The 57671-nt window shown below is 71.9% G+C and carries 44 protein-coding genes (2 of these 44 cut by a window edge); 17 read left to right on the forward strand and 27 right to left on the reverse strand.

Annotated elements, in window-relative coordinates:
• The 7 genes from ACPXBU_RS15885 to ACPXBU_RS15915 all read right to left on the reverse strand — a co-directional run.
• Positions 1-1157: the 5' end (the start) of an ATP-binding cassette domain-containing protein gene (locus ACPXBU_RS15885; protein ID WP_425758602.1), read on the reverse strand. The gene continues 1876 nt to the left of window position 1, outside the view; the window shows 1157 of its 3033 coding nt (coding positions 1-1157); its start codon is at positions 1155-1157; the stop codon falls past the left edge of the window.
• A gap of 24 nt (positions 1158-1181) precedes the next feature.
• Positions 1182-3365 carry an NHLP family bacteriocin export ABC transporter peptidase/permease/ATPase subunit gene (locus ACPXBU_RS15890; RefSeq protein WP_425758603.1) on the reverse strand — a complete coding sequence of 728 codons (2184 nt, stop codon included), beginning with the start codon at positions 3363-3365 and terminating at the stop codon, positions 1182-1184.
• On the reverse strand, positions 3362-4171 hold the full coding sequence (locus tag ACPXBU_RS15895) for a hypothetical protein (protein WP_393361713.1): 810 nt from the start codon (positions 4169-4171) through the stop codon (positions 3362-3364). Before ACPXBU_RS15895 ends, ACPXBU_RS15890 begins: the two co-directional genes overlap by 4 nt.
• The gene (locus ACPXBU_RS15900) at positions 4168-5631 is read right to left on the reverse strand and encodes a SagB/ThcOx family dehydrogenase (RefSeq protein ID WP_425758604.1); all 1464 of its coding nucleotides are present in this window, start codon (positions 5629-5631) and stop codon (positions 4168-4170) included. The genes ACPXBU_RS15895 and ACPXBU_RS15900 overlap by 4 nt, the downstream gene beginning before the upstream one ends.
• 52 nt (positions 5632-5683) lie before the next feature.
• Positions 5684-7957, reverse strand: coding sequence for a TOMM precursor leader peptide-binding protein (locus ACPXBU_RS15905; RefSeq protein WP_425758605.1), 2274 nt, complete (start codon positions 7955-7957; stop codon positions 5684-5686).
• A 140-nt stretch (positions 7958-8097) separates the two neighbouring features.
• A complete protein-coding gene (locus tag ACPXBU_RS15910; RefSeq protein WP_425758606.1) occupies positions 8098-9123 on the reverse strand; it encodes a hypothetical protein in 1026 nt (341 codons plus the stop codon).
• Positions 9124-9274: 151 nt separating this feature from the next.
• Positions 9275-12154 carry an AAA family ATPase gene (locus ACPXBU_RS15915; protein ID WP_425758607.1) on the reverse strand — a complete coding sequence of 960 codons (2880 nt, stop codon included), beginning with the start codon at positions 12152-12154 and terminating at the stop codon, positions 9275-9277.
• Positions 12155-12822: 668 nt separating this feature from the next.
• On the opposite strand from ACPXBU_RS15915, the gene ACPXBU_RS15920 reads away from it, so the two are divergent.
• A complete protein-coding gene (locus ACPXBU_RS15920) occupies positions 12823-13443 on the forward strand; it encodes a hypothetical protein (RefSeq protein ID WP_425758608.1) in 621 nt (206 codons plus the stop codon).
• Between the two features lie 95 nt (positions 13444-13538).
• Here the strand turns inward: ACPXBU_RS15920 and ACPXBU_RS15925 are convergent, their stop codons facing one another.
• Positions 13539-14459: an RNA polymerase subunit sigma-70 gene (locus tag ACPXBU_RS15925; RefSeq protein WP_425758609.1), complete on the reverse strand. Its 921-nt coding sequence runs from the start codon at positions 14457-14459 to the stop codon at positions 13539-13541.
• Between the two features lie 137 nt (positions 14460-14596).
• Here ACPXBU_RS15925 and ACPXBU_RS15930 point away from each other — a divergent pair, with 137 nt between their 5' ends.
• The gene (locus ACPXBU_RS15930; RefSeq protein WP_425758610.1) at positions 14597-15310 is read left to right on the forward strand and encodes a DUF899 family protein; all 714 of its coding nucleotides are present in this window, start codon (positions 14597-14599) and stop codon (positions 15308-15310) included.
• Positions 15311-15423: 113 nt separating this feature from the next.
• Positions 15424-15831, forward strand: a complete 408-nt coding sequence (locus tag ACPXBU_RS15935; protein ID WP_425758611.1) for a hypothetical protein — start codon at positions 15424-15426, stop codon at positions 15829-15831.
• A gap of 39 nt (positions 15832-15870) precedes the next feature.
• Here ACPXBU_RS15935 and ACPXBU_RS15940 read toward each other — a convergent pair whose 3' ends face one another.
• From ACPXBU_RS15940 to ACPXBU_RS15970, 7 genes are all read right to left on the reverse strand, one after another.
• The gene (locus ACPXBU_RS15940; RefSeq protein ID WP_425758612.1) at positions 15871-16245 is read right to left on the reverse strand and encodes an AtzH-like domain-containing protein; all 375 of its coding nucleotides are present in this window, start codon (positions 16243-16245) and stop codon (positions 15871-15873) included.
• Positions 16246-16327: 82 nt separating this feature from the next.
• Positions 16328-17956, reverse strand: a complete 1629-nt coding sequence (locus ACPXBU_RS15945) for a regulator (protein WP_425758613.1) — start codon at positions 17954-17956, stop codon at positions 16328-16330.
• A gap of 12 nt (positions 17957-17968) precedes the next feature.
• Positions 17969-18661, reverse strand: a complete 693-nt coding sequence (locus tag ACPXBU_RS15950) for a cysteine hydrolase family protein (protein ID WP_393361746.1) — start codon at positions 18659-18661, stop codon at positions 17969-17971.
• Between the two features lie 9 nt (positions 18662-18670).
• A complete protein-coding gene (locus ACPXBU_RS15955; protein WP_393361749.1) occupies positions 18671-19360 on the reverse strand; it encodes a biuret amidohydrolase in 690 nt (229 codons plus the stop codon).
• Positions 19361-19397: 37 nt separating this feature from the next.
• The gene (atzF, locus tag ACPXBU_RS15960) at positions 19398-21200 is read right to left on the reverse strand and encodes an allophanate hydrolase (protein WP_425758614.1); all 1803 of its coding nucleotides are present in this window, start codon (positions 21198-21200) and stop codon (positions 19398-19400) included.
• 83 nt (positions 21201-21283) lie between these two features.
• On the reverse strand, positions 21284-21949 hold the full coding sequence (locus tag ACPXBU_RS15965; RefSeq protein ID WP_425758615.1) for a GntR family transcriptional regulator: 666 nt from the start codon (positions 21947-21949) through the stop codon (positions 21284-21286).
• A 79-nt stretch (positions 21950-22028) separates the two neighbouring features.
• Positions 22029-22265 carry a hypothetical protein gene (locus tag ACPXBU_RS15970; RefSeq protein WP_425758616.1) on the reverse strand — a complete coding sequence of 79 codons (237 nt, stop codon included), beginning with the start codon at positions 22263-22265 and terminating at the stop codon, positions 22029-22031.
• Positions 22266-22992: 727 nt separating this feature from the next.
• On the opposite strand from ACPXBU_RS15970, the gene ACPXBU_RS15975 reads away from it, so the two are divergent.
• Complete coding sequence (locus ACPXBU_RS15975; RefSeq protein WP_393361762.1) at positions 22993-24309, forward strand: RICIN domain-containing protein; 1317 nt, start codon at positions 22993-22995, stop codon at positions 24307-24309.
• A 137-nt stretch (positions 24310-24446) separates the two neighbouring features.
• Here ACPXBU_RS15975 and ACPXBU_RS15980 read toward each other — a convergent pair whose 3' ends face one another.
• Positions 24447-25253, reverse strand: coding sequence for a class I SAM-dependent methyltransferase (locus ACPXBU_RS15980; RefSeq protein WP_425758617.1), 807 nt, complete (start codon positions 25251-25253; stop codon positions 24447-24449).
• Entirely contained in the window at positions 25253-26458 is a 1206-nt protein-coding gene (locus tag ACPXBU_RS15985) for a hypothetical protein (protein ID WP_425758618.1), read from the reverse strand. The genes ACPXBU_RS15980 and ACPXBU_RS15985 overlap by 1 nt, the downstream gene beginning before the upstream one ends.
• Before the next feature lie 135 nt (positions 26459-26593).
• Here ACPXBU_RS15985 and ACPXBU_RS15990 point away from each other — a divergent pair, with 135 nt between their 5' ends.
• The 4 genes from ACPXBU_RS15990 (at position 26594) to ACPXBU_RS16005 (ending at position 30863) form a co-directional block, all read left to right on the forward strand.
• Positions 26594-27838 (forward strand): sensor histidine kinase, encoded by a 1245-nt coding sequence (locus ACPXBU_RS15990; RefSeq protein WP_425758619.1) that lies wholly within the window; start codon positions 26594-26596, stop codon positions 27836-27838.
• Entirely contained in the window at positions 27835-28515 is a 681-nt protein-coding gene (locus tag ACPXBU_RS15995) for a response regulator (protein WP_425758620.1), read from the forward strand. Before ACPXBU_RS15990 ends, ACPXBU_RS15995 begins: the two co-directional genes overlap by 4 nt.
• Before the next feature lie 69 nt (positions 28516-28584).
• Positions 28585-29199: a TetR/AcrR family transcriptional regulator gene (locus ACPXBU_RS16000; RefSeq protein WP_425758621.1), complete on the forward strand. Its 615-nt coding sequence runs from the start codon at positions 28585-28587 to the stop codon at positions 29197-29199.
• Between the two features lie 119 nt (positions 29200-29318).
• Complete coding sequence (locus tag ACPXBU_RS16005; protein WP_425758622.1) at positions 29319-30863, forward strand: MFS transporter; 1545 nt, start codon at positions 29319-29321, stop codon at positions 30861-30863.
• A gap of 80 nt (positions 30864-30943) precedes the next feature.
• On the opposite strand, the gene ACPXBU_RS16010 is transcribed toward ACPXBU_RS16005, so the two are convergent.
• Positions 30944-31072: a hypothetical protein gene (locus ACPXBU_RS16010; RefSeq protein ID WP_425758623.1), complete on the reverse strand. Its 129-nt coding sequence runs from the start codon at positions 31070-31072 to the stop codon at positions 30944-30946.
• A 409-nt stretch (positions 31073-31481) separates the two neighbouring features.
• Here ACPXBU_RS16010 and ACPXBU_RS16015 point away from each other — a divergent pair, with 409 nt between their 5' ends.
• Positions 31482-32891, forward strand: a complete 1410-nt coding sequence (locus tag ACPXBU_RS16015; RefSeq protein WP_425758624.1) for a ricin-type beta-trefoil lectin domain protein — start codon at positions 31482-31484, stop codon at positions 32889-32891.
• 225 nt (positions 32892-33116) lie between these two features.
• On the opposite strand, the gene ACPXBU_RS16020 is transcribed toward ACPXBU_RS16015, so the two are convergent.
• Positions 33117-33599 carry a GNAT family N-acetyltransferase gene (locus tag ACPXBU_RS16020; protein WP_425758625.1) on the reverse strand — a complete coding sequence of 161 codons (483 nt, stop codon included), beginning with the start codon at positions 33597-33599 and terminating at the stop codon, positions 33117-33119.
• A gap of 323 nt (positions 33600-33922) precedes the next feature.
• Between ACPXBU_RS16020 and ACPXBU_RS16025 the strand changes: the two genes are divergently transcribed.
• The 6 genes from ACPXBU_RS16025 (at position 33923) to ACPXBU_RS16050 (ending at position 39929) form a co-directional block, all read left to right on the forward strand.
• Positions 33923-35221: a carbohydrate-binding protein gene (locus ACPXBU_RS16025; RefSeq protein ID WP_425758626.1), complete on the forward strand. Its 1299-nt coding sequence runs from the start codon at positions 33923-33925 to the stop codon at positions 35219-35221.
• Positions 35222-35337: 116 nt separating this feature from the next.
• Positions 35338-35880 (forward strand): RNA polymerase sigma factor, encoded by a 543-nt coding sequence (locus tag ACPXBU_RS16030; RefSeq protein ID WP_393361792.1) that lies wholly within the window; start codon positions 35338-35340, stop codon positions 35878-35880.
• Positions 35877-36704 (forward strand): hypothetical protein, encoded by an 828-nt coding sequence (locus ACPXBU_RS16035; RefSeq protein ID WP_425758627.1) that lies wholly within the window; start codon positions 35877-35879, stop codon positions 36702-36704. The genes ACPXBU_RS16030 and ACPXBU_RS16035 overlap by 4 nt, the downstream gene beginning before the upstream one ends.
• Positions 36701-37585, forward strand: coding sequence for an ABC transporter ATP-binding protein (locus ACPXBU_RS16040; protein WP_425758628.1), 885 nt, complete (start codon positions 36701-36703; stop codon positions 37583-37585). The genes ACPXBU_RS16035 and ACPXBU_RS16040 overlap by 4 nt, the downstream gene beginning before the upstream one ends.
• Complete coding sequence (locus tag ACPXBU_RS16045) at positions 37582-39183, forward strand: hypothetical protein (protein WP_425758629.1); 1602 nt, start codon at positions 37582-37584, stop codon at positions 39181-39183. Before ACPXBU_RS16040 ends, ACPXBU_RS16045 begins: the two co-directional genes overlap by 4 nt.
• Positions 39180-39929 (forward strand): hypothetical protein, encoded by a 750-nt coding sequence (locus tag ACPXBU_RS16050; protein WP_425758630.1) that lies wholly within the window; start codon positions 39180-39182, stop codon positions 39927-39929. Before ACPXBU_RS16045 ends, ACPXBU_RS16050 begins: the two co-directional genes overlap by 4 nt.
• A gap of 71 nt (positions 39930-40000) precedes the next feature.
• Here the strand turns inward: ACPXBU_RS16050 and ACPXBU_RS16055 are convergent, their stop codons facing one another.
• The 5 genes from ACPXBU_RS16055 to ACPXBU_RS16075 form a co-directional block, all read right to left on the reverse strand.
• Positions 40001-46186 carry a S8 family serine peptidase gene (locus ACPXBU_RS16055; RefSeq protein WP_425758631.1) on the reverse strand — a complete coding sequence of 2062 codons (6186 nt, stop codon included), beginning with the start codon at positions 46184-46186 and terminating at the stop codon, positions 40001-40003.
• Positions 46187-46200: 14 nt separating this feature from the next.
• On the reverse strand, positions 46201-46353 hold the full coding sequence (locus ACPXBU_RS16060) for a hypothetical protein (RefSeq protein WP_425758632.1): 153 nt from the start codon (positions 46351-46353) through the stop codon (positions 46201-46203).
• A gap of 81 nt (positions 46354-46434) precedes the next feature.
• Positions 46435-49389, reverse strand: coding sequence for an ATP-binding protein (locus ACPXBU_RS16065; protein WP_425758633.1), 2955 nt, complete (start codon positions 49387-49389; stop codon positions 46435-46437).
• A gap of 130 nt (positions 49390-49519) precedes the next feature.
• Complete coding sequence (locus ACPXBU_RS16070) at positions 49520-49999, reverse strand: hypothetical protein (RefSeq protein WP_425758634.1); 480 nt, start codon at positions 49997-49999, stop codon at positions 49520-49522.
• Complete coding sequence (locus ACPXBU_RS16075; RefSeq protein ID WP_425758635.1) at positions 49996-50763, reverse strand: SDR family oxidoreductase; 768 nt, start codon at positions 50761-50763, stop codon at positions 49996-49998. Before ACPXBU_RS16075 ends, ACPXBU_RS16070 begins: the two co-directional genes overlap by 4 nt.
• Before the next feature lie 228 nt (positions 50764-50991).
• Here ACPXBU_RS16075 and ACPXBU_RS16080 point away from each other — a divergent pair, with 228 nt between their 5' ends.
• Positions 50992-51807 (forward strand): NAD-dependent epimerase/dehydratase family protein, encoded by an 816-nt coding sequence (locus ACPXBU_RS16080; RefSeq protein ID WP_425758636.1) that lies wholly within the window; start codon positions 50992-50994, stop codon positions 51805-51807.
• 10 nt (positions 51808-51817) lie between these two features.
• Here ACPXBU_RS16080 and ACPXBU_RS16085 read toward each other — a convergent pair whose 3' ends face one another.
• The gene (locus ACPXBU_RS16085) at positions 51818-54001 is read right to left on the reverse strand and encodes a hypothetical protein (RefSeq protein WP_425758637.1); all 2184 of its coding nucleotides are present in this window, start codon (positions 53999-54001) and stop codon (positions 51818-51820) included.
• A 182-nt stretch (positions 54002-54183) separates the two neighbouring features.
• Here ACPXBU_RS16085 and ACPXBU_RS16090 point away from each other — a divergent pair, with 182 nt between their 5' ends.
• Complete coding sequence (locus tag ACPXBU_RS16090; RefSeq protein WP_425758638.1) at positions 54184-55416, forward strand: ATP-grasp domain-containing protein; 1233 nt, start codon at positions 54184-54186, stop codon at positions 55414-55416.
• Between the two features lie 39 nt (positions 55417-55455).
• Here ACPXBU_RS16090 and ACPXBU_RS16095 read toward each other — a convergent pair whose 3' ends face one another.
• Complete coding sequence (locus ACPXBU_RS16095; protein WP_425758639.1) at positions 55456-56706, reverse strand: MFS transporter; 1251 nt, start codon at positions 56704-56706, stop codon at positions 55456-55458.
• Positions 56707-56777: 71 nt separating this feature from the next.
• Positions 56778-57671, reverse strand: partial view of an ATP-grasp domain-containing protein gene (locus tag ACPXBU_RS16100; RefSeq protein WP_393361824.1) — the 3' portion only. The gene runs 360 nt beyond the window's last position; 894 of the gene's 1254 nt are visible here — the last part of the coding sequence; its start codon lies off the right edge, out of view — the gene reads right to left on this strand; the stop codon is at positions 56778-56780.

Genomic DNA, 57671 nt, shown 5'->3' on the forward strand with positions numbered 1-57671 from the left:
TAGCGCCCGCGGCGGAACAGCAGCGGCACCGCCACGGCGTGCTCCGGGTCGGCACCGGCCCGCCACCCCACCAGCGGACCCAGGTCGCGCCGCCACCAACGGTCCGGCAGCCGCACGGCACGGAGGAACAGGCTGGACGCCCGGGTCACCGCGTGCACCGCCGCCCGGTCGTCAAGCGGAGCGCGGCTGCGGTCGGCCGGCTCGTTGATCGGGGTGCCCATCCCGGCGGTGACCACGCGGAGCACCGAGGCCGCCCGCTCGTACCTGTCGAAGCCGGCCTCGGTGTCCGGGACCGGCACCGCGCCGCCCGCGCCGATCACCCCGATCGACCGGCGGGCCGCCGCGGCGAGCACCGCCGCGTCGGTGAGCCGGCGCCGCCGCACGGCGCTCAGCAGGGCCGCGTCGGCCTCCTCGATCCGGGTCTCCACCATCCGCAACAGCCGGGCCACGTGCTGGTCGACGGCCGAGCGGAGCTGACCGTTGACAAGCAGGTCCCAGCTCCCGTGGCTCTCCACCGCACACGGCGACTCGGCCACCACCCAGTCCCGCTCGGTGACCAGCAGCAGCTCCCGCTCCCCGGACATCTCCGCCGGGCCGCCGTCGTTGCGGCGCAACTGCCCGCCGGCGCTGCGCAGCCACCAGGCGCCACCGGTGGAGGTGAGGGCGCTCCCCTGCGCCAACGAGATGATCTCGCGTCCGCACAGGGTGGACGCCTCCCGGGGCGCCTGCCCCCGGCGCAACGCGTCGGCGACGGTGACGAGCACCAGGTCCACCGCCTCGACCAGCTCCGTCGCGGCGGTCCGTGCCCGCGGCGACACCCCCTCGTCCGCCACCCGGCCGAGCCGGACGTGCCGCTCCAGCAGGGACAGGTGACGCCGGGACAGCCCGCGCAACTCCGTGCCGGGCAGCGGCACCAGGATCAGCTGCCACGCACCGATCGCGGTGGACGTCGGCACCAGGCCACCGGCGGGCAGCCGGGCCACGTGGTGGCGACGCGAGGGGCTCATCCCGGCCCGGCGTACCGCGAACAGGTCGGCCTCGCCCCCGGTCACCAGCCAGCCGGCCACCGGGCCGTCCAGGCGGCAGACCTCGCGTACGCCGTCCGCGCAGAAGCCGATCAGGCCGCCGGCCGGGGGATCCTCCACCGCGCCACTCATCAGCGTCTCCTCGGTTCGTCGTGGTCAGTGGTCCCGGACCAGGCGCGCGTACGCCCCGTCCTGGGCGACCAGGTGCTCGTGGGTGCCGCGCTCGACCTCCCGACCGCCGTCCAGCACGACGATCAGGTCGCAGTCGCGGACCGTGGACAGCCGGTGGGCCACGATCAGGCAGGTCGCCCCCCGGCGGCGCAGGTGCATGTCGATCCGGCGTTCGGTCTCGGCGTCCAGCGCGCTCGTGGCCTCGTCCAGCACCAGCACCCGGGGGTTGCGCACGAGCGCGCGGGCGATCTCCAGCCGCTGCCGTTGGCCGCCGGAGAAGTTGCGGGCGTTCTCCCGTACCGGGCTGCCCAGGCCACCGGGACGGGCCGCGACCTCGTCGTAGAGGCACGCGTCGGTGAGCGCGGTGACGACGTCCTCGTCCGCGACCGTGAGGTCCCACATGGTGACGTTGTCCCGGACCGTACCCTCGAACAGCCGTTGGTCCTGGTCCACCATGGCGACGGTGGCCGCCCACAGGCCGTCGTCGGCGGCGGCCCGCTCCAGGCCGTCGACGGTGACCCGTCCGGTCCAGGGCCGGTAGAGACCGGCGACCAGCCGACCCACCGTCGACTTGCCGCTGCCCGAGCGTCCGACAAGCGCCACCCGCGCCCCCGGCGGCAGGTCCAGGCTGAAGTTCTCCAGCAGGGGACGGCCCAGCGGGTTGTAGCCGAAGGTGACCTCCTCGAGGCGCAGGTGGCCCTCCATCGGCGTCAACTGACGGTTGGGTTGGTCCTGGGTCGCCGGCAGCGGATACCGCTCCACGTCACGCAGCCGGTTGAGGTCGGCGCTCATGTCCTGCAGGCGCGAGCCCAGCGCGGTCAGATTGCCCAGGGGACGGTTCATGGCGGCGGCCAGGCTCTGCATGCCGACGAGCACGCCGACACTCATCGCCTCCGCCACGACCTGCCGGCTGCCCAGGCCGAGCAGCACCGCCGTGGTCGCCGAGGCGAGGAGCGCCGGCAGGACGGACAGCACCGCGGTGGGCACCCCCAGCCGCTGCTGACGGCTGGCGACGGTGGCATGGCGGGCCGCGAAGCGGGCCACCGCGCGTTCCTCCTCGCCGCCGGCCTTCACCGTCTCGATCATCTGAACCGTGGTGTACACGGTGGTCACCAGCTTGCTGCGGTCCGCCTGGAGTCCGGCGACGGCCGTCGACCGGGTCGAGGCGACATAGCGCAGCACGCTGACGTTCAGCCCGGCGAGGACCACCGCGCACAGTCCGAGCAGCAGGTCGTACTGGCAGAGCAGCGCCCCGTACGCCAGCACCAGGCCGGTGTCCACCACGGTGGTGGCCGTCCGACGGGTCAGCACCTCGGCGACCACCTCGTTGCCGCGGACCCGCTGGCTGAGGTCGGCGGCCTGCCGCTGGTCGAAGAAGGCCGGCGGCAGCCGCAGCAGATGTCGGAAGAACCGGGCGGCGCTGGCGAGGGCGAGCGCCGTCTCCGCGCGTACGGTCAGACGTTGCTGGAGCAGGCTGGCCAGGAAGGTCAGCGCGGTGGCCACCGCCACCGCCGCCACCAGTCCGGCGAACGCGGCCCGGTCCTCCTGCAGCAGCACCCGGTCGACGAAGACCTTCGCCATCACCGGGATGGTCAGACCGACAACGGCGATCAGCAGGCCGAGCAGCAGCATCTGCGCGATCGCCGAGCCGGGGCCGCGCCACCGCTCGGCCAGCGCCCGCACCAGCCGGTAGCGGGTGCCGCCGGGCCGGAACTCCGGGCCGGGCTCCATGGTGAGCACGATGCCGGTGAAGGCGCCGTCGAACTCCTCCCAGCTCACCGCCCGGGGACCGGTGGCCGGATCGTTGATGAAGACCTTGCGTCCGAGCCCCTCCAGCACCACGAAGTGCTCGAACCGCCAGAACAGCACCGCCGGCAGCGCCACGGTGGCCAGGCCGGCAAGGTCCATCTGGAAACCCTTGGCCACCATCCCGTACCGGCGGGCGCCCTTGAGCACGGTGGCCGCGGTGGAGCCGTCCCGGCTCACCCCGCACACCCGGCGCAGCTCCTCCAGGGGCACGTGCCGTCCGTGGTGGGCGAGCAGGATCCCCAGCGCGGCGGCACCGCACTCCACCGCCTCCATCTGGATCAGGGTGGGCGTACGGACGCGTCGCCGCCGGATCCTGGGCAGTGCCGGCGTGCCGCTGGCGGCTGTCGTCGGCGCGCTCATCGCCGCAGCAACCAGTCGATCGGGTGTTCCCGGTCCACCGTGAACCACGCCGTGACCTCGCTTGCCGAGTTGAGCTGGAACGGCGGCGGGGACTTGGTCCAGCGCAGCCCGCCCGGGGCGCCCGGGTCGGGCGCCAGGGCGACGGTCACCCGGACCACGCTGCCGCGGGCGAGCAGCCGCCGGACGTCCGGCCCGGTGCCGAGGAAGGCGCGCAGCGAGGCCTCGGTCTCCGGAAACGCGCCGACGGTGGTCACCTGGCCGGCCAGGGTGCCGAACACGTTGCGCGGCGCGGCCGCGGCGGCCACCTCGACGGACACCCCGGGTTGCAGCAGCGGCGCGGCGACGGCCGGGGCGTAGACGACGGCCTGCAACGCGTCCCCGGCGGTGTCGAGCCGTTCCAGGTCGGCCAGGTGCGTGCCCGGGGTGACGATCTCACCCTCGGAGACCAGCCAGGCCACGACGTACGCGTCGCCCGGCGCGGTCTCCACCCGTACCTTGCCGTCCGGTGTGCGCAGGCTGTAGAGGGGAGTGCCCTTCGGCACCCGCTGGTGCGGTGCCGCCCACACCTTCGTCACCTGGCCGCTGTCGAGCGCGTCGAGGGCCGAGATCCCGTTCGAGTGGATCAGCACCCCGGCCGCCTCGACGGTCCGGGGCACCACCGTGCGCACCGACCAGACACCCGCCGCGACCACGACGATGACGAGCGCGGTGGTGGCCAGCCAGTTCGGCACCGTGGTCAGCCGTACCGCCCGGTCCAGTTGCTCGGGCGCCTCCAACTGGCGCAACGCCTGCCGCCGGAACTTCATGGCCGGCCCCCCACCCCGGCCGGGCCGGTGGAGCGGCGCGAGCCGAGCAGGAAGTCGGCGACGCTCGGCTCGACGAGCGGGTCGAGCCCGGACAGCTCGGCGAAGGACTGGGAGTCCCCGGCGCCGAGAGCGCAGGGCGCCAACCCCATGGCGGTGGCGACGAGATACATCTGCTGGGTCAGCACACCCGCGTCCTTGAGAATCATGGCGTAGCTCATCCCTTCGTACTTCCACATGAGCCGCTGGACCCGGGCGGTGACCACCAGGACCGTCTGCGGTGGCCGAGGCAGGGCGCCGGCCGCCCGGGCGTACGCCAGCAGCCGGTCCGCGGCCGGCCCCCACCCGGCGACCGGCTCCAGCCGGTGTCCGACCGCGTCGTAGTGGTAGAGCCCGGGGTCGAGCCCGGCGCAGCGGGCGACAAGTGGATAGATCTCCAGCTCGTAGACTCCGCCGCCGCCCGGGTAGGGCCGGTGGCCGACCTCCTGCCCACCGGTCTCGCCGACGGCGTTCGTGTGCTGCGACCGGTACAGGAACTCGGCGAGCCGCTCCAGGCGCAGCGGTGCCGCGTCGTCGTGGTCGCGCACGCTGCGGCGGTCCGTGACGACCTGGCTGAACGCGGGGTCCGCCTTGGTGATCGTCGCCAGGTCCGGCAGCGGCAACTCGACCGCCCGACCCCCGTCGTACGGGCGGCGCAGGGGAAGTGGTGCGAAGCGTTCCCGCATCCGGTAGGTGCCACCCACCGGCAGCGCGTGCCGGCCGGCGCGGGAGCGGTGGTGCAGCCGCAACTCCTCGGGCGACCAGTAGGCGAGCGGGGCGTCGTCGCACTCCGCCGTGAACTCGGCGTCGGTGACCAGGATCCGGGCGGTGGCCAACTCGTCGAGCACCCGTCCGGCGGCTTCCGGCGGCACGCCGAGCGTGCGGGCCACCGCCTCGGGTCCGACGCCCGGCACGGCGGCGGCCAGCACCGCGCCGAGGGCGGCGTCGGCGCAGCCGACCGCGATCGTGCTCAGCGGCGATGCGGCCGTCAGCATGCCGTGTTCGTGCTGGAGGGTGGCGAAGCGGGAGAGCCGGTAGCGGACCCCGGGTGCGTGCAGGCGGCTCTCCGGCAGGCTGCCCCGACCCAGGCCGGTGGGCACCAGGTCGAGCAGCGCCCGGTCGTCGACCTGGACGCGCCGCTCCAGCCAGGAGTGGGCGAGCAGCCGGCGCAGCAGAAGCTGCGCGGGCAGCACCCGATTCTCCCCCTCGAGCCCGCTGATCAGTCGGCCGACCTCGACGTCGTTGACCCAGTCGGCGGCGAGCCGCAGCAGCAGCGCCCGCCGGCCCATGCCCGGTTGTTCCAGGGTGAGCTGGAAGCGGGTCTGCCGCAGGGTCAGGGAGCCGTCCTCACCGAGTCGCAGTTCCGCGTCCCGGCGCAGCCGGTACGACTCCTGCACCGGCGGACCGCCGACGGAGCCGCTCACGCCGGCCGCCCACCGACCGGGTCCACCATGCTGGTCATCTGCGTGTCCCTCACTAGAAGAAGACGTTCAGCGGATTGGCCGACGTCTCGTCGACGGCCAGCGGGTTCCGGCCCAGGCGGGCCGGCACGTCCCACAGCCGGCCCGGACCGAGCCGGCGCCAGAAGTGCCGCAGGCCCGGCACGACGACCTTCACGACCGCCAGGTCGACGTCCGGACGGGACTGGTCGACGACGATCACCTCCAGGCCGGCCCGCTCCGCCCGGCGTACGCACCGCCGCACGTCGTCCCCGACGTCGCCGGTGGTCAGCGCCGGGTGGTCCACGGCGGTGCGCGGCGCCCGGGTGGGATCCGGGGCCAACCAGGGCTGGTCGGCCACCCGCACGGTGCCGAACCAGCGCGCCGTGTCCGGGTCGTCGACGCCGTACCGGCTACCGGAGGTCGGTCCGGCCACGGCGGGCAGGAACTGGTTCACCTCGGTGAGCGCCCGGGTCAGCGCGACCCGCGCGTCCAGGTGCGCGCCGAAGCCGACAAGCACGTCCTCCGGCCCCGCGCCGAGCCGCCGGGACACCGCGGCGAACGTGGGTACGCCGAGGTCGGCGGTCAGGTCCAGCGCCCACAGCTCACGGCCGAGGGCGGTGGCGTGGTGGTCGACGCAGGCGGCGGTCCACGGGTCGGCGAACGAGGCGAGGTCGACCCCCGGCATCCGGGATCTGTGGTACCACCACAGGGCGACGCTGTCGCGCTCCACGAGTTCGCAGAAACCCTGCACGATCGCCTCGGACCGGGTGCCGCCGGCCGCGCAGCCGTTCGAGTCGGCCGAGCACACCCCCAGCCCGGTCAGTTCCGGATGCCCGTACCAGCAGTGCGCCGCGGGCAGCTCGCGCGGCGCCTGACGGGTCAGCGACCAGCCCGTGGTCCAGTCCAGCTCCACGTCGTCGGGCAGCGGACGGGGAACGCGGTGCAGGTGGCCCAGGTCGCGGTTGAGCCGGTCCCGGTCGGCGTACTGGCGTTCCGAGAACAGCAGCAACTCCCGCAGGTGCACCGCCCGGTCCGGGCCGAGCTGCCGGTAGGTGGCCCGGTGCACCGGGCGGTCGCCGCGCCACACCCCGCAGTAGCGCTCCACCGCCTCCCCGACCGCGCTCATCCGGGCCTGCAGGTCGGTCCGGCCCTTGCCGCCGCTCTGCCCGCGCAGGTTGCGGCGCAACGCGGCGAGCTGGCGGGGCTGGGCGAAGTTGTGCCCGGCCGAGTAGGTGTGGGTGACGCCGTTGTCGGTCGCCTCCAGCGGGGTCAGCCGACTCACCACACCCAGATACCTGCTGACGTGGTGGGCCAGCGCGGCGTACGCCTCGGCGGGTTCCCGGGTACGGGACTCCCCGCCCCGACTGGGCTGGGCGCCGCTCGGGGGCAGGTCGATCCGGGGCTCGGCCTTGCCGACCAGGTCCGGGTCACCGCAGGCGGGGCACTGCGGCTGGCGTACCAGCTGGTGGCTCTCCGTGCTCAGGTCCCGGGTGTCCAGGGCGACCATGCGGCCGGTGAGGCGCGGTGACGTGCCCCGGACGGCGAGCACGGCGAGTTCGGCGGCGAGCAGCCCGGCGGCCATGGTGGCAAGTCCGGGCAGGACCGCGCGGCCGGGCTGCGGCAGCGGAGCGGCCAGCTCCTGCCCGTCGAGGAAGGCGTTCACCTGCTCGTTCTCCTGCCACCGCTGCCGCAGGCAGGCCCAGCATCCGGTGCGGCCCGGCACCAGGTGCGGGCCGAGGAAGACGACGTTGCCGTGCGGCCGGGCCAGCATCCACGCTCGACCGGCGACCAGGTGGCGCTCGTTGACCAGCGCCAGCCGGGGGTCGAGCATCGACGACGGCAGCACCAGCACCTGGGCGGTGTCGGGGCCGAGGTCGGTCTGGTCCGGTCCGACCACCGTCACGGCGAGCCCGAGGCCGCGCAGCGCGTCGACGGTCTCGGCCACCCGGGGCGCGCCGAGGTCCACGATGGTGACCGCCCCGCCAGCCATCCACAGTTGGCCGGCCTCGGGTGGAACACCCCGGGCGTCCCAGCCGGCGGCCTCGGCCGGGGACGTGTGCGCCGGACCTGCCACCAGCAGGCCGTGGTCGCGCAGTCGGGCGAGGGCGGCGGCGACGGCGGCGACCGGGTGTCGGGTGGCCAGCCGAGCCACCACGTCGGCCAGCGGCGCGACGCCGTCGAGCTGGTCGGCCAGGTCCGCGGCGACCGGGTCGTCGATGAGCAGGCTGCGGGTCTCCCCCAGCACCACGAGCGGACCGTCGGGCAGCCGCACCGGCACGTAATCCGATCGGAAGCGCGGACGCCACATGGTTCCTCCCGAGCCTGGTGGCCGGACGGCCGGCCCCGCCGGCGATCACGGCTGCTGTCATCGTCGCGGTCCCGGGCGTCCGATCCGAGTGATGCCACAGGTTTCTGCCGCCGGCGGCGTCGTCGACGCTCGACGGCAGGTCAGCCGGCGGTGACGGTCAGCGCGGTGTCGTTGAGCCCCAGCACCGACGTGCCGGTGGCCTGCGGGGGAACCAGCAGCACGAACGTCTCCACCCGGGTGACCCGGATCGACGTGCCGCGGACCGCCGCGCGATGACCGGTGGCGATCAGATCCGGGCTCTGCGGCACCATCTGGACGGTGGCCGGGCCGCCGGGCGCGGGACGCAGCGTGTCGGTGGCGTGGATCGTCAGGAAGGTGAGCGTGCCGGTCGGCACCGCCACCGCGCAGTCCGACCACTCCGCCCGGTCCATCGTCCGCCGCGCCGCCGCGCCGACACCGGCGAGCTGCTGCCCGTAGACCTCCCAACCGCCGGCGAACTGGCCGTCGAGCAACGGGCTCGACGCGACGAGGGACCGGTTGCCCGTCGTGGAACCGATGCTGCGGGCGAACACCTCGGCGGCGAGGGCCCGGCGACTGGTCTCGTCAAGCGCGGTCCCGCCCGCCGTGGCCGGCCGGCCGTCGATGCTCCGGGCGACCACAAGCGACGGTTGGGTGACCTGGACGTTGTGGCTGAGCTTCCACTGCCCGTCGGCGCCCCGCACGAACTGGCTCACGTCGGTCGGTGCCAACTCCGAGCCGGTCAGCCGCAGAGTGGCCGTGACGAGGAAGCAGGCCGGGTCGCCGGGCGGCACCGCGAAGGCCGGGTTGATGTGCTGGAAGGACGGTTGCGTTCGTTGGTTGTAGGTGGCCCGGCGTACCGCGGCGATGCTCAGGTCCAGCGAGGGCGGGACCTCCTGGGCCCGCAACGCCTCGACGTCGCCGGCCACCGAGGCCGCCGAGTCGGCCTGGTCGAAGGCGGTGAGCACGAGCGCGGCCCGGTCCCGACCGAAGGCCGCCGAACCCTGGGGCGCCGGGGTGGCCGCGTCCACCGGCTCGCCACCACAGCCGGCCAGCACGAGCAGCGCCACCGTGGCGGCGGCGAACGGCATCGCCGGCACCGGCGCGGTGACGGTACGCGGGCTCCTGACGGATCTACTGCCCAGCATCTCGTCCTCCATCCACCACCGGTGCACGGGATTCGCGCCCGATGCAGTCGAGTATGTGAGCGGCTGTCGGGCCACGACGGTGGCGGCGCGGCCTCGTGCTGCCCGGCCTGTCGACGTCGCACGAAACGATGTCATCCGGCCCGGGAGGTGGTCATCGACCGGTGTCATCGAGCCGAGCGACCCAGGCGACCAGAGCCGACCGGGAGGCGACACCCGCCTTGCGGTAGATGCGGGTCAGGTGCGCCTCCACGGTGCGGGGGCTGATGTTCAGTTGCCGCCCGATCAGTCGGCTGGTGGCCCCGGTCGCCGCCAGCCGCGCGATGTGCCACTCCCGGTCGGTCAGGGCGGCGACCTCGCGCGGGCCGACCGGACGGGCCAGCCGCAGGGCGACCCGTTCCGTCCCGCACCACCCGGCCAGCTCCAGCGCGCGGCGGCGGGCCCGCGCCGCCAGGCCGGTCTGGTCCGCGGCCTCGGCCGCCCGGGCCAGCGAGGCCAGCGCGAGGCTGCGTCGGAGCACCATCCCGCCGGAGCGGAACAGGTCGGCCGCCGTCTCCAGGTGCGGCAGCGCCGCCAGGGCCTCGCCGCGGGCGAGCAGCACCTCGCCGTACGCGGACTCGGCGAAGCCCCGCTGCCCGGGCAGACCTACCTGGTTCGCCTCGGCCAGCGCCAGCCGCGCCTGCCGCTCGGCGTCGGTCAGGTCACCCGCGGCGAGGGCGGCGGCGCAGAGCAGCTCGAACCACCTGGGCCGGAGGGTGCTCTGGAGACGGCTCAGCCGGCTGTCGCCGCCGGCCGACCGCACCAGGTCGGCGCAGGTCGCCGGATCACCGGACAGCAGCGCCGCGGTCGCCAGGGCCGTCGCGGCGGTACGACCGCACCAGGTGGCGAGGTCGGTGGCGATGCCGGCGGCGCTGCGGGCCAGTGCCACCGCCCGGTCGTCGTCGCGCAGGTCACCACGCCACGCGGTCGCCTCCGCCTCGAACGCGAGGGCGAAGCTCAGCAGGTGGTGACTGCCGATGCGTCGGGCGACGATGCCCGCCTCGGTGGCCAGTCCGATGGCGGTGGGCAGTTGGCCGCCGTGGTAGGCCACCTGACTGCGGCCGAGCAGCAACTGGCACAGCCCGTCGTCGCGGTGCGAGGCGCGGACGAGCGTCAGCCCGCGGTCGAGGTGCCGTCCCGCGTCGGCATGCCGTTCGAGGTACAACTCGGTGAGGCCGAGCGCGGTGAGGCAGTCGGGGTGGTCCCGCACGTCCCCGTCCGGCAGCGAGTCGACGATCCGGGCACCGGCGTCGAGCAGGCCCCGGGCGTCGTCGAGCGCACCGTCGTGGACGGCGGCCAGACTCCGGACGGCCAGCAGGCCGGCCCGGTCCGCGCCGGAGCCGCCGAGATCTCCGCCGAGCACGTCGGGCAGCCCGGCCACCGGACGGCCGGCCAGGATGCCGGCGACGCCGATCTCGGTGGCGAGTCGGTAACCACCTGCGGGTCCGGCCTCGGCGGGCAGGGCGGCCAGCTCGCGTCGGCTGATCGCCGCCGCTTCGGCGTAGTTGCCGAGCAGGCGTTCCACGCGCGCCCAGAGCGCCACTGCCTGCGCCCGTCGTCCCGGCGGGTCGGCGGGGAACAGCGGCACGATCTCCTGCAGCAGCGCCCGGCTCTCGGCCAGGTCACCCGCCTCCCCGATGATCTGGGCGAGCACGAGTGACACCTCGTGGCGACGCTGCGTCAGGCCGGCCGTCGGCCGCAGCGCACGCAGCGCCAGCCGCAGCCAGCGGATGGCCAGGTCCGGTGTCTCGCACCGGACCTCCTGCGCGGCCCGGCAGAGCACTGTGACGCAGCGGTCGACCCAGCGGCCGTTCGGGAGGGCGAGCAGACGCTCCGCGTAGCGGGCCCGGTCCACGGGTGGGGCGCCCAGCTCGACAAGCGCGGTCAGCGCCCGCCCAGACGCCTCCGCCTGCCACGCCGGGTCGGTGTCCTGGGCGACGGCCATGCGCAGCACCGGGTGCCGGAAGGCGAACCGTCCGGTGCCGGGGACACGGCGGATCAGGTCGAGGCGGGCCAACCGCCAGCCGACCTCGACCGCCAGTGCCGCCGGGACCTGCGCGACCTCGGCGAGCAGATCCGTGGAGAAGGGCGCGTCGACGATCGCCCCGGCCCGTAGGCAGGCCAGGTCGACGGGGGGCAGGCCGCTCCACTCGCGGCGCAACTCGGCCACCGACGCGTCGGACAGCCGGGCACCCGGTGTCGCACGGGTCGGATCGGCGCGCGTCGAGGTGGGGTCGACCGGCAGCGCCGCCAGGTAACCGGGGATGCCGCCGGTCAGGTCGTACCGCGGGCGCACCTCCGCCTGGCCGACGCAGGGGTGCAGCAACGCGACCTCCGCGAGGCTGAGCGGTGGCAGCTCGATCCGATCGCGTGACGTCGTCGCCGCGTCGGCGTGTTCGCCGGGATCTGGTGGGCCGAACGGCATCGGGGTCGCCATCTGCCGCGGGCGGTAGACGAGCACGAGCAGCAGCGGGGCGGGCACCGGATACCGCAGCAGGTGGGCGATCAGCCCGGTGGAGGATGCGTCCGCCCAGTGCAGGTCGTCGAGGACCAGCACCAGACCGTCCCGGGCGGCCAGGCCGATCAGCCGACGGGCCAACTGGTAGGTCCGGAACCGCTGGGCGTCCGAGGCCCGCGCCGGCGCCGGCGGCACCTCGGCGGCGGACTCGGCCCAGGTCTGCCCGCCGGACCGCCCGGCACGCAGCCCGCATCGGGGTGACTGCCCCGCCGTGAAGGCGTGCCGGAACACGTGGAAGGGAACTCCTCGCTCATCCGGCGAGCAGGTCCCGACGGCCCAGGCGACGGCGGGGACGCTCCGTTCCAGTGCCTCGTGGACGAAACGCGTCTTGCCGATGCCCGGCTCCCCGACCACCTCGCACACCATTTGCCAGCCACGGTTGAGCACGGCGGCCTGGGCTCTCCTGATGTGCGCCAACTGTGGTTGCCGCCCGACGAAGCGCGGGCTTGTCGACGCGCTTTCCAGCCCAGATTTCATCACGCAGACCAGACGCCTTCCGGCACGCTCCAGGGGAATTGGAGGCACTATACCGGCGCACCGTCAATTGTCGAAAGATACCGATGCGAACGGCTCCTATTCGGCAAGTTGCACGTCCGGGCGCGGTTCTTTCCCAGGATCGCACCACACCCACCGAAACGGACCGGTCACCCAAACGGTGGAACGATGTCCCTGAACCGGCCTAAATCACCCACCCGCCGCGTCGGGGCGCCCGGGAAGCGGCGCCCCGGACGGCATGGCCCCCTGCACGGCTCCGACCAGGACAATCGGGTAATCAGCGCAGGGCGGCACCCGCCCGGATACCACCATGTTCATCGCCGCCTATGTCAATCCCGGAGCCATCAGGGCTTGCGAACTGCGCCGCCGCACGGGCCTCGACGGCGACAAATGGCCCGCACGTCTCGCATAATTGGCCACCCACTGCCGACCGTCAAGAAGTGAGCACAGCAGGAAGCGGTGACCGCAAGCACACGAAGGGACAAAAAATAAAAGCCGTAGGCGTCGCGCGGACGGAAACGGGCGGAGCACCCTCTCGGCCGATCGATGCTCGGACCACACGCGGCAGCCGGGGTGCGGCCCGCCGAGCCGTCGGCCCCAGCGCGGGACGCTGTCCACCAAGATGGACGCCGCCCGACGATAATGGCCGGGTGCTGACACCCGACGGCTGGTGGGACGCGGTAGAGCCACGGCTGCTGACGCAGATAGACGAGGCCCTGTGCACGGATCGACTGATCCAGGCGATCCTCCTCCTGCGCGGGGAAGGCGGACCGCAACCGCGACCCGGCCTGTATGAGGCACAGGATCTGCTGGTCGGGCGACGCGCCGAACTGGACCGACAGGGCCTGCTGCCGCCCGAGCCACCGCCGCCGACGACCACGCAGCTCATCGCGAAGGTCGACGCCATCGCCGCACCGATCCTCGCGGTCGAAGCCTGTTGGGACGGCGACTCCCGGGGCTGGTGCGTCGACCTGGTGGCGATCGTCAGCCGACCGGGCCGAGACCACGATCACGTCGACGAGGTGCGGTTGGCGACGCTCCGAGAGGGCAGCGACATCCGCCTGTTCAACGGGCAGGTGCCGCCGTGGCCGGAGGCGCAACAGGCGATCGAGCACGGCCAGGCGATCGCACGGCATGCCGGCGTGCCGTTCCACTTCGCCAGCCCGGAAACGCCGGACGTGGATCTGCCGCGCTGGTGGGACACCCACCCCACCGGCCGCACCGAGCACCCGGCTCAGCAGCCCGGCGGCACCCGGAGATCATCGCGTTGACCGTCGCCGAGATCCGCTGACTCCTCGACGCCTTCGTCCTCGCCCTGCCACTACCCCCAGCGCAGACTCGGCCACTGAGCTTGAGACTTGCTCGTCTAGGGCTCGAGCGTGGCGGGCATGCTGAAGGCGGCGACGTGACGGGCACCGATGAAGGCGTTGCTCTCTACGATCTTCCCGTTCTCGATCCGGAGTACGTCGACGACAAGCGCCTCATAGTGCGGGCTGCCGGGCCGGCGGAGATAGTTGATCAGTGCCGGGCGCCCGTTGGCCGAGGTGGGGAAGGTACGCCAGTCGAGCGGTCGGCCGAGGAACTCCGCGACCGCGTCGATCCCGACGACCGGCGGCTCGGGCGGCATCGTGATCCGTACGTCCTCGGCGAGCAGTGCCCGGACCGTCTCCGGGTCCTTCGCGTTGGCGTAGCGGCGCAGGATCTCTTCGTCCTCGCTGGTGAGCTGTGGGCGGCGCCAGTCCTGTGGGTCCGACGGAGCGTGCCGCCGGAGGGTGTGGCGGGCCCGCTGGAGGAGGCTGTTGACGGCCGCTACGGCGGTGTCGAGCGTGCCGGCGACCTCCTGCGGCGTCCAGCCGTAGACGTCGCGCAGCACGAAGGCCGCCCGCTGCCGCGGCGGCAGGTACATGAGCGCTGCGATCAGGGCCAGCTCGACGGTCTCCCGGGCGGCGAGACCGGTCTGCGGATCGTCGGCCAACAGGGCGTCTGGATAGGGACCGAGCTCGGTGGACCACTCCAGCGGGTCACCATACGGAATCGTCCGGCGACCGGCCGCCTTGCGGCTGTCGAGGAAGACGTTCGTGGCGATCCGGTAGAACCAGGTCCGCGCCGACGCCCGACCCTCGAAGCGGTCGCGAGCCCGCCAGGCACGCAGGAACGCCTCCTGCACCAGGTCGTCCGCGTCGGTGACGTTCCCTGCGAGGCGGTAGCAGTGCACGTGTAGCTCGCGCCGGTGCTCGTCGAAGGCGCGCTGCAGCCAGACCGCCTGCTCGTCAGGCGAGTCGGACATGTGATCTCCCCGGGGCTGAGTGGTCCTCACCACCGTACTGACGACCGCGGACCCCATCCGTCATCGGTCACCGATGACGATCGCCGACTCGGTCGTCTGTATCTGTGACCGATCCCCACTCCACGAAGGAGAGTGCCATGAGCAACCAGCCCACCAGCGCCGCCGTGCCCCCGGTCGTCGATCGGGAGACCTGGCTGCGCGAGCGCGACGAACTGCTGGTCCGGGAGAAGGCCCATACCCGCGAAGGAGACGCCATCGCGGCCGCTCGTCGTCAGCTGCCGATGACCGTGATGCCGACGGTGACGGTGCGGGGCCCCGGCGGGGACACCCCGTTGGTGGAGGTGTTCGAGGGCCGCCGGATGCTGATCGCCTACTTCCACATGTGGCACGACGGCAAGCCGCACGAGCATCAGTGTGAGGGGTGCACCTTCTCGACCTGTCACCTGCAGATGCTGGACTACCTGCACGCCCGGGACGTCACCTACGCCGTGTTCTGCCAGGGCCCCTACGAGGAAAGTGCCCCGTTCGCGGAGTTCATGGGCTACCCGTTCCCCTGGTATTCGGCGAAAGACTCCGACCCGGCTCTGGCCGACGGTCGTGACTTCGGGTTCATCGCCTGCTACCTGCGCGACGGCGACCAGGTCTACGAGACCTACTGGACCACCGGGCGGGGCGTGGAGGCGTTGATGACCAGCTACCACGCCCTGGACCTCACCGTGTACGGCCGGCAGGAGAACTGGGAGAACTCACCCCAGGGTTGGCCGCGGGTCAGTGGTCACCCGTGGCGGCTCAACGGCCGCCCCACCGCCCAATGGTCACGCCCCGGCGTGACGCCGGCGGTGACGTCCTGACGCTCGAGATGATCATGCTCGGGTCGGCCGCGGTGTCGGCCTGCTGCTGCGTCGTGCCGCGGGCGGGCGCGTCCCGCAGGGCCCGGATGCTCGCGGGTGCGATGGTGGCTGTCATGGTCGCGGTGACCCTCGACGCCGCACCGGTTGTGCAGTACGCGGGCGCGCTGCTGCTGCTCACCTTCGCGGTGGCACTCGTCACCAGCGGTCCGACCGAGCGCGGCCCGCAGGTGGAGTGGCACCGTACGGCCGGGGCCGTGCTCATGGCGCTCGCCGTGTTGATGCATCAACATGGCGGGTCGATGGCTGCCCACCACATGGCCGCCGGGCCCCGGATGGACCACGGCACCGTCACCGGCCATGACGCGGCGCTCGTGTTGCTACGCGCCGCCACGGCGGCTTACCTCTGCTCGATGACGGCCGTACTCGTCCGGCTGCGCAATCGACCGATCACGGACCTGCTCCGTTGGGAGCACCTGGCCATGGGGGCAAGCCTCGCGACCATGATCTTTTTCATGAGCTAGCCGAGTAGGCCAGCCGGCAGATCAAGTGACGTTGCACCACTAGGGCGCGACGGAGACGTGGGCGGTGACGATCCGCCAGCCGCCGGGCAGGCGGACCCAGGTCTGGGTCTGCCGCCCGGTGGCGTCGGCGTCGGCGTACCCGAATCGGGTCGTCACGACCGCCAGGTCCGGGCCGAACGTGGTGACCACCGGGTCGACCAGCCGCCGACCGGCCGGCAGCGGTGGCTGCGCGGCCCGCCACTTGCGCTGCTCGTCCAACCCGTACTGATGGTCGGCGATGCCGAAGCGCACGGTCTGGTCGGAGTCCCAGAAGTACCCGCAGATCTCCTCGGCGTCACCATCGGCCAGCGCCCGCTCGTAGGCGGCGAAGGCCGCCGTCACCTCGGCGACCACGTCCGTCCGGTCGATCTCCATGCGGTACGTCCCTTCGATCCGGTGGGTCGGGAACTGGCCGGCCCGGTCGGTGGCCGGGAGGCCTCCGACCGGGCCCGCCGGCTCAGCCGCTCAGCGCCGACGTCCGCCGCTCGCCGTCGGTCCGATCGCTGCCGACGTCAGCCGGGCCGTGCTCCCGGTCCAGTGCGGCCTCCTCCGGGTCGGGCTCGCGGGGTGTGGGGCGACCCAGCGCGAAGACCGCGCAGATCGCCGCGACGAGGAGGTAGCCGAGTGCCACCTGACCGTTGGCGTTCCACTCGATCCGCTCGCCGTGGATCAGCCCGATGAACGACAGCACCGCTCCGGTGCCGGCGAAGATCGCGGCCCGGACGAACCGTTTGTCGATGATGAAGACCACCACCGCGCCGAGCACCAGGCCGGCGAGGATCGCACCCTGACCGAGCACCAGCAGCCCGTCGTAGATCACCCCCGCGCCGTTGAGGGCGTCGTCGCCGACCGCGGCGGCGGTGGTGCCGGCCGCCGCCAACGCGTTGTCGATCTGCCCGGTCGCCCAGGCCGCGATGTTGGGGATCAGCGCGGCGACCACGGCGGCGGCGTGCGCCCGGGGGGTCGCCTGGAACGCCTGCGCCCCGATCAGCAACCCGATGTAGAGCAGGATCGGCACGATGGCCGCCGTCGGGAAGATCGCGCCGAGCAGCCCGAACATGCCGAGGAAGCAGAGCACCGCGATCACCACACCGGTCGCCATCGAGTAGCCGCTGCGTCCACCGGCCGCCTTCCACCCCGGGTGTCCGACGTAGACGGCCGGCGGGAAGGGCGAGCCCAGCGCGGCCCCGATCACCGCGCCCGCACCGTCGGCCAGCAGCACACTGCGCAGGTTGTAGTTGTCCCCCGCGGTGGCGGCGCTCTCCACGTTCGTCATGCCCTCGGTGAAGTTGTAGACACCGAGCGGAATCGCCGTCGCCAGCAGCGGCGCCATGTCGGCCAGCCCGGTGAAGAGCAGGTCCAGCTTGAACGAGGGTACGGCGATCGCGATGTCCCGGGCCGCAGCCGTCACGTCCGGCACCGACATCGCACCGCCGGCCCAGCCGATCGCGGTGCCGAGCAACAGCGCGGCGAGCCCGATCGGGAAGTTGAACGGCAGCTTCACGTCGGTGAGCAGACCGATCAGCAAGAGCGCGAGGACCGGGAGGGCGACCCAGGCCATCCGCCACATCTGCCCGGCCGGGTTCATCGAGATGAACGTGATGGAGATCCCCGCGAGGGTGCCGAGCAGCGCGGCCCGGGGCGCGTACCGGCGGATGTAGGGCCCGACGAACGCGCCGATCAGCACGATCACGCCGATGATGAAGGCCCACGCCAGCCCGGCCTCCCAGGCCCGTACGGGATCCTGGGTACGCAGGTAGATCGGCAACATGATGACGAAGATGACGATGAACATGTGCGGCACGCTCGGCCCGTACGGCAGGGCCGTCACGTCGGTGCGGTTCTCCCGTCGGGCCAGTCGGCGGGCCAGATGGGTGTAGTAGATGTTGCCGGCGACCAGGGCGATGCCCAGCGCCGGCAGGATGGTGCCGAACACCTCCCCCTCGGGAAGGTTCACCACGGCGAGGCAGAGCCCGGTCAGGGTGAGCACGTTTACCAGAACGTTGACGCCGAAGCCGAAGAAGGCGTTGGTGTCGCCGCGTACCCAGTACGGGAGCGGGGCGACGGTGGGCTTTGTCGAGACCATGGCTGCTCCCGGTCAGGAAGAGGGTTGCAACACTCCGGTGGTGGGCAGCGCGGCGCGTACCTGCGCCGACTCGGCGACCCACCCGAAGATCCCGCCCTGGGCGGCGATCATGTCGAGCCCGACCCGCTGGAACTCGGGGAAGTAGGACCCGACGCAGTCCGCGAGCACGAGACACTCGTACCCGCGGTCGTTGGCCTCCCGGACGGTCGTGTGCACGCACACCTCGGTGGTGACCCCGGTGACCAGGAGACTGCGGATGCCCCGCTTCACGAGCAGGGCGTCCAGTTCGGTGGCGTAGAAGGCGCCCTTGCCGGGCTTGTCGATGACCGGCTCGTCGGGCAGCGGGGCCAGCTCGTCGATGATGTCGTGGCCGTACTCGCCGCGGATGAGGATCCGGCCCTTGGGTCCGGGGTCACCGATCCGCCTGCTGGGCGCTCCGCGGCTGAGCTTGGCCGGCGGGCAGTCGGACAGGTCGGGCAGGTGCCCCTCGCGGGTGTGCACGATTGTCAGGCCGACGGCGCGGGCGTCGGCCAGCAGCGCCGCGAGCGGCGCGATGGTACGACGCAGTTGGCCGACGTCGTTGCCCAGGCTCGCACCGAACCCGCCGGGTTCCAGGAAGTCGCGCTGCATGTCGATGACGAGCAGCGCCGTGGTCGAGAGGTCGAAGGTGTACGGGCCGGGCCGTGCGGCGGGGATGGTCAACATGGGCACACCTCACTGGGCCGTGGCGGCGATGACGTCGTCGGATGTGGTGACGCAGCCGAAGACGCCGCCCTGCATGGTGACCATGTGCAGTGCGGCGTCGTGGTTGGCCTTGTCGGTGGCGCCGGTGCAGTCGGAGAGGATCAGGCACTCGTAGCCCCGGTCGTTCGCCTCGCGCATCGTGGTGTGCACGCAGACGTCGGTGGTGATGCCGGTGAGGATCAGGTGCGTGATGCCCCGGGTACGCAGCACCAGGTCGAGGTTCGTGGCGTAGAACGCGCCCTTGCCCGGCTTGTCGATGATCACCTCACCGGCCACCGGGGCGACCTCGGGCACGATCTCCCAACCCGGCTCGCCCCGGACCAGGATCCGGCCGGCCGGACCGGCCGCTCCGATCTCGGCGCCGATGCGCGCCGACCGCCACCGCTTGTTCGCCGGCAGGTCCGACAGTTGCGGGTCGTGCCCCTCCCGGGTGTGCACGACGAGCATTCCGAGCGATCGGGCGTGCTCCAGCAGCCGGGCGGTGGCCGGCAGACCGGCCCGGGTGAGGCCGATGTCGTAACCCATCGCGTCGACGTAGCCGCCCGGCCCGCAGAAGTCGGTCTGCCAGTCGATACAGAGCAGTGCGGTACGCGCGGTGTCCGCCGCGCCGTCGTACGGCCACGGGTAGGGGTTGGCCGGTACCGGCCCGATGGTGCCCATCCTCTCGCCTCCTGTCGTGATCGCTGGTGCTGGCACGTCAGCGCCGGGTGGCGGCGCGCCGGTAGGCCCGCCACCCACCGGTGGCGCTGATGTCCTCGGCCGGTGGGCCGACGGCGTACGCCTCGCAGAGGAAACCGAGCACGTCGCGCCCGTCGTCGAGCCGGATCCAGCCGAGCGAGAGTGGGGTCGGGACCCCGGCCAGCAACCCGCCGACCGCGGCACCGGGCAGTCGCCACAGCTCGACCTCGATCGGATGGCCCGCCGGTCCGTCCGGCGCCACCCGAACCAGGCCGGGCAGTCCCTCGCCGTCGGGCGTGTCCATCCGGAAGAGCCGGTAGAGCGGCGCGGTGCGGGCGGTGTCGACGAGGGCGCCACCGTGTCCGACCAGTTCACCGTTGCGGGACTCGCCCGTCAGGTGCCGACCCACCACGGCGATCAGCAGTTCCACCGGGCGCTGTGCCGGTGGTGGGTTGACCTCGACCGTGCGGGTCGGTGCGCTGCCGTCGGTGAGGGTGGCGGCCAGCCGGGCCAGGGTGGTGTCGCTGAACGCCGGGCCGATGAGGGTCAGGCTCGCCGGGCGGCCGGTGCTGGTGAACCCGTTGGGTACGGTCACCGCGGCCAGGTCGAGCAGGTTCGCGAACTGGGTGTAGCGGCCGAGCATGGCGTTGCGCCCGATCGGGTCCTCGGCGATCTCGTCGAGCGTGAACGTGGTGCCGACGGTGGGCACGACCAGCACGTCGATGTCCTGCCAGAGCGTGTCGACCTGTGCGCGCAGCTCGCGCAGGCGGTGCTGGCCCCGGAACGCGTCGATCGCGTCGTAGCGCCGCCCGGTCTCCAGCACGGCCCGGGTGACCGCGAGGACCGACTCGGGATGCGACCGCAGGAAGCCGTCCAGCGCGACCAGCCGTTCGGCCACCCAGGGTCCCCGGTAGAGCAGGTCGCCGGCCTCGAAGAAGTCGCCGAGCGGCACGGACCGTGGGGTCCCGACGAAGGTGCGCAGCCGTTGCACCCCGGCGACGAACCGGGCCTCCTGCCCGGCGTCGCCGAAGAACTCGAGGTCTTCTGCCCGGGGCACCCCGAGGCGTAGCGTCCCCGGCATGCGGGCAACCACCCGCTCCTCCGGCAGCGGACGCCCCCACGGGTCGGCCGCCGTGACGCCACGGGCCGCGTGCAACACCTCGACGGCGCCGGCGACGTCGGCGGCGAAGACCGACACGCAGTCCAGCGAGCGGCAGGCCGGGACCACGCCGGCCGCGCTGAGCAGGCCCCGGGTCGGTTTGAGGCCGACGATCCCGTTGAGCGCCGCCGGCACCCGACCGGAGCCGGCGGTGTCCGTACCAAGGGCGAAGCTGACCTGGCCGGCGGCGACCGCGACGGCCGAGCCGGAGCTGGAGCCACCGGAGATCAGCCCGCCGCCGAAGACGCTCTCGCCGCTGCCGTACGGCGAGCGCGCGCCGGTCAGGCCGGTGGCGAACTGGTCGAGGTTGGTCTTGCCGACGAGCATCGCACCGGCGTCGAGCAGCCGGCGCACCACCGGCGCGTCCTCGGCGGCCCGGTACCCGAAGTCGGGGCAGCCGGCGGTGGTGATCATGCCGGCCACGTCGATGTTGTCCTTGACCGCGAACGGGATCCCGTACAGCGGCAGCGCGGGATCACCGTGGCGGGTCAGCGACTCGGCGCGTGCGCGCAGGCGATCGGCCGGGACGGTGCTGATCCAGACCGGACCGTCGGCACGCCCGGCCAGTCCATCCAGGACGCGCTCGGCCTGGGCCGCCGGGGTCAGGCCACCGTCGCGGTACGCCGACCGAAGCTCCGACATGGACTCTGCTGGCTCTGGCATACAGTCGATTGTCGACCGAACTGTTACGAGAACCAGCGCGCTGTGTAACGACGACATGACGGCACTCCGGCCGCTCTGCCCGCCTAACCGAGGTACGAGCGCGCTCCGTGCCCGGCGAGCACGGAGAGCACCTCCTCCGGATCTCCCCCGGCGACCGCCTCGAACAGCCGCTCGTGCCGGTGTACCCCGTCCAGCGGCTGCGCCAGCTCCGCCTCCCGGCGCAGATTGATCGCCATGTAGAGCTGCAACTTCACCAGGATCGACCCGTACACGGCGGAGAGCTGACGGTTACCGGCGAGCGCCACAAGCGCGACGTGGAACTCCCGATGCGACTCGGCGACCGCCATCCGGTCACCGGCCCGGGTCGCCTCCCGCATCCGGTCCAGGGTCGCCCGCAACCCGGCCAGGTCGCCCTCCCGGCCGACCGGGATCCCGGCCCGAACCGAGACCTGCTCCAGGACGTCCCGCAGCTCGTACAGCTCCCGCACGTCGCGGTCGGACAGGGTGGCCACCCGGACGCCCCGCCGCGGCACGTGCTCGACCAACCCCTGCTGGGCCAGCAACCGCAGCGCCTCCCGCAACGGAGCCCGGCTGATGCCCAGCCGCCGAGTCAACTGCTCCTCCACCAGGCGTTCGCCCGGGTCGCTCTTGCCGCTGAGGATCTCCCGGGTCAGCCGGGAGACGGCGAGGTCCACCAGACTGACACTCTCCAGCTCACCATCCACCGACGATGCGGCCACGTCGTTCACGCCGATGAGTCTGCCACCTGCCCCCGGGCCGTCCCGTGCTCGGCTCTGGAGTCGTGCGGGACGACGGGGCCGTCGCGGGTCACCCGTCGCCGGCGGCGCGCTGGCGGGCGGCCTCGGCATCCGCGGCGCCGGTCGGCACGCCGTCGCTGTCGCGGGAGGCGTGGGACAGGTCCACGTCGGCTCCGGTCCGGGCGGCGTCGGCCCTCGCGTCGTCCGCGCCGACGATCTCTCCGCCAGAGTCGGCACCCGCGCCGTCGTCGTCGATGAGCTGTTCGGGGGCGGCAAGTGCGAACGGTACATACCTGGGGTCGGTCATCTCGTCCTCCTCCGGGGTTGCCTGTGTGCTTCCCTACCGCTACCCCGAGGAGCGCTCGACACACCCTCGACCATGCCGCCGGGGTCTGTTCGGTGCCAGCGTCCAGATGCGAGCCCCGTCTACCCGACCCCTGCGGACCCGATCTCACTCCTTGGTGCGCGATCGACGACTCATAGTGACTGAGGTCAATCGCTCAGTCTGGGGAAGGGCGACCGGAGAACGGACTCGCTCCGATGCTCTGACCTGCGGATCGTTACCGCACAGGGCACCCCGAGTCACCGAATCTGACCACTGGTCAGCACCACGTCAGGCAACGACGTCATACGTCAGACGATGATGCTAATCTATTTCGGCGCGGTAAACGGATCTCGACTGCGGAAGGATCACGATGCCATCGGATCGGTCGACAGTCAGCTCCGCGTGCACGCGTCATACCCGCGTACGGGCGGCCAGCAACATCCCCACGGTCGCGGCAGGACGCACAGTCGTCGTGCCCGGACGACAGGCGAGCGCCGCCGCGCCGCCCGTCCCCGCCCATGCGGACGTCGGCATCGCCGCGTCCCGCCACGCCGTCCCCTGCTGGCCGCTGTCCCGACAACCACAACGGGACGTCCGCCCAGCCGCGTGTCACCGACGCGGGTAAAGAGCCACATCGTCAGCAACGCAAACCTGAGGAGGTTTGACTGTGCCACTTCGAAAACTCTCCACCCCCTGGATAGGGGCGGCCATGGCCGCCATGATGCTCGTCGCCGTCGGTGCGTACGTCATCATGACCGGCGCATCGGCGTCCGCCGCCACCACCGCCGGCTGCGGCAAGGCACCCGGATTGAGCAGCGGCAACCACACCATCCAGAGCAGCGGAAAGAGCCGCAGCTTCATCCTTCGGCTGCCCGACAACTACGACAACACCTATGCCCACCGGCTGGCCTTCGGGTTCCACTGGCTGGGTGGCACCTCGAGTCAGGTCGCGGGCGGCGGCTCCGACGGAGCTCCGTGGGCCTACTACGGCATGCTCTCCCAGGCGAACAACACGACGATCTTCGTCGCCCCGCAGGGCATCGGCGGCGGCTGGGGCAACGCCAACGGTGAGGACGTGACCTTCACCGACGACATGATCCGCATGATCGACAACGCGCTCTGCGTGGACACCACCCAACGTTTCTCGGTCGGGTTCAGCTACGGCGGCGCGATGAGCTACTCGTTGGCGTGTTCCCGGCCGAACGTGTTCCGCGCGGTCGCGGCGATCGCGGCCCCCGGCGCGATCAGCGGGTGCAGCGGCGGCACCCAGCCGGTGGCGTACCTGGGGATTCACGGCATCAACGACAACATCGGGAGCGGACGGTCGCTGCGCGACAGGTTCGTCCGGAACAACGGCTGTGCCGCGCAGACCCCGCCGGAGCCGAGGGCGGGCAGCCTGACCCACATCACCACCGCCTACTCGTGCCAGCCCGGATACCCGGTGGTCTGGGCCGCGTTCGACGGTGGCCACCAGCAGGGGCCTGTCGACGGGTGTGCCGGCTGTGAGAGCGGCGCGCGGAGTTGGGTCAAGCAGGAGGTGTGGCGGTTCTTCAGCCAGTTCGGGTCCGGCGTGCCGCCCACCAGCGCACCGCCCACCACCACTCCCCCGCCGTCGAGCCCGCCGCCGGGTGGTCAGCAGAACGTGCAGATCGTGGGTAACCAGTCCGGCCGCTGCGTCGACGTTCCCGGTTCCAGCACCACGAACGGGGCCCGCCCGGCGCTGTGGGACTGTCACGGTCGCACCAACCAGCGCTGGACCCACACCTCCAACCGCGCCCTGACCGTCTACGGCAACAAATGTCTGGACGCCAGCGGGGCGGGCAGCAGCAACGGCACCGCTGTCATCATCTGGGACTGCAACGGCCAGTCCAACCAGCAGTGGAACCTGAACTCCAACGGCACCATCACCTCGGCCCAGTCGGGGCTCTGCCTCGACGCCGTCAACTCCGGCACGGCCAACGGAACGCAACTGCACCTCTGGGCCTGCCAAGGCAGCGCCAACCAGCAGTGGAGCACGCGCGCCTAGTACCGCATCCGGCCTCTGCCGGCGACGCGCCGCCCGGGTTCCGTCCCGGGCGGCGCGTCGCGTCGAAGAGAACGCGCACCGGTTGACCCGGCGTCCTCAACGGCGGGTGGCGTGGTGCAGCGCGGCGTCGGCCCGGGTCACGGAATCACCGCTGCTGCCGGTACGGCCGTCGTGAGCAGGTATTCCGCCTCCAACCGGAAGCGACCGCCGTCGGCGACCCCACGGTCGCGGACGAACGAGCGCAGGTCGGCGCGCAACGCCTCCCACCGGCCCTGGGCGACGAGCCGTTCCCGTTCGGCGACGACGTGCCCGGCGGTGTCGATGAGCAGGCTGGTCGCCGCGTCGGCGTCGGCGAAGCTCAAACCCAACCGGTGGACGACAGTCGACGTGATCCGCAGGTCGGCGGCCGCCAGGAGCTGTCCGACGAGCGTGGCGTCGCCCCACCGGCTCGGCGGGGCACTTCCGGCCGGGGGTGGTGGAAGATATCCGCCGAGGACCTGACCCATGGCCGGCAACAGACTGCCAGGTGTCCACGCGGCCAGCAGGACTCGGCCCGACGGGGCACACACCCGGCCCAGTTCTCGGGCCGCCGCTTCGTGGTCGTTCGCGTAGATCACGCCGAACACCGACAGGACCACGTCGGCCGAGTCGTCGGGCAGCGGTAGGCGGCCCGCGTCGCCGACCCGCCAGTCGACCGCCAGGCCGTCATCCGTGGCGCGACGCCGGGCCATGTCCACAAGCGTGGGCTCCAGGTCCACCCCGACGGTACGGGCGCCGCGCCGTGCGGCAAGTATCGCCGCGTTGCCCGTACCGGTGGCCACGTCGACCACCCGGTCGTCCGGCCCCGGCGCGGCGGCCGCCACCACGGCTTCGGCGGCCGGCATCAGCCGCCGTGCCATGGCCGGATAGTCGCCGGCCGCCCACGTGGTCACGAATGCGCCCATCACGCCTCCCTCGTCGCGGAACCGCTCGTCGTGACGAGTGTGCACACACGGCATGCGGGGCGTCGCCGGTACCAGTAGGCGAGGGTGGCGGCGGCGAGCAGGAGCCCCCAGAGCGGGAAGGGCATCAGCAGGACCAGGAGATGATCCGAGAGGTCGGTGCCAGCGCCGAAGGACTGCTGCACCAGCGAGTGACCGGCGATGCACATCATGAGGGCCACGACCAGTCCGGGTACGACCGCCGCGTGGACGGGTACCGGCCGACCCCCGAGGAATGGCAGTGAGCGTGGGAAGACCTCGCCGCGGGGCCGGATCAGTCCGAGGGTCAGCCAGGTACCGGCCTCGCCGGCGACCGCGAGGGCCAGTCCGAAGATGCGCAGACCCGGATGCGCGGCGAGGGTGTCGGCGCTCTCCCCGATGGGCCAGGGCGTCAGCCAGCTCAGTCTGGTCACCACGTACGGCAGTGGGCACAGGGCAGCGGACCAGGTCAGGACGCGACCCCAAGACGATGCGGACGCTGGTGTCGTCCAGGCCGCTCCGGGCCGACCACAGGACTGGCAGTGGCCGCGGTGGTGTCGCAGGAGACGGACCAGCACCGCGGCCCAACAGGCGCCGACGGCCAGGGATCCGAACACGACGAACGGCCGGTATCCGATCGGTTCGGCGTCGCGGGCGATGTAGCCCAACCACAGCAGCAGCGCGACGAAGGCCGCCGCTCCGACGGCGATGCCACCGACGCCCGCGGCGCGACCGCTGCGTGGCCTCGCCGACCTGAACAGGCGCGTGGCCAGTGCGGCGGTGATCGCGGCAGGCACTGCCAGCGTCATCAGGTACGCGGTGATGGTGAGTACCTGAATGTCGGGAACCAGGAAGCCGAGCAGCGTCGCCGCGACGGCAGCGACCACGATGCCGCCGACCCGGACCGCCGCGCCGGCCCGGCCGCTGCGGAGCAGGCTGGCCAGCGCCAGCCCGACGACGCCGGCTGTCAGGGCGAGCGCGACAGCCGTGTCCGACGGCACGTAGGTCATGAGGGACAGGTCCGCGAACCGGTCCTGCGGGCCGAACGGATAGCTGCTGGGGCGCAGCCACCACAGGACCCCGACAGCGACCAGCAAAAGGGACCCGACCAGGACGCCGGCCTCCGGCCAGCCGGCGACATATCGATGGTGCCGTGACGCCGGGGCGTCATCCGTCAGTGCCGCGTGCATCTCTGCCTCCCCGTGGATGAGCCGGCCACGCCCGTGACCGGCATCGTGACGCCAGGATCTCCGCGCTCGGGAACCCGTCGCCATCTGCCGATCGGCAGATACCGGCCGGCGACGCGGCGCGGTTACCGTGAACTCGTGATCTCGCTGAGCGCACCGGGAGTCCGGTCCGGGCGGCACTCCCTCGGCCGTACGGCACGAGCGAGCCTGGCGATCGGCGCCTGCCTCGCTGTCGTCGTACCGGCCGGTTTCTGGGGTCCGGGTGGCCACCCAGCGCTCGCCGTCGCGGCGGCGGTGGCCGTTGCGACGCTCGCCGGGCACGCGGCGGTCTGGCCGCGCGCCCGCCACCTGGTCGGCGTGAGCAGCGGCCTGGTGTCCGTGCTGTCCCTCGGCACGGTGGCGCTGTGGCACCACGGCGGCGCTCCGATGCCGGCGGGGCCCTGGCCCCTGCTGACCACGGCGGTCCTGATCGCCTACCTCGCCCTGGTGTGCCGGGTGGCGACGTCACGCATCTCCGTACTGACCGTCGCCGTGGCGATTCTCGCGGAGAGTCTGCTGGCCGTCCCGATCACCGGCGCCGCCGAGCTGGGTTGGCGCGACCGCGTCGCGGTCTGCGTCTTCTGGTCGTCGGCCGGGTTCGCCGGCATCGCCGCCGGCCGGTACCTGCGCCGCCTCGACGAGGCCCGGGTACGCGCGGTACGGCTGGCCCGCCGGGCGCAACGCGTCCAACTCGCCACCGACCTCCACGACTTCGTCGCCCACGACGTCAGCGCCATGGTGATCCAGGCGCAGGCTGGGCGCATCCTGCTCGACGAGGGCGTCGACGTCGCCGACGTGCTCCAGGCCATCGAAGCCGACGGCACCCGCGCGTTGAACGCGATGGACCGCACCATTCGGCTGCTCCGCGAGCTGGAGGACGTCACCGGCGCGGTCCGTACGCCCCTGCCGGATGCCAGCGAGCTGCCGGATCTGATCCAGCGGTACGCGGCCGCCTGGGACGGGCCCGTCACCGTCGCTGTCGATCCGGGGCTCGAATCCTCGTTGCTGCCCGAGGCGAGCACGACCGTCTACCGCGTGGTTGTCGAAGCGCTCACGAACGTGCGCCGCCACGCCCACCCCGGCGCCGCCGTCGACGTACGGCTGGGCCGCAACCTCGGAGGCGTCACCGTGACCGTGACGAACAGCTCGCCCGCCGACCAGCAGAGCCCCGTCGCGGTCCACGGTCCACGCGACCCGGTGCGACGGCACAGCGGCACCGGGCTGAACGCCCTGGCCGAACGGGTGGACATGCTCGGTGGCACGCTCGACTACGGGGCGCACCCGCCCTCCGGTTGGCAGTTACGCGTCGACCTGCCCGCCGACGTGCTGCGGGCGGCAGCATGACAATCCGCGTGCTCCTCGCCGATGACCAGCACTCCGTTCGCTTCGGGTTCCGCACCATCCTGGGGGCCGCCCCGGACATCGAGGTCGTCGGCGAGGCCGCCGACGGGGCGACGGCGCTGGCCCTGACCGAGCGACTGCGTCCCGACGTCGTCATCGCCGACATCCGCATGCCCGGGATGGACGGACTCGAACTCACGCGCAGGCTCTGCGCGGCCGACGCTCCCGTCGCCGCCCGGGTCGTGGTGGTGACCACGTACGACCTCGACGCCTACGTGCACACCGCGCTCCGCCACGGCGCCAGCGGATTCCTCGTCAAACACTCCGGGCCGGCGCTTCTCACCGAGGCGGTCCGCGCCGCGGTGGCCGGCGACGCGTTGATCAGCCCCACCGTGACGGTCCGGCTGCTCCGCGAACTCTCCAGGGCCACCGCCGCGCCCGGCCGTACACCGGAGCCGGCGCTGTCCGACCGCGAGATGGAGATCGTCTCCCTGGTGGCCGACGGCCTGACCAACCCCGAGATCGGCACCAGGCTGTTCATCACCACCGGAACCGTCAAGACCCACCTGGCCAGCGTCCACCGCAAGCTGGGGGTGCGAAATCGGGTCGGCATCGCCCAGTGGGCCTGGGAGACCCGCACCCATACGCGGCTGCCCGGAGCACCGGGCGAGCAACGCTGACAACCTGGATCGAAACTGCCCTGTAGGCAAACTTGCCTTCAGGGCAATCACGTGGGTACTGTTTCTCCCATGCCGGAGGAAGCATCGTTCGGGCTGCGCGAGCGCAAGAAGCGCGACACCCGCAAGGCGCTCAGTGATGCCGCTCTCGAGCTGATGTTCGAACGCGGCCTCGACAACTTCGTCCGGGAGGACGTCGCGGCGCGAGCCGGGGTGTCCCTACGGACGTTCAGCAACTACTTCGCCAGCAAGTACGACGCGCTGGCCTACCGGGTCAACCACCGCATCCACCGCAGCGCCGAGCTGTTGCGCACCCGCCCGGCTGCCGAACCGCTGTGGACCGCGATCGCCGAGGCCCTGATCGAGCCGCTGCGCGACGACGGCGTCCCGTTCGGCCGGCCGACCGACGAGCAGATCCTCGAGATCCGCAAGCTCAACGCGACGCCGGAGATGCAGGTCGCCCTGGCCCGCAACACCATCGACGACCTGGTCGAGGCGATCGCCGAGCGCACCGGCACCGACCCCAAGCTCGATCTGTATCCACGGCTGGTCGCCAACGTCACGATCGGCGCCGTCAACGCGGTCCTGCACCGTTACGTGCAGACCGACCCGACGGTGGCGATGTCGCGGGTGCTCCGCGAGGTGTTCGACGGCATCGCCGAAGGGCTTCCTCCACCACCTACGTAAGCCGACTTTTCCCTTTTCGACGGCGGACGGGCGCCCCGGTGCGCCCGCGATGCCGCCTGCCCCGGGAGCAGCCAACAGTGAACAGTCAGCAACAGAATGGGACAGCAGGCCGAGACGCGTTGCCCGAGACGACCACCGCCGCCACGGCCTCGCCGCCGGAGCAGGCGGCGGCATACCCTCGTTTCTTCAAGCTCGGAATCGCCGGCGCGCTGTTCGGCATGTTCCTCGGCATGATGGACAGCTACATCGTCGCCACCGCGCTGCCGAGCATCGTCGGCGACCTCGGCGGACTCACGTCGATGACCTGGATCATCACCTCCTACGCGCTGGCGATCGCCGCCTCCACGCAGGTCTGGGGCAAACTCAGCGACCTCTACAACCGCAAGACCATGTTCCTGCTGTCGGTGGCGGTCTTCCTGGCCGGCTCCATGCTGTGCGGCCTGGCCCAGAGCATGAGCGAGCTCATCGCCTTCCGGGCGTTGCAGGGCGTCGGCGCGGGCGGCCTGCTGGTCGGCGCGATGGCGATGGTGCAGGCGCTCCTGCCGCCCAGGGAGTCCACCCGGATCTCCAGCTGGACGGGACTGCTGCTGGGCATCGCGCTCATCGCCGGCCCGCTCGTCGGCGGCGTCATCACCAGTTCGCTCAGCTGGCACTGGATCTTCTACGTCAACGTCCCGTTCGGACTGCTCTGCCTGCTCGGCACGGTCATCGGGGTCAACGTCCCGATGCGGCCGAAGGCGGCCAGGGTGCGCATCGACTACCTCGGCACGGTGCTGCTCACCGCAGCGGTGGTCTGCCTCACCCTGGTCACCGGCTGGGCCGGCACGACGTACGCGTGGGGCTCCCCGCTGATCATTGGGCTGACCGCGGTGGTGGTCGTCGCCACGGCCGCGTTCGTCTACGTCGAGCGTCGCGCACCCGAGCCGCTGGTGCCGTTCCGGATGTTCGGCACCCGCAACTTCTCGCTCGCCCAGGTGCTCGGCTTCGCGTTCAACGTGACGATGGTCGCGACCGTCAACTTCCTACCGCAGTACTTCCAGAGCGCCCGCGGCGTCGACCCGATCAAGAGCGGCTTCCTGCTGATCCCGATGATGGTCGGCATGGTGGTGGTCATGAACCGCAGCTCCGCCTACATCCGTCGGACCGGCCGCTACCGGATCCTGCCGATCATCGGCGGCGCCGGGGTCGTGGTCGGCATGCTGCTGGTGCTCCTGCTCGGGCCGGACACCAACCCGATGCTCGCCTCCCTGGTCGGAATCCCGCTGGGTATCGGGCTCGGCTGCCTCATCCAGAACACGATCCTGATCACCCGAATGAGCGTGGAGCCGCGCGACATCGGTGCCGCCATGGGCATGGGCTCGCTGACCCGCACCATGGGCAGCGGCATCGGCGCGGCACTCTTCGGGGCGCTCTACCTCGGCGCCCTGACCAACACCCTGACCGACAGACTCGGCTCGGCCGACCTACTCGCCTCGGGCAGCACCCGACTGGACCCAGAGAAACTCCACTCGATGGCCCCGGCGGTGCGGGCGGCCTGGTCCGCTGCCGTGACCCACGGCCTGCACATCGTGGCCATCGGCACCGCGGTGGCCGGCGCCGTCGCGCTGCTGTCCGCGTCCTTCATCCGCGAGGTGCCGCTGGTCGACAATCGGCCGACCCGGTAGGACCGCCGAGAGACTGGCACTCGTCGAGCGACACGCCTATCACCGCCCGGAACCCGAGCCGGCCGGACGGTCGCGTGGTGCTATCTGTTGCGCGAGCGCAGAAACAGGATGACGACGATGGCGACCGCGACGAGGACGAAGAAGCCGATCATGACCGGTGGGGAGACCGGCGACTTCGGGCCGCCGACCACGGCGAGGTTGTCCAGCATGTCGGCCTCCGTCCAATGAGGAGGTACGCGTCGGGACCACCCCTTCCCGAAAGGCGTGACGCGTAACCCCGGTCCGGTGCGGGTAGGGCCGCGTACCTCTCGCCGGTGTCCCCTCGGGGTCGCGATACGCACCCCGGCCTCCCGATCCGTAACAGGCCCGAAACTACCGGTTGAGAATCCTGGAACTTTCTGCCAGCCTGAGAGCCATCGATAAATGTGAACGTTAACGCCAGCGATCGAGGTTTCAGCTCAATCCGTCGGAGGATCAGCAAGACCTCCCCGGATCCGTCCCGCCGAGCGGACCGACCACTGTGGCGCAGATTTCCGGAACGGCTGCGGTAATTCTGCTCCGGGCGGGCAGGCTCGGCACCGGACGACGCCCACCCCCCATCACCAGGAGGTACCCACCGTGCGAGGACCCGCACACCAGCCCCCACCCGCGGCCGACCGAGTGTCCCAGCGGCTTCGCGGACGGCTGTTCAAGCTCGCCGCCGCCGGGATCGCCGCCGCGGTCGGGATGTTCACCCTGACGGTGACGACCGGATCGGCATCGGCCGCCGACAACCCGTACCAGCGAGGCCCGGACCCCACCCGGACCAGCGTCACCGCCGTCAACGGCCCCTTCGCCAACACGTCGGTGAGCGTCCCGACCGGTTTCGGCTTCAACGGCGGCCGGATCTACTACCCGACCGACACCAGCCAGGGCACCTTCGGGGCCATCGCGATCTCGCCGGGTTACACCGCGTTGTTCTCCGCCGAACTGGCCTGGATGGGCCCGTGGCTGGCCTCCCACGGCTTCGTCGTGATCGGCATCGAGACCAACAGCCGTAACGACTTCGACACGGCCCGGGGCACCCAGTTGCTCGCCGCGCTCGACTACCTGACCCAGCAGAGCCCGGTACGCGACCGGGTCGACCCCACCCGGTTGGCGGTCGCCGGCCACTCCATGGGCGGCGGTGGCGCGCTGAGCGCAGCCATCCGACGCCCGTCCCTGAAGGCAGTGGTCGGCATCGCGCCGTACTCGCCGTCGTCGAACCTGGCCAACGACCGGGTGCCCACCATGATCTTCGCTGGGCAGTCGGACACGGTGGTCACCCCGTCCTACGCCACCGGCCTGTACAACAGCCTCCCGACCACGACGGAGAGCGTCTACGTGGAGGTCGCCGGCGCGGACCACGGGTTCATGGTCGGACGGTCCAACCCGGTGATGGTCCGAACCATGCTGCCGTTCGTCAAGATGTTCGTCGACAACGACGCCCGGTACAGCCAGTTCCTCTGCCCGCTGCTGGACTCCAGCGGCGTGGTCACCTACCGCAGCACCTGCCCGTTGCTGCCCTCGACGCCGACCAGCCCGACGGCGACCCCCACCAATACGCCGACACCGACCGCGTCGCCCACGGCGTCGCCCACCGCTTCGCCCACCGTCCCGCCCAGCTCCGCCAACGAGATCGTCGGGACGCAGTCCGGCCGGTGCGTCGACGTACCCAACGCCTCACACAACAACGGCACCCGGGTCCAGCTCTGGGGCTGCAACAAGCAGACGAACCAGGCATGGACCTACACCGCAGGCAAACAACTACAGGTGTACGGCAACATGTGCCTGGACGCGGCGGGCTCCGGCAACGGCGCGGCGGTCCAGATCTACGGCTGCCACGGCCAGACCAACCAACAGTGGAACGTCAACTCCAACGGCACCATCAGCAACGTCCAGTCCGGACGGTGCCTGGACGTCTGGAGCACGGCCAACGGAGCCCAGATCCAGCTGTACGACTGCCACGGACAGACCAACCAGCAGTTCCGGCTCGCGCCCCTCGCGTAAGGATCGCGGCCGGACCGAACCGGGCGGGCTCGGCGTCACGCCGGGCCCGCCCGGATTGAGGCCTGTTTCATAAGGGCGGTCGAGCCGAGGCGGAGTCCGGGCGGCGATCCGGCAAGGCGCGGTTTCGTCCGGATACCGGTGTCGTATCCGGACGAAACCGCAACGCCGCCGGTCGTCGTCCGGGCCCGCCGCAGGCCGGCCAGTTCTTATGAAACAGGCCTTAGCTCAGAGTTCCCGGTAGTAGACGGCGATCGGCAGCGGGGTGCAACCAAGTGCTTCGTACAGGGCTCGGGCGGGCGCATGGAATCCGTCCCCGCCCGTGCCGATCGTGACGACCTCGGCACCGAGTTCCCGCATCGCGGCGAACGCGTGCTCGCACAGCACGGTGCCCGCGCCGAGCCGGCGGTGCTGCGTGGACACGGCGAGGATCGTGACGCTGGCGTTTCGGCGCTCGGGTTCTCCTGCCCAGGCCACGTAGCCGGCGACGACACCGTCGGTCTCGGCGACCGCGACGTACCGGTGCTCGGCGGGGTCGTGGAGCCCGCCGACCTGCTTGACGTAGTCCTCGCGCCACGCGCCGTGCTGGTTGGCGAAAACCGCCTCGCCCACGAGAGGGCGGAAGGAATCCTCGTAGAACGGCCCGAACGTCTCGATTGTCAGTTCGGTGAGCCGGGCAAGGTCATGCGGAAGGAACGAGCGGATGCGCATGTGGGTGTGCCTCTCGAGCTGAGGTTCTGAAAGCCAACAAAACGGGCATCAGATGGCCAGCTAGCGGCCGGAACGGCGGCAAGCCGACCCTCAGCGGCGGGTACGCCAGGCGGCGAAGCACATCATGGCGAAATCCTACGGGTCGTTCTCGGTACGGCAGGAGCACGGCGACCCCGCCGCCAGGCCCCCACTTCCCCGGATCTGTAAACAACCCTTGATATTAAAGGTTACAAACGTCAATATGTGGAGGTCGCGGGTCGTCGAAGCCTGGGGAGTGAGCCATTAGGAGCCGTCGGATTTTCGCAGTGGTGGCCGGGGCGGCGATGACCGTCACGGCCGCGGTCGCCTTCGTCCCCAGCAGCGTGGCAGCCGTGTCCTCGGCCAACGCCGTCCCGATGGTCGCCTGCACCTCCCCGGCCTGGGCCGAGGGCACCACCTACCAGACGGGTGCCCAGGTCACCTACGGCGGCCGGCTCTACCAGGCACTTGTCGGCCACACCGCGCACCCCGGAGCCGGCTGGAACCCCGCCGCGACCCCGTCGCTGTGGCGTGACCTGGGCGCGTGCTCGGGAAGCACTCCGCCGCCCACCACGCCACCGCCGACCACCACGCCCCCCACCACGGCGCCCCCCACCACGCCGCCACCCACCACGCCGCCGCCGACCGGTGGGACCTGCGCGGTGAAGTCGCGCCCCACCGGCAAGGTGTTGCAGGGCTACTGGGAGAACTGGGACGGCGCCTCCAACGGCGTACACCCCGGCCTCGGCTGGATCCCGATCACCGACAGCCGGCTCAACCAGCACGGCTACAACGTCATCAACGCGGCGTTCCCGGTGATCCGCGCGGACGGCACGGTCCTCTGGGAGAACGGCATGGACGCCGGCGTGAAGGTGGCCACTCCGGCCGAGATGTGCCAGGCCAAGGCGGCCGGCGCCACCATCCTGATGTCGATCGGCGGAGCCGCCGCGGGCATCGACCTGAGTTCCACCGCGGTCGCCGACCGGTTCGTCGCGACGATCGTGCCCATCCTGACGGCCTACCACTTCGACGGCATCGACATCGACATCGAGACCGGCCTGACCGGCAGCGGCAATATCAACACCCTGTCGACGTCGCAGGCGAACCTGATCCGGATCATCGACGGCGTGCTGGCCCGGATGCCGTCGAACTTCGGTCTGACCATGGCACCGGAGACGGCCTACGTCACCGGCGGCAGCGTGGTCTACGGCTCTATCTGGGGCTCGTACCTGCCGATCATCAAGAAGTACGTGGACAACGGCCGGCTCTGGTGGCTGAACATGCAGTACTACAACGGCAGCATGTACGGCTGCGCGGGCGACTCGTACCCGGCGGGCACCGTGCAGGGCTTCACGGTGCAGACGCATTGCCTCAACAACGGACTCACCATCCAGGGCACCACCATCCGCGTGCCGTACGACAAGCAGGTCCCGGGCCTGCCCGCGCAGATCGGGGCGGGCGGGGGTCACCTGTCGACGTCGCTCGTCACGCAGGCCTGGAACTCCGTGCCCGGGCTCAAGGGTTTGATGACCTGGTCGGCGAACTGGGACGGGTCGAAGGGGTGGACCTTCGGCGACAACGTGAAGCGCCTGCAGGGCCGCTGACGGGCGACGGCGCCGGGCCTACCGTCGGCCGGTCTGCCGGCCGGCGCGGGCCCGGCGCCCCGGGAGGTCGTGCCAGGATGGCGAACCGAAACCCGGTGTCGCTGCGATAGGTAGGCATGACCGCCCAGGACGACGCCGCACTCCTGGCCCTGACCGCGGGCGGCGACCGGAACGCGTTCGAGGCGTTCTATCGCCGGCACGCGCCGTGGCTGCGCCTGCGTCTGTGCTACCGCTGCGCCGACGACGCCCTCGTCGACGACGTCGTGCAGGAGACGTTCCTCGCCGTGTGGACCGGCGCCGCGGCAACGTTCCGGCCCCGCGACACCGACGCTGCCGCCTGGCTGTGGAGGATCGGGTCCCGCCGGCTCATCGACGCGCTGCGTCGCCGCACGTCCCGCGACCGGCTCGGCCGGCTACTGGCCCGCCTGCGCGGCCGAGACGAGTCGTCCGCCGAGGAGCAGGTGCTGATCGGTCTCGAGCACGGCGACCTCGGCGGCGCCCTCGCCCGCCTCTCCCCGGAGCTACGCGCGGTCATCCGCGCCACAGTCCTCGACGGCCTCTCCACCGCCGAGGCCGCCGTCCTGCTCGGCATCCCCGCCGGCACCGTCAAGACGCGGGCGATGCGTGCCCGCCGGCAGTTGCGAGAGGAGTTGGCATGACCTGGCATCTGCTCGACGAGGACCTCCGCGCCTACGGCAGGCGTACCCTTGCCGCCCCTGCCCTGTGGTCCACGGAGGCGCACCTGGCCGGGTGCGGTGAGTGCCGCGAACGCCTCGCCGCCGCCGCGACCGTCGACCTGGGGTGGGCGATCGACGGAGGCTGGGCCCGCCTCGACGCCGCCCTGGACGCGCCGCGGCCGGGGCCCGTCGAACGGTTGATGATCGCGGTCGGCGTGCCCGACCACACCGCGCGGCTGCTCGCGGCGACGCCGGCGCTGCGGCTGTCGTGGCTGTTGGCGATCGCGGTCACGGCCGCGTTGACGGCGACGATCGCCGTGTTGACCGACCCGGTCGTGTTCCTCGCGGTCGCCCCGCTGTTGCCGCTGGTCGCGGTCGCGATGTCCTTCGCGCCCGGCATCGACCCCACCTACGAGATCGCGGTGGTCGCTCCGATCCGCTCGTTCCGGTTACTGCTGTTGCGGTGCCTCGCGGTCCTGTCCGCGACCACCGCGCTGTCCGCCGTGGCCAGTCTCTTCATCTACGAGTACGGGCTGCGCGCGACCGGTTGGTTCCTGCCGTCGCTCGCCCTGACCGTGCTGTCACTGCTGCTCTCGGCCCGGATCGGCGCGGGACCGGCCGCTGTCGTCGTCGGCGTCGGCTGGGCGGCGGTGGTCGCCGCCACCTTCGGCGACCGGCTCGTCTTCACGGTGGCCGGGCAGGTGGGCGTCGCGATCGTCGGCGGGATCGCCGCCGTGGCGCTGTCCCGCCAGCGCGGCACCTACGACCGCTACCACGTTCCGAACCTGACGAGGAGGGTTTCATGACTGCCGTTGAGGCAGACGGTCTGACGCTGCGGTACGGGCGCGCCATCGCGCTCGACGACGTGTCGTTCACACTGCGCACCGGGGTGACCGGGTTGCTCGGCCCCAACGGCGCGGGCAAGACGACGCTGCTGCGGATCGTCGCGACCGCACTGTCGGCCGACGGCGGAACGCTGCGGGTCTTCGGCCACGACCCGAGCACACCACCCGGGCGGCTCGCGGTCCGGCGTCTGCTGGGCTACCTGCCGCAGGACCCGGGCTTCCACCCGTCGTTCACCGCGTTCGAGTTCGTCGACTACGTCGCGATCCTCAAGGAGCTCACCCACCGGACGGCACGGCACACCGAGGTCGCCCGGGTGCTCTCCGCCGTCGGCCTCGACGACCGACGGCGATCCCGGATCCGGACCCTGTCCGGCGGCATGAGGCAACGGCTCGCGCTGGCAGCGGCCCTGGTCGGCGACCCGGACCTCGTCATCCTCGACGAACCGACCGTCGGCCTCGACCCGGAGCAGCGGCTGCGGTTCCGGGAGCTGATCGCGGACCTCGGCGAGCGCAAGACGGTGCTGCTCTCCACGCATCAGACCGAGGACGTCATGTCGCTGTGCCAGGAGGTGGTCGTCCTCGACCGGGGCCGGGTGCGGTTCGAGGGCACCCCGGCCGAGCTGGCCGGGCTGGCCAGCGGCCGGGTGTGGACGAGCGCGGCGCGACAGGCAGGGGCGTTGGCGTCGTGGCGGACGGGCACGGGGCTGCACCGGCACGTCGGCGACCCGCCACCCGGGGCCGCGCTTGTGGAGCCGTCGATCGAGGACGGCTACCTGACGCTCGTCGGCACCGGCACCGGCACCGGCACCGAGGCGTCGGCGGTCGCGGGCGGCGCGCGATGACGGCAACCCTGACGGTGGCCACGCCGGTCCGCCCAACGCCGTCGTCCACGCGCGGGCGGCGACGAGCGCTCCTCGCCCTCGCCCGGTTCGAGTCGGTCCGGATGCTGCGACACCCGCTCACCCTCGCGGCCCCGCTGCTGTTCCTCGGCCCGTGGCTGTGGGGCTGGCTGTCCGGCTCGGCGAACCGGTATCCGGTGCTCCCCGACGAGCTGATCACCATCCAGCTGCTCGCGTTGCCGATCCTCGGCGGGTCGGCGCTGATCGTGGCGAACCTCGTCACGCTACGGGCGCACCGGCACAAGGTCGACGCGTCCTACGACGTGCTGGTGCTGCCGCCGGCCTGGCGGGTCGGCGGGTTCCTGCTGGCGCTGCTGCCGCTGGCCGGCCTCAGCCTGCTGCTCGTCGGCGTCCGGGTCGGAGTGTCCGCGGCGCTGCCGGGCGCGGCCGGGTCGGTCGACGTCGCCACGTTGCTGACCCCGTCGGCGCTAACCCTGCTCCTCGGCGCGGTCGGGGTGCTCTCCGGCGTCCTGATCCGCTCCCTGCTGATCGCCCCGCTGCTCGTCCTGCTCATCCTCGTGTTGGAGTTCACGGCGATCATCGTGACCCTCGTCGGGTCCGGCTGGCGGTTCCTGCTTCCGGTCTACATCAGTGAGTTCCCCGTCCCGGTACCCGCCGGCGTCTCCGAGCGGCCCGCGGCCCGGCACCTCGCGTATCTGATCGGGATCACCGTGCTGCTCGTCGCGGCCGTGCTGGCCCGGGCCAACGCGCGTCGGTCGGTCGTCGCGGCCGGGCTCGCCGTCGGGCTGATCCTCACCGTCGGCGGTGGGGTGACCCAGTCGCTACCCGACCCGGGCATGGCGGCGGCCCGTGCGACAGTCGCAGACCGGCCGGCGAGCATCCAGTCGTGCGTCAGGCGCGGCGACGTCACCTACTGCTACTTCGACGGGTTCGACGGGTTCGTTCCCGGGTGGGAGTCGGTGGTCACCTCCGTCCGCGCGGTCGTGCCGGACAGCGCCGCCTCGTCCGGGCCACCGCTCGCGGTGCGGCAGCGGGCCCTCACCGAGGAGATCTCCGCCGGAAGCGCCGGGTCCGTCGCCGAGGCCATGCAGGCGGTGGCCGCTTGGAAGGTCGAGGACGCGGCGGCGGGCACCCCGGAGGCGGTCCGGGTCGACACCGCGTGGGGCGACGATCGGGCAGCCGCCGCCCTGGCCGCCGAGGTTGCCTACCGGCTGATGGCCGCGAAGGCGTACGACGGGGGGAACTTCCTCTGCGGGGCACGGGCGGCGCTCCTGGTGTGGCTGGTCGGGCGGGCGTCGCCGACCACTCTGGCCGGGATGCGGTCACTGGACGAGACGAGCACCGGTGCGCTCGTCTTCAGCGACGTATCGGGCCTGTACAGCATCTGGGCACCCGACCGGGCGGCGGCACCGGCGTTGGAGTTGCTGGAACGGCAGTCCGACGAGGTGCCACCACTCGTCGAGCGGCACTGGGCCGAGCTGACCGCGCCCGACACACCGTTGGAGCGCTTCGGTGCCATCTTCGGGGTGCCGGTGCAGCCGCTCGCCCCGGACGCCGAGGCGCTGCCGTGCGTCCCGTGAGCGACGTGCCCGCCGTCGGCGCGTCGGGGCAGACCGGCACCGCGTCCACGCTGCGGCGGGGCGGGCGACTGCGGACGGTGGCGGCGCTGCTCTGGCCGACGCTGCGGGCGACGCGGATCTCGCCGCTGCTGGCGGCCGGCGTCGTCGGTGTGGCGATCGTGACCCCACCTGCCGTGACCGGGTCGCTCCTGCCCCCCGACAACCACATCACGTTGCTGCGGTTGGTGCTGGCCTGCGTCGGCCTCGGCGTCACGTTCGTCCTCGACGACCCGGCGAAGCCGACCACGGAGACCCTGCCGGTCCCGGCCTGGCTCGGCGCGCTGCTACGAGCGGTCCCCGCCGCGGTCGTCGGCGCTGCGTGCTGGGCGGCGGCGCTGCTGGTGACACGGTCCGGGCCGGCGACGGCGTCGCTGCCGTACGCGGACCTGACCCGCGAGGCCGCGACAGTCGCGGCGGTCGCGTTCCTCGCGTCGGCGGTCGGCTGGCGACGGTCGCCGCGCGGGATCGGCAGTCCACTCGCCGCCCCGATGCTGCTGCTCGCGATGACGGTGGTGGCGCTGCTGCCGATCTCGGCGGCCCTACTCGTCGGCGCGGGCGACGGCTGGGACGCGGCCCACGACCGCTGGATGTGGCTCCTGGCGGGGACACTGTTGGCGACCGCCGGGGTGCTCACCGCCCGCCGGCGGCGCGGGCGCGACCCAAGGATCGGGAGACGCCTCCGGAGCCAGGGCCGGATCGTCGAGTAGCGGTCAGAGCCTCCCCGAAATGCCGTTCCGGGGAGGCTCTGACCACTGTTGGCGGGACAGGTTCGGCTAGCTCACAGGCGCGGGTCCTGCTGGACCTTGAGGGCGTTGAGGATCGGATCGTGCTCGCCCTTGTCGCGGCGAAGCTCGATCGTCAGATCGCCACCGGCGTGCTCGACGATGGCCGCGTTGGTGTCCGCGGTCAGCGCACCCACGGTCGCCTGCACGTCGTGGTCGTAGAGCACGACCTTGCCGTCGGCCAGCACATCGAAGGCACGCTTGCCGGCCTTGACCTTCTCGATCTCCGCGAAGCCGAGGGCGATGCGGTACGTGCCGGCGGGGGCGTTCTTGAACACGTAGCTGAACGTCTCGCCGGTCCGCTGGGTGCGGAACAACGCGTCGTCCTCGGTGCCGGCGATGTCGGCCCTTGTGCTGCGCGCCTTGCCGCCGACGTAGCCCCACGCCCGCGAGCCGAGCTGCTGGTCGGGCGCCCAGAAGAAGCCGTCGGAATCGACGTACCCCGACCCGCCCGCGTCGACGCCCTTCCAGTAGGCGGACGTCGCCAGGCGGACCGGCTTGAGCTGGGCCTCGCCCTTGCCGGCGTTCGATGCCACGAGCACGTCCCCGACGAGCACGCCGGGCTTGATGCCGGCGTTGTCGGCCGTCACCGTGACCGTGGTGGACGTGCCGGCCGCGAGCGTGACCGTGCCGGTCGCGGCCGCGCCCGTGAGGGCCAGCCAGGGAAGGTCGGCGGCCTCGTGTCCGCCGTCGCTCGTGCGATTCTGCTCGCTGAGCCGCACGTCGAGCGGGGCGGAGCCGGTGTTGGTGACCGTCACGTCGGCCGTCGCCTTCTGGTTCTTGTCCAGGAGCCAGTCGAGGTCAGCTCCGGTGACCGTGGCGATGCCCGTGGTCAGCGCCGTGTCGACCACCTCGGCCTGGTCCTTCTTCGTGATGGTCACGGGGTGGCTGGCGGTGACGTAGTTCGGCGCCTCGATCTGCACCGTGTTCTCGCCGACAAGCGCCTGGGCCTTCCACCGGCCCTTCACGTCGGTCGTGATGACCCGTTCCCCGTTCGGCCCCCTGAGCGTGACGATCGCGCCCTCGATCGGCTTGCGGTCGTTCGCGTCGGTGACCGTGCCCTCGATCGTGCCGGCCGCCGGGAGGGTGTACTCCAGCCCCTGGCCGGCCTTCAGGACGGGCTGGTTGAAGGAGTACTGGCTCACGGGGTTACGCGTCAGGCTCTCCAGGCCGACCGTCGCCGACGACCCTCGGGTGAGGGGGTTGTCGCCGCCGACGCCGTCGCCGTACCCGATCTGGATCCGTCCGTCGGCGATCAGGGTGACCGAGAAGCTCACCCGAGCCGTCCGGTCGTTGTAGAAGGCGACGTTGCGCCACTCGACGACCTGCGCCGCCAGCCCGTCCACCTGGGTCGTGCCGTAGTAGATGCCCGCCTCGTCGTCGACGATGAGGTCGTCCCAGAGCGGATAGATCGCGTCGATCGGGTACGGCGACGGCAGTGCCGTGTTGTTCCCCTGCGTGCTGGCCCGGTCGAAGGTCAGCGTGCCGTTCGTCGTCACGCACACGCCGTCCCAGGCCGTGTCGTAGAACGGGGCCAGGAAGCTGGAGTCGAACCACAGCGGGCCGCAGAGGTCGTCGCCGTGCCACCCGGACTCCTCGGTGCCCTGGCGGTAGAGCCCGTCGGTCACCTTCATCGAGTACGAACGGCCGGCCGGGGCCACCGGCACGGGGCCCGGCTCCGGCTGCTCCGGCTGGGGCTCCGGCTCCACCGCGTCCGAACGCGGGTCGAGCGTCACCCGCAGCGCGGCGACCGTCGGGGCCTTCAGTCCCTTCGCGCCCCGCAGCTCCACGGTCAGCGGACCGCCCTCGTGCCGCACCACAGCGGTACGCCAGTCGGCGGTGTTCGGCCCGACGACCGCGGCCGCGTCGTACGCGTACTCCGCCAGCGATCCGTCCACGACGACGTCGAACACCCGCTTGCCCCTGGCCGCCTTCTCGATCTCGGCGAACCCGAGATCGATCGCGTAGGTGCCCTTTGGCGCGTCGGGGAAGCGGTAGAACAACCCCTTCTCGTGCGTGGTGCGCTGCGACTGGAACAGGGCGTCGTCAGTCGTACCGTTGATGGCGGCCTTCGTGGCGGCGACCTTCGTCTTTCCCTCGTAGCCCCACGCCTTCTTACCGGCGGCCTGGTCGGCGGACCAGGTGTAGCCGGAGCCGTCGGTGAACGACGGGCCACCGGCGTTGACGCCGACCTGGTACTTCGTGGTCGTGAGCGTCACCGGGACGTAGGTCTTGGACTGGCGTCCAGAGTCGGACCGCACCACGATGTTCGCGCCGAGGGCTCCGGGCTTGGCGCCCTTCGAGGAGATGGAGACCTTGACGGTCGTCGACTCGCCCGGGGCGAGGGTGCCGCCGGTCGAGGAGAGCGACAGCCACGGCAGGTCGGTGACCAGGTCGTCCTCGACGTCGACGAGCACGACGTCGTCGGCGACCTGGTCCACCGCCCACAGCGCACCCGTCGAGTCGGTTTCGAGGCCGCCGCCCTGGCCCGCCTTCTGGCCGGGGAACCACCACGCGTTCACAAGCGAGCAGTCGTCCGGGTCGACCTGCAACAGTCGGGTGGGCCGGTTCGAGGTGAGGTCGGTGTACCAGATGGTGTCGGACGCCTGGTTGTACGCCAGGCCCATCACCTCGGGCAGCGGCGGCGCGCAGAAGGACAGCAGCGCACCCGGCTTGTCGTGCGACGTCCCGGCGACGGTGCCGATCATGCCGTTCTTCCGGCCGCCGACGTAGAACACGTCCCGCGTCGGGTTGTAGGCGAGCCCGGTCAGTTGCAGCGTGGACCAGTCACCCTTGACCTGCCGGGTCTCCTTCCCGGTGTCCCGGTCGAAGCAGTGGATGTAGCTGGCCGGGCTGTCCTCCATCTGGCACATGTCACCGGTCTTGGTGTCGAGCGCCATGTCGAACGCCCGGTACGCGGGGTTCCACGACGCGTCGAAGACCTTCCCGGTCGGCTTACCCGTCACCGTGTAGGCGGTGTTGGTCCGCTTGTTGTAGTCGTGGACCCAGACGTCGCCGTCGTAGCCGACGCCGGAGGGCTCCTTCTCCTCGATCGTGCCGGGGATGCCGATCCGGGTGATGACGTCGCCGCCGGAGGTCGCGCCGACCTTGGCGGCCGCCTGTGCCTCGGCGGCCTTCGCGGTCGCCGCCTTGCCGTCGACGTTCGACGGCTTCATGCCGCTCGCGCCGCTCTTCCACGCGGTGAGGTCGATCGTGCTGGCCGCGCCCTTCCCGGTGCGCGAGGTGGCGCCGGCGGCGTCGAGGTCGGGGTGGCGCGCGGCCTCCCCCAGGGTGTACGTGAGGGGGGCGGAGCCGTTGTTGGTGAGCGTCAGTGAGCCCACACCGCTCTGGTCGGTGCCCATCAGCGCGTTGAGGCCGTCGGCCTTCAGGCCGGCGGCGCCCGTGGTCAGCCGGGCGTCGATCGTGGCGCTCGCGTAGAGCTTGTCGAGGGAGAAGGGGTACGCCGCGGTCGTGTAGTTCGGCGCGTCGACGGTCATCGTGTAGTCGCCGACGGGGAGTTGGCGGTGCACGACGCCGGTCCCGTTCGTCGTGACGGTCTCGACGAGCCCCTGCTTGTCGGTGAAGGCGACCTTGGCCCCGGCCAGCGGCAGCGCGTCGTTCGCGTCGACGACAGTCGCGTCGAGGTATCCGAAGTCGGGCAGGTCGTAGGTGACGATCATCCCGTCCCGCAGCACCGGGGCGCTGTCGGAGAACCGGATGCCGTCGACGCCGGCCCAGCCCTGGATGCCGGTGACGGCGTGCGCGCCGGCGGTCACCGGGTCGTCGGTCCCGACGCCGTCGCCGTAGCCGAAGATCACGGTGCCGGAGCGGGTGAGCGTGGCCGAGTAGCTGACCGGCTCGGTGTTCTCCAACCGGTCCGGATAGGCCCAGAGCTTGGCGTCGCGGAACTCGACGACGAACGCGTCCTCACCGTTGACCTTGGTGGCCGCCGTGAAGACTCCCCCGCCCGGAGCGAACTCGACGGGGGTCTGGACGTAGAACGGGAAGACGCCCGCACCGCCGCTGCCGGGTCCGGTGCTGGTGTCCGGGGAGATCACGCCACGCAGGCTGATGCCGAGGGTGTCGTGGCTGCCGTTGTAGAGCGCGATCGGGAACGGCAGCTTCACCGTCGCCCACACACCGCTCGTGTACGCGACCGGGTCGGTGCCACGCAGGTATTCACCGTCGGAGACGGCGCAGCGGTAACCGCCCTCGTCGACGACGAGCCCGACGGGGATCTCGCGTGACTCGTTCTGCGCGCCGACGGTCAGTGGGAGCGTCGTGGGCGAGAAGCAGGCGTTGGGCTTGACGGTGAGCGTGTACCCGCCCTCGGGGACGGCGCTGATCGTGAACGCACCGTTGGCGTCGGTGCGGACCGGCTTCAGCGGCGTGTCCGTGAGGGAGACGTCGGCGTTCGGCACGGGCCGCTTCTTCTCGTCGACGACCGTGCCGCTGATGTCGTGCCTCGCGGCGGCCGTGAGCGGCAGCGTGACGGGGGTGTCCTGGCCGAGGGTGATCGTGACGTTCGCGGTCGCGGTCAGGTAGCCGAAGACCCTGGTGCTGAGCTGGTAGTCGCCGACCGGGAGGTTCGTGGTGAACCGGCCGTCCTTGTCGGTGCCGATCGACCGGCTGAACGGTCCGCTGATCGTCACGTCGGCGGCGGGGACCGGAGCGCCGTTGGCGGTGACGACGCCGGTGAGGGTGCCGCCCTTGCGGGGCGCGAGTTCGAGCAGGCGGACGAGGTCGAGCCGGCCCTCGCCGAACTTGTTGTTGACCTCGGCGGTGCCGCCGCACTCGGTGTCGTCGACGTCGACGGCCGACTCCCCGAGCAGGCGGCGGGTTTCCTCGACCTGCCCGATGAGGGTCGGGTCGTAGCTCCACAGCGCCGCGACGGCGCCGGCGACGTGGGGGGCCGCCATCGAGGTGCCGGACATCTCGACGTAGCCGTTGCCCGGGTAGGACGAACGGACACCGTCGCCCGGAGCGGAGATCTCGGGCTTGATCCGGCCACCCTCGCCCTCGCCCTTGCGGGAGAACAACGCGAGCGTGCCGTCCGACCTGGTGGCGCCGACGGAGTAGGCGCTCTCGGCGGAGCCGGGCGAGGAGACGGTGTCGCAGTCCGCGTACGGGCTGGTGTTGCCCGACGACCAGACGCTGAAGATGCCCGCGGCGCTCCAGGCGTCGTCGATGGCCTGGAAGAAGTCGTTGAAGCTGTGCTCTTCGGTCTGGCCCCACGAGTTGTTGATGACGTGGGGGCGCTTGGACGGGTCGGGGTTGTTGCCGTGGACGTCGGTCGGGGCGAGCAGCCACCAGCCGGACCGGAGCAGCGACTCGACGCCGGTGCTGTCGCAGCAGCCGTTCGTCGCGATCCACCGCGCGTCCGGGGCGACCCCGACGTGGTTGGTGCCGTCGTCGCCGACCATGGTGCCCATGGTGTGCGTGCCGTGGCCGTTGTCGTCACACGGCGCGTCCGCGCACGTGCCCCGGGTCGCCATCCAGTTGTAGTTGTGGTCGACCGTGCCGTCGGGCTTCGTGCCGCGGTACGAGGGCAGCAGGGCGGGGTGGTCGAACTGGACGCCCGAGTCGAGGTTGGACACGGTGATGCCCGCGCCGGTGGCGCCCATGGCCCAGGCCTCGGGGGCATGGATGGCGTCCAGACCCCACGTCGAGGTGCCTGCCTCGGCGGCGGCCTTCGGGGCGGGGCGGGCTTCCTGGTCGGCCGGGCTCTTCTCCTCGACCGGCTTGACCAGCGCGACCTGCGGCGTCGCGTGGATCTCGGCGACCTGCGCCTTGGCGGCCACGGTGAGGGCGAGCTTCTCGTTGCCGCCCTTGACGAGCACGGTGTTGGCGATCGGGTACGAGGTGTACGTGACGCCGGCCCGGTCGAGTTCGGTGGAGACGGAGGCCAGCGAGTTCTTCGCGGCGGCGGTCAGCGCGTCGTAGACGAACTGACCGCGAGCGGTCCAGTCGGTGATCTTCTTCGTCGGCGCGAGGTCGGCCCTGGTGTCGAACGTGATCCAGAAGTCGGACTTCGGCTCCGCGCGGAAGCGGTCCTTGAGGTTCGAGGCGATCTTGTTGGCGGGGGCGCCGGGATCCGGCTCGGCGGCGGACGCCTGTGGTGCCTGGATCAGGCTCAGGCCGACCGCTGCGGCAAGCGAAGCCGCGAGGGCTTTGAGTTTCATGGGAGTCCTTCGACCTACAGGGGTTGGTAGGGATCGTGGTTCTTGCGGTCGTCGGCACCGTCGGCGTCATGGGCGTCGGGGGCGCTGGCGCGCGGCTCGCGGGGCGGCTCGGGTTTCGGTGGGTCCTCGATGGCGGCGTCGTCACGCGCGACGTGTCGCTCAGGCACGCATTGCCCAGTGGCTATGGATCACGAAGCCATGCTCGGGGTGGACGAGCGGCCGTCGCTATCCAGCGGATACGTCAATTTTCACGACGGGACGTCGAGGGAGTCCTCTTCGGCGAACACTCCGGCCTCCACCGCCTTGACCGCCAGCGCGGTCCGGGAGGTCACCTTCAACTTGCGCATCGCCGCACGGAGCTGCTGATCCACCGTGGCCGGTGACTTGGCCAGGATCCGGCTGATCTCCCGGTTGGTCTTGCCGGCGACGACAAGTTGGACCACGTCGAGCTCACGCGGTGAGAGCTGGTCGCCGTACCCTCGTCGACCGCCGCGCCACAGTCGCGGAACCTCGGCGCCGTGTTCGCGAAGTCGCTGCGCGACCCGGTCCGCGTCGCCGCGGGCACCGAGCCGGAACAGGTGCTCGTACTGTGCGGCCAGCAGCTCCCGGCCCTGCTCGACCTGGCCGTGCGCGATGAGCGCCTCGGCCTGACGCTCGCGGGCGAGCATGGCGTCGTAGGGGCGCGGCAACGCGCTCCAGGCGCGCGCCGCCCGATCGAATGCCGTCGCCGCGCGGGCGTGATCTCCGCTCGCGGCGAGCAGCAGGGCACGGCACACGGCGAGCGCGGCGCGGGGCGCGGGCGCCGTACGGCCACGCAGCCCCCTGGCGAGCTGGTCGCCCAGGCGGGTCGCGGTCCTGAGGTCGCCCTGGGCGAGGTGCGCCTCGATCTGGGCGGGGACCAGGTCCGTCGCCCAGATCCAGATGCCCTTCCTCCGGACGGTGTCCATCGGCTCGTTGGTGACCTGTAGAGCCCGGCCGCTGTTTCCGTCCGTCAGCCACAGCCGGGCCAGCGCGGCGGCGGCCTCCATCGTGTCGTCGGCCGCGCCGAGACGGGCGGACTCCTCGAGGACCAGGCGGAACTGCTCCTCCGCGGCACGCCGCCGTCCGGCCGCGGCCGCCAGCCGGGCCGCGAGCCGGATGCTGCCGAGGTAGTGCGCCGGCCGGTCCCGGTCGGCGTCGGCGAGTGCCGCGCTCTGCTCGGCGAGACCCTCCCACCGGCCGGTGAGCCACGCCAGGTTGGCCTGTTCGAGTCGGACGTTGAGTTGCAACCGGGACGCCTGCTCGGTCTCGGCGAGGTGCATGGCCACGGCGAGGTGCGTGTCCGCGTCGGCGTACCGGCCCCAGATCACCGCGCCGGTCCCGACGTTCGCGTGGATGCGCGCCACGTCGAGACGCTCCGCCGAGGTCGCGCCGTCGACGGGCAGGCCGGCGACGACGTCCCAGGCCTCCTCCTCGCCGAGCATGAGCAACGCCGCGGCCCGGTTGCCGGCCAGGTTCAGCCGCTCCGCGGGAGAGGCGAACTCGGTGGTGAGCTCGGCGGCGCGATCCAGCCAACGCCTGTGGGTCGACGCCGGCCACGGCCCCGCGTAGGCCCAGCCGAGGTAGGTCATCGCCCGGGCCGCCTCGACCGGGTCGTGGTCGAGGTTGGCCACCGCCTGCTCGAGCTCGCTGAGCGCCGCCTGCGCCTCACCCGCCGTGATCAGGAGCCGACCCAGGGGGTTGCGGATCTCGGCCTGCTGGCGGGCGGAGAGACCGGGGGTCTCCAACACCGCGCGCAGGGTACGGATCACCCGGTGGTGGACCTGGTCGACAGGTTCGCGACGGCCCAGTGCGGCAACCGCGGCGATGCGCGCCACCCGCGCCCGATCCGGCGGCGGCAACACGGCCCACGACAACAGTTCGACAAGCATGTCGACGGCCTTGGTGTGGTCGCCCGACGCCACCGCCAACTCGGCGCCCTGCTCGGCGTACCGCGCCCAGGACGGCGTCTCGCCCGCCGCGCGGAAGTGGTGGGCGAGGCGTGCGACAGGCGGCGGGTGGACGTGCTCCAGGGCGCGGCCGGCCAGCAGGTGGAAGTGCCTGCGGTCGGTCAACGGGATCGCCTCGTAGACGGCCGTGGCGGCCAGCACGTGCCGGAATCGCCACTCGCCGCGGTCGTCCGCGTCCAGGACACCGGCGTCGGCCGCTTCCGTGATGGCGCCTCGACACTCGGCGGGTGACAGGCCGGCGGTCACCGCGATCGCGGCCACCGACGACCGCTCAGCCAACGTGGCCGCGGCCCGCAACACCTGCTGCGCCGGCGGCGACAGACGACCCACCCGTTCCCGGGTGGAGTCGCGCACCGTTGGCGGCACCCGTAGCTCGCGCAACTTCAGCCGGACCCACTGCCCGTCGCGGAAGACGAGGTCGGCGCGGTCGTACATGAGGCGGACCGACTCCTCCAGCGCCAGCGGGAGGCCACCGGTCCGCTCGTGCAGGAACGTCGCGAACTCCTGCGAGATCGGGTTGCGGTCCAGCATTGAGGACACCAGCGCCGCGGTGTCGTCGGGTCGCATCGGCGCCAGGGCGATCCTCAGCTGGGTCACACCGGCGGGCAACCGGGACGTCAGCCGCAACAACAGCGATCCGTCGTCCACCTCCTCCGGCCGGTAGGAGACCACGAGGCTCGGCCCGTCCGTCTGCTGCCGGGAGGTGACGAACAGCAGGAACTCCAACGTCATCTCGTCGGCCCAGTGGGCGTCCTCGAGCACGAGAACGTCGACACGCAGGGCCCGCAGCAGCTCGTCCAGGGCGCGGAACAGACGATGCCGCGCCGCCTTCGCGTCGTCCAGGGGCGGCAGTGCGGGCGGCAGGTCCGTGGACCACTCCGGGAACAGGGGCCGCAACGCACCCGCGAGCGCGCTGAGCGGCAGTCGCGACACCGGGTCGTCGATCCCACGGAACGCGTCGACGATCGGCCCCAACGTCAGCGACTCGCGAAGCGGTGGGCACACCGACACCAGGGCGCTGCGCCGGTCGGACGCCGCCAACCACTCCCGCAGCAGTCGGCTCTTGCCGATCCCCGCCTCGCCCTCCACCAGCACGATCGCCGGTGGCCGGGCCAGGGCGCCCCGGAGCGCCGCCATCTCCCGAGCACGGCCCACGAAATCCGGTGTGGAGACCGTCGGCGCGGTCCCGTTGTCCTCGGGCGAGGGGTCGAGCATGCGTGATGATCTCGCTTTTCGCTGCTCGGGCGCAAGTGCCGGCGGCGGCCCGCGTAGCGGGATCCTCGGGCAGAGCGGAGCGGTCGCCGCCGATCTGGTGGGCGCCGAGCGCCGTCCACCCGGCGCTGCCTCAGTCGGTCCGTCGCTGACGGTGCCGGCGATGCCTGGCGTCTCGGATGAGCGTCAGGGCGATGACGACTAGACCGAGCAGGGCGACGACGGCGTTGGCGGTCGTGAGGAACACCGCCTCGCCGGGGCTGGCGTGGCCGAGGTGAGTCACATGGAAGAAGAAGTGCGGTATGGCGAAGGTGGAGAATGCCGCCGCCGCGGGGATGACGAATGCGGTTCGAGGCGCGACGAGCGCGATGCCCAGGACGACGGCCAGGCCGAGGGTGGCGCCGCCGAAGTCCCGCGCGTAGTGGTCACTGAACGGCGGGGTGAGGGTGACGGTCGGGAAGTTGTGGTAGAAGCTCTCGGGGAAGAACTGGTTCCAGAACCCGACTACGAGTTCGTCGAGGAAGAGGACGGCCAGGGCGATCCGGATCAGCATGGTCAGCCCGGAGCCCCGTCCGTCCGGTGCGGCGGGGACGGGTGACCGACCTTCGTTCATCCGGGCCGCCCGGTGGTCCTCAATGCCGCGGGGGTGGCCAGCCACGTGTCGAAGGTCTGTGTGCCCCGAGGGCCGGGGCCGGTGGGCAGCAGACCGCCTCCGGCCATGGCCCGACCAGTGGCTCCCGGCAGTCGGATGGGCAGGACAACGCGGTGACGTCCGCGGACGCGGAGCAGGCGGCGGGCCATATCCGACAGGCGTAGCTGTTGCGGACCAGCGATGTCGGGGACTCGCCCTGCCGGGTCCGCCAGGGCGAGGTCGACGAGACAGTGGGCGACCTCGTGGGCCGCGATCGGCTGGATGCGCATCTGGGGCACCACTGCGATCGGGCCGGGAACGGAGGCGAGCATCTGCGCGGCAAACTCGTGGAACTGCGTCGAGCGGAGCACCGTCGCGGGTACCGCACCGTCGAGGACGAGCCTCTCCTGTATTCGTTTGCCCGCGTAGTAACCCCAGTTCACCCGGTCGACGCCGACAACCGACAGTGCCACGTGGTGCCGCACCCCGACGCGCTGGCCGGCGGCGAGGAGGTTACCTGTCGCCGTACCGAAGAAGGTCTCCGACTTCTTCCGGTTGACCGTCGACACGTTGCTGACGTCGATCACGACAGGTGTGCCGGTCAGGGCTTCGTCCAACCCGGAACCGCGGATCAGGTCCACGCCTGTGGAACGGGCGAGGATGACCGGCTCGTGGCCGGCGGCCCGTACGGCGTCGACGACGAGACGTCCGACGCCGCCGGTCCCACCGGCTACCGCGATACGCACCGAACTGCCTCCCGATTCGCGTTCGCCGCGACGCCGCAGGGGTACGTCGCCCCGCGCCGCCCGCCGGGGGGTAGGGGATCGACCGCTGGGCTGACACTGTTGTTCTACCTCCCGGATACTCCCCGGTAGGGCCCAAACTGGGCAGCGGACCCCTAACGGGTGTGGCCCCGACGATGCATGCGGAGCCATCGCCGCTCATTCCGACCGAACTGACGGAGAGACACAGTCATGCGTATCGTTCTCGCCGGTTCGACAGGCGTCATTGGTCGCCGGCTCGAGCCGCTCCTGACCGCCCAGGGGCATGAGGTCATCGGGTTGTCCCGCACCGGCCCGGTCGCCGTCGACGTGCTCGACCGGGACGCGGTGGCGGCAGCCGTCCGCGACGCTCGGCCGGACGTGGTGATGCACCAGCTGACAAGCCTGAACAACCGCGACCTCGCCGCCAATTCGCGGCTGCGTCGGGTCGGGACCCGCAACCTGGTCGACGCGGCGCTCGCCGCCGGGGTACGCCGGATCGTGGCACAGAGCATCGCCTGGGCGTACGAGCCGGGCGCCGAGCCCGCGACCGAGACGACCGCGCTCGACCTCGACGCCGCCGAGCCGCGGCAGACCACCGTGGCAGGAGTCGCCGCGCTCGAATCCGCCGTCGCGGAGGCGCCCGAGTGGGTCGTGCTGCGGTACGGCACCCTCTACGGGCCGGACACCTGGTACGCCCGCGATGGCCTGATGGCCCAGCTCGCCGCCGCCGGCCGGGTCCCCGCCGATGCGAACGTCAGTAGCCTGCTGCACATCGACGACGCCGCCACCGCCGCGGTCGCCGCTCTGGAGTGGCCCGGCGGTGTGGTGAACGTCTGCGACGACGAGCCCGCCGCGGCCTCGGAGTGGGTGCCCGCGTTCTGCGCGGCGGCCGGAGTCCCGGCACCCGCGGTGACCGTGGGCGAGCGGCAGGGCTGGGCGCGGGGAGCGAGCAACCGGTTCGCGCGCACGCGCCTCGGCTGGGCCCCGAGCTGTCCCTCCTGGCGAGAGGGATTCGCCACCGTGTGAGCGGTAGGCCTCACCGGCGAAGGCGTTCGATCAACGTGCGGACCGCCTCGGCGTACCGCTGGTCCGATCCGGCGGGCCGGTGCCCCTGGATCGGTGGCGGGACGCTGTCGCCGGGTAGGGCCACCACGTCGGCGGGGTCTCGTAGCCGCCGGTCCACCGTCGACGACGGACGGGCCACGGTGACCGGCTCGACTGTCCGATGGGCGGAGAAGATCCAGCCGCCGATCGAGTCGGTGTCGCGCCACAGGTTCACCCATCGCCACCCGACCCGATCGCCGATCTCGTGCAGCACATCGTCGTCGACGAAGGCGGGGAACAGTCGCGCGTAGAGCCGACTCAGCGGTGACCCGTGGGTGAGGAGCGCGACTCGGCTGCTGATGTGCGGCGGCAACTGGAGCACTGTCGCGGCGGCCAGGACCGAACCATGGCTGTGCGCGGTCAGCAGCACGGCGTTGCCGCGCGAGACCAGGTGGACGATTCGTCGGGTCAGCTCCGGCACGGCTCTTTCGGCGTAGCAGGGCGGCGCGAACGGGTGGGCGGCCCGGGGCCAGAACGTGCCCAGGTCCCACAGGACACCGACGTGGCGCCGGAATTCGACGGTCCGGTAGGCGAAGATTCCGCCGACCGCCAGGCCGAGGATGATCGCGGCGATCCCCCAGCTCCCGAACGCGATGGAGAAGGTGATCAGGCTGCCGGGTAGCCGTGCGTACCGCTGCACGGATTCGCTCGGGAGCAACTCCAGCAGACCGACGGTGGTGGTGGCCGTGCCGAGCCCGGCGAGACAGGCGTAGACCACGGCCAGTGGGACGAGTCTCTCCGTGAAGCGAGCCCGAGCTATCGCCTTGCGCACCTGCCGCAGTCGGGTCGCTGCTCCGGCCGGACGATCCGGGTAGTCGCACGCCACGATGGCCGCCGCGGCACGCAGTCGGCGACGTCGGGAGATCAGGACGACCGGAACCGCCACCACGAGCGTGAACAGCACGGCCCGGAAGAAGCCGAAGATCGCCCAGGTGAACGCCTGTGGCAGGCCGGAGGCCAGGCCCTCTCCGGTCGGCGCGTCGCGGTCCAGGAGATCCGCCACCCGATAGACGAACTCGGCGGACACCGCCACCGCCAGACTGACCGCGCCGGCCGCGATCACCAGCGCACCCAGCCCGAGCAACGGGACGCCGCCCCGCCGGTCGCGGCGCCAGAGCAGCACGGCTCCCAGCGCCGCCAGCAGGGTCGTCTGGGCAACGAAGAGCGAGGTGAGGACCGGGCTGTAGCCGGGCAGGCCGTTTCCCTCGTTCCACGAGGTCGGGCTGGCCAGGACGTGGGCCGTCACCACGATGGTCAGGGCGATGGCGACCGTCCGCACCGTGCGGGTGAGTCGGTCCAGTCGCTGGTCGGAGGCGGCGCGATCGATCAGCCGGGGCAGGCAGAGGAGAACCACGCAGGTGGCCAGCACCGTCCCGCTGGCCACGGCCAGCGCGATCGTGCCGGCCGTGGCGCCGGTCGCGGCTCGGGCGGCGAGCAGAGTGACGTCGAGTGTCGCGAACGCCGCCGCGACGTGGATCGAGCGCAGCCGGCCCACAAGTGGCCCGGCGTCCCACTGGCCGATCTCGCTGAGTCGATGCGCGGAGACCTCGTCCGCGGGAGGCCGAAACGCGTCGAACACCTTCCCCGGTCGTGCGCTGGCCCGCCAGAGCAGGCCGATGGCGGCGGCCGGAACCACCGCGAGTACCGCCAGGCGCAGGCCCACCGGTTGCCCACCCAACCAGGACAACCAGATGCGCCCGGCCAGGCAGCGGGACGAGCCCATGCATCTCCACGCGATCAGGTCCAGCGTGACGCCGGCGAAGGCGAGCACGTACAGCGCGGTGAGAGTGAGCGCCAGTAACCGGCACAGGGATCTGACCAGCGCATCCGAGCCGGGGTCGGCCGGCCGCATCCAGATCGCCAGGTTGGCCAGCATGAACGGCAGCAGGAACACAAGCGACAGCGTCCGGACCACGGTTCCGGAGGGCAGGTCGGCCCAGCGGTACGCCTCCAGCGTCACCCGATCCCCGCTGTCGCACGAACACTGGCGGCGAGGTCGGTAGAAGCCCCCACTGCGGTCGCCCGCGACCTGCTCGACCTGTGGCACGTCCAGGACCTGGGCGGCGCTCGCGGTGGCGGCCCCGTGAACCCGCAGTTCCACCACGTCGTCGGTCATCGCCGGCCCGCTCGACCGCGCTGATGAACCCGACATCGGACCCCCCGGAGCACTTTCGGCGGCAAGCCGGGCGAACCCAGCCGGGGACCCCGCACCACTCGGGGCCGTGTACCCCGCCCGAGGAAGACCAACCGTGGATCGCTGGACGGGCGGGCATCGAGTGACATCGGTAAATTGCAGTCATGGGCTCGCCGCATCTCCTCGTCGTGACCCCCGGAATCCGTGCGTACCGGGAGTACCTGCTCCGATCGATAGGTCCCGCGTACCGGGTGCACCTGGTGGTCACCGAGCCGCCGACGTGGGAGCGCGGATATCTGGACGGCTGGACGGTCGTCGACGATCTCGCCGACACCGGAGAGCTGGTCCGGGTCACCACGGCGCTGGCCGAGCGGGACCCGGTCGACGGGGTGATCTGTTGGGACGAGACGTGGATCGTGCAGGCCGCGCACATGGCTGCCGCCCTCGGCCTGCCCGGCGACCCGGCGGTGATCGAGCGCTGCCGGGACAAGCACCGCACACGCGCCGAGCTGGACGCCCACCAGGTGCCGCAGCCGCAGTCGCGACTTGTGGGTGGCGGCGACGAGGCCGTGGCGGTGGCCCGGGAGATCGGCTTCCCGGTGGTGCTCAAGCCGCGCGCGCTGGCCGGCAGCTTCGGCGTGGTGAAGGCCGACGACCCCACGGCGGTACGCCGGTTCGTCGGGTTCACCGCCGGCAGCGGCCGGATGGCCCCGGAGTTGCCCGTGCACGAGCGCAACATCCTGGTGGAGGAGTACGCCGACGGCCCGGAGATCAGCGTCGACTCGGTGGTGCACCGGGGCGAGGTGATCCCGCTCTGCATCGCCCGCAAGGAGGTGGGCTTCGCGCCGTACTTCGAGGAGACCGGGCACGTGGTCGATCCGGCGGATCCGTTGTGGCACGACGCGACGCTGCGCGAGGTGATCGAGCGGACGCACTCCGCCCTCGGCTTCTCCAGCGGGGTGACGCACACCGAGCTGAGGCTGACCGCGCGGGGGCCGAAGGTGATCGAGGTCAATGCCCGCATCGGTGGCGGGCTGATCCCGTACCTCAACGTGCTGGGCGGTGGCGCGGACGTGGGCCTGGCCGCGGCGGCCGTTGCCTGCGGACGCCGGCCGGAGGTGCGTGTCGCGCCGCGTCGCCAGGTCGCCGCCATCCGGTTCTACTACCCGCCCCACGACGACAGCCGGATCGCCGAGATCGCCTTCGACCGGGCCCCGCTGCCCGCCGCGATCGTCGAACACGGGCCGCTGGCGCAGCCGGGCGAGGTGAAGTCACCGCCGCCGCAGGGGCTGATGGACGGGCGGATCGCGTACGCGATCGCGCTGGGCCTCGACGCCGACGAGTGCCGGACCGCGCTGGACGCGGCCGGGCGGGCGCTGCGGGTCGACACCGCCTGAGCGGGCCCGGCACCGGCGGCGCGCGGCCCGGCCCGCCGCTCAGACGGGCACGGGTGTTCGCTCCTCGGGCAGGATGTCGTGCAGGGTACGGACGCGGCGCAGCGGGGAGAGGACGAGGAACAGGCTGGTGCTCAGCAGCCCCACGGTGCCGATCAGGAGGGCGCCGCGGGGGCCGAGCACCGTGCCGAACCAGCCACCGAGCAACGAACCGACCGGCTTGACGCCCATCGCCACGAAGAGGTACGCGGCATTCGTGCGGCCGAGCAGCCGCTGCGGCGTGATGGCCTGCCGCACGCTCATGGTGTGCACGTTGCACCCGGTGATCCCGAAGCCCTGGATGAAGAACGCGACGGCGAAGATCGGCGCCGCCCAGGTGCCCCGCTGGGTCGCCGGCAGCAGCAGCGGCGCGAGGTCGCCGATGATCGCGGCCGCCAGCAGCGTACGACCGAGACCGACCCGACCCGCGACGCGTTCGGTGAGCGCCGCGCCCAGCAGCGCGCCCACCGCTCCGATGGAGAGCATGAAGCCCAGCGTGCCGGGGCTCATGCCCAACTCCCGAACGGCGAAGATCACCAACACGGTCTGGACGATCTGCCAGCAGATGTTGTAGCTGGCCGCCTCGCCGAGGAACGCCCGTAGGTACGGGTTGCGGAAGGTGAACCGAAACCCCTCCGCGACCTGCGACCGCACCGGGGTCCCGTCGAGCTCGACCGGCTTCTCCCGGGCGCGTACGGCGGTGACGCCGGCCGCCGACGCCAGGTAGGTCACGGCGTCGACGAGCAGCGCGAACGGGGCCCCGAGGATCTGCACCAGCACGCCACCGAGGCCGGGACCGCCGATCTCCGCCACCGACTCGCTGGCGGTCAGGCGGGAGTTGGCGCCGGTGAGCTGCTCGGGTGGCACGATCGTCGGCAGGTAGGACCGGTAGGCGATGTGGAAGAAGACCCGGGCGACGCCGGCGAGGCAGGCCATCGTCAGCAGCCACGAGAAGGTCAGCTGATCCAGCGCCGCGAGCAGCGGGATGGCGCCGATCGCCACCCCCTGGGCGAGGCTGGCCATGATCAGTACGCCACGGCGCTGCCAGCGGTCGACGAGCAGGCCGGCGGGTATCCCGAAGACCAGGTACGGGGCGAAGGTGACCGCGCCGAGCAGCCCGAGTTGCCCGGGGGTGGCCTCCAGGGTCAGCACCGCGGTCAGCGGCATGGCGAGCTGGAACACCTGGGTACCGAAGAAAGAGGCGCTCTCCCCCGCCCACAAGAACCGGAAGTCCCGGCGCCAACCCCCCGCCACGCTGCCCCCTCGACCACTCGAGCCACCCGAGACGCCCCCGCCGGGGCCGCGCCGCCACGGCACGTTACCGCTCACTGCCCAGCATCGATGTCGTAAAACCCGAATCCGTCCAGATAGCACACTGTGGCGAAATCCTGGAGCAGGACGGACCGGTCCGGATGGATCAACCCCACCACCACCGGCTCACTCTCGTCGTCGACGGTCCGCACGAGCTGCTCGCCGGGCTTGAACCGCAGGGTGACCCCCTGGCAGCTCGCCAGTTCCTCGATCAGGCGCACGTGCGGGTAGCCGCGCAGCCGGCCCTCGACCGGGGAGGCGAAGAACGCCATGGCGCCGTGGTTGTCCAGCGCGTACGGCTTGCGGTGCTCGGCGATGAAGCGATCCGGGTCGGCGTACGCCTGCGCGGTGCGGTCGATCTGCGACTCGCCGGTCAGCAGCACGGCGTAGCGGGCGACGTCGGCGCCGCACAGACGCGCGCCGGCCTCGACCAGCCGTGGTCCGTCGGCGGTCAGCATCACCTCCAGGTGCACCGGGCCGTACTGGATCCCCAGCGCGTCGAGCACCCGGTAGGAGTACTCGGCGACCGGCTCCCAGTCGGGGTCGGTGTGTGGCGTGGAGGTCATGCCGTTGATCCGGTCCCGGATGCCGTTGACGGTGATCTTCTGGTAGCGCCACATGTCGGTGATCCGGTGGTGGCCCCGGCAGCTCACGGTGTTGACCACGAACTCGACGCCCCGCAGGTACTCCTGGGCCACGACACCCTCGTTGGGCACGTCGAAGACGCTGTTGCGGGACATGATGTGGTGGTAGGCGGCCCGTGACTGCTCGGGCGTGTCGCAGAAGGCGACCCCGTCGTTGCGGGCGCTGCGCACCGGCTTGACCACGATCCGGCCGCCGATCTGACGGTGCCAGTCCGCCACCTGGTCCGGCTCGGCGACCCGTAGCTGCCGCGTGGTCGGCAGCCC

Source organism: Micromonospora sp. DT231 (assembly GCF_049847025.1).
Classification (GTDB): domain Bacteria; phylum Actinomycetota; class Actinomycetes; order Mycobacteriales; family Micromonosporaceae; genus Micromonospora.

Coding starts and splice junctions, on each gene's coding strand:
- ACPXBU_RS15890 (WP_425758603.1), bottom strand. CDS start 3,365: ATGAGCGCGCCGACGACAGCCGCCAGCGGCACGCCGGCACTGCCCAGG.
- ACPXBU_RS15895 (WP_393361713.1), bottom strand. CDS start 4,171: ATGAAGTTCCGGCGGCAGGCGTTGCGCCAGTTGGAGGCGCCCGAGCAA.
- ACPXBU_RS15905 (WP_425758605.1), bottom strand. CDS start 7,957: ATGTGGCGTCCGCGCTTCCGATCGGATTACGTGCCGGTGCGGCTGCCC.
- ACPXBU_RS15910 (WP_425758606.1), bottom strand. CDS start 9,123: ATGCTGGGCAGTAGATCCGTCAGGAGCCCGCGTACCGTCACCGCGCCG.
- ACPXBU_RS15915 (WP_425758607.1), bottom strand. CDS start 12,154: ATGAAATCTGGGCTGGAAAGCGCGTCGACAAGCCCGCGCTTCGTCGGG.
- ACPXBU_RS15925 (WP_425758609.1), bottom strand. CDS start 14,459: ATGTCCGACTCGCCTGACGAGCAGGCGGTCTGGCTGCAGCGCGCCTTC.
- ACPXBU_RS15930 (WP_425758610.1), top strand. CDS start 14,597: ATGAGCAACCAGCCCACCAGCGCCGCCGTGCCCCCGGTCGTCGATCGG.
- ACPXBU_RS15935 (WP_425758611.1), top strand. CDS start 15,424: ATGGTCGCGGTGACCCTCGACGCCGCACCGGTTGTGCAGTACGCGGGC.
- ACPXBU_RS15940 (WP_425758612.1), bottom strand. CDS start 16,245: ATGGAGATCGACCGGACGGACGTGGTCGCCGAGGTGACGGCGGCCTTC.
- ACPXBU_RS15945 (WP_425758613.1), bottom strand. CDS start 17,956: ATGGTCTCGACAAAGCCCACCGTCGCCCCGCTCCCGTACTGGGTACGC.
- ACPXBU_RS15950 (WP_393361746.1), bottom strand. CDS start 18,661: ATGTTGACCATCCCCGCCGCACGGCCCGGCCCGTACACCTTCGACCTC.
- ACPXBU_RS15955 (WP_393361749.1), bottom strand. CDS start 19,360: ATGGGCACCATCGGGCCGGTACCGGCCAACCCCTACCCGTGGCCGTAC.
- atzF (WP_425758614.1), bottom strand. CDS start 21,200: ATGCCAGAGCCAGCAGAGTCCATGTCGGAGCTTCGGTCGGCGTACCGC.
- ACPXBU_RS15970 (WP_425758616.1), bottom strand. CDS start 22,265: ATGACCGACCCCAGGTATGTACCGTTCGCACTTGCCGCCCCCGAACAG.
- ACPXBU_RS15975 (WP_393361762.1), top strand. CDS start 22,993: ATGGCCGCCATGATGCTCGTCGCCGTCGGTGCGTACGTCATCATGACC.
- ACPXBU_RS15980 (WP_425758617.1), bottom strand. CDS start 25,253: ATGGGCGCATTCGTGACCACGTGGGCGGCCGGCGACTATCCGGCCATG.
- ACPXBU_RS15985 (WP_425758618.1), bottom strand. CDS start 26,458: ATGCACGCGGCACTGACGGATGACGCCCCGGCGTCACGGCACCATCGA.
- ACPXBU_RS15995 (WP_425758620.1), top strand. CDS start 27,835: ATGACAATCCGCGTGCTCCTCGCCGATGACCAGCACTCCGTTCGCTTC.
- ACPXBU_RS16000 (WP_425758621.1), top strand. CDS start 28,585: ATGCCGGAGGAAGCATCGTTCGGGCTGCGCGAGCGCAAGAAGCGCGAC.
- ACPXBU_RS16010 (WP_425758623.1), bottom strand. CDS start 31,072: ATGCTGGACAACCTCGCCGTGGTCGGCGGCCCGAAGTCGCCGGTCTCC.
- ACPXBU_RS16020 (WP_425758625.1), bottom strand. CDS start 33,599: ATGCGCATCCGCTCGTTCCTTCCGCATGACCTTGCCCGGCTCACCGAA.
- ACPXBU_RS16025 (WP_425758626.1), top strand. CDS start 33,923: ATGACCGTCACGGCCGCGGTCGCCTTCGTCCCCAGCAGCGTGGCAGCC.
- ACPXBU_RS16030 (WP_393361792.1), top strand. CDS start 35,338: ATGACCGCCCAGGACGACGCCGCACTCCTGGCCCTGACCGCGGGCGGC.
- ACPXBU_RS16035 (WP_425758627.1), top strand. CDS start 35,877: ATGACCTGGCATCTGCTCGACGAGGACCTCCGCGCCTACGGCAGGCGT.
- ACPXBU_RS16040 (WP_425758628.1), top strand. CDS start 36,701: ATGACTGCCGTTGAGGCAGACGGTCTGACGCTGCGGTACGGGCGCGCC.
- ACPXBU_RS16045 (WP_425758629.1), top strand. CDS start 37,582: ATGACGGCAACCCTGACGGTGGCCACGCCGGTCCGCCCAACGCCGTCG.
- ACPXBU_RS16055 (WP_425758631.1), bottom strand. CDS start 46,186: ATGAAACTCAAAGCCCTCGCGGCTTCGCTTGCCGCAGCGGTCGGCCTG.
- ACPXBU_RS16065 (WP_425758633.1), bottom strand. CDS start 49,389: ATGCTCGACCCCTCGCCCGAGGACAACGGGACCGCGCCGACGGTCTCC.
- ACPXBU_RS16070 (WP_425758634.1), bottom strand. CDS start 49,999: ATGAACGAAGGTCGGTCACCCGTCCCCGCCGCACCGGACGGACGGGGC.
- ACPXBU_RS16080 (WP_425758636.1), top strand. CDS start 50,992: ATGCGTATCGTTCTCGCCGGTTCGACAGGCGTCATTGGTCGCCGGCTC.
- ACPXBU_RS16085 (WP_425758637.1), bottom strand. CDS start 54,001: ATGACCGACGACGTGGTGGAACTGCGGGTTCACGGGGCCGCCACCGCG.
- ACPXBU_RS16090 (WP_425758638.1), top strand. CDS start 54,184: ATGGGCTCGCCGCATCTCCTCGTCGTGACCCCCGGAATCCGTGCGTAC.